36 protein-coding genes and 2 pseudogenes are annotated in these 57,671 nt (G+C 39.8%); 25 read left to right on the top strand and 13 right to left on the bottom strand.

Features of this window, described 5'->3' with window-relative positions:
- Positions 1-120: 120 nt before the first annotated feature.
- From B3139_RS10890 to B3139_RS10820, 15 genes are all read left to right on the top strand, one after another.
- Complete coding sequence (locus tag B3139_RS10890) at positions 121-3,294, top strand: SusC/RagA family TonB-linked outer membrane protein (protein ID WP_293882857.1); 3,174 nt, start codon at positions 121-123, stop codon at positions 3,292-3,294.
- A 4-nt stretch (positions 3,295-3,298) separates the two neighbouring features.
- The gene (locus B3139_RS10885; RefSeq protein ID WP_293882854.1) at positions 3,299-4,804 is read left to right on the top strand and encodes a RagB/SusD family nutrient uptake outer membrane protein; all 1,506 of its coding nucleotides are present in this window, start codon (positions 3,299-3,301) and stop codon (positions 4,802-4,804) included.
- Between the two features lie 189 nt (positions 4,805-4,993).
- Positions 4,994-6,055 carry a glycoside hydrolase family protein gene (locus B3139_RS10880; protein ID WP_293882851.1) on the top strand — a complete coding sequence of 354 codons (1,062 nt, stop codon included), beginning with the start codon at positions 4,994-4,996 and terminating at the stop codon, positions 6,053-6,055.
- A 132-nt stretch (positions 6,056-6,187) separates the two neighbouring features.
- Complete coding sequence (locus B3139_RS10875) at positions 6,188-7,588, top strand: glycoside hydrolase family 28 protein (protein WP_293882849.1); 1,401 nt, start codon at positions 6,188-6,190, stop codon at positions 7,586-7,588.
- Between the two features lie 108 nt (positions 7,589-7,696).
- The gene (locus B3139_RS10870) at positions 7,697-11,284 is read left to right on the top strand and encodes a DUF4450 domain-containing protein (protein WP_293882846.1); all 3,588 of its coding nucleotides are present in this window, start codon (positions 7,697-7,699) and stop codon (positions 11,282-11,284) included.
- An 86-nt stretch (positions 11,285-11,370) separates the two neighbouring features.
- Entirely contained in the window at positions 11,371-13,527 is a 2,157-nt protein-coding gene (locus B3139_RS10865) for a hypothetical protein (protein ID WP_293882843.1), read from the top strand.
- Positions 13,528-13,736: 209 nt separating this feature from the next.
- Entirely contained in the window at positions 13,737-15,188 is a 1,452-nt protein-coding gene (locus tag B3139_RS10860; RefSeq protein ID WP_293882840.1) for a hypothetical protein, read from the top strand.
- A 77-nt stretch (positions 15,189-15,265) separates the two neighbouring features.
- Positions 15,266-17,464, top strand: coding sequence for a fasciclin domain-containing protein (locus tag B3139_RS10855; protein WP_293882838.1), 2,199 nt, complete (start codon positions 15,266-15,268; stop codon positions 17,462-17,464).
- Between the two features lie 44 nt (positions 17,465-17,508).
- Complete coding sequence (locus B3139_RS10850; protein ID WP_293882836.1) at positions 17,509-20,748, top strand: SusC/RagA family TonB-linked outer membrane protein; 3,240 nt, start codon at positions 17,509-17,511, stop codon at positions 20,746-20,748.
- Positions 20,749-20,760: 12 nt separating this feature from the next.
- Positions 20,761-22,227, top strand: a complete 1,467-nt coding sequence (locus B3139_RS10845) for a RagB/SusD family nutrient uptake outer membrane protein (RefSeq protein ID WP_293882834.1) — start codon at positions 20,761-20,763, stop codon at positions 22,225-22,227.
- 7 nt (positions 22,228-22,234) lie between these two features.
- On the top strand, positions 22,235-23,848 hold the full coding sequence (locus tag B3139_RS10840; protein ID WP_293882832.1) for a fasciclin domain-containing protein: 1,614 nt from the start codon (positions 22,235-22,237) through the stop codon (positions 23,846-23,848).
- A gap of 30 nt (positions 23,849-23,878) precedes the next feature.
- Entirely contained in the window at positions 23,879-25,444 is a 1,566-nt protein-coding gene (locus B3139_RS10835) for a fasciclin domain-containing protein (RefSeq protein ID WP_293882829.1), read from the top strand.
- Between the two features lie 4 nt (positions 25,445-25,448).
- Entirely contained in the window at positions 25,449-28,565 is a 3,117-nt protein-coding gene (locus tag B3139_RS10830; RefSeq protein ID WP_293882826.1) for a SusC/RagA family TonB-linked outer membrane protein, read from the top strand.
- A gap of 5 nt (positions 28,566-28,570) precedes the next feature.
- Positions 28,571-30,199 (top strand): RagB/SusD family nutrient uptake outer membrane protein, encoded by a 1,629-nt coding sequence (locus B3139_RS10825; RefSeq protein WP_293882823.1) that lies wholly within the window; start codon positions 28,571-28,573, stop codon positions 30,197-30,199.
- Between the two features lie 210 nt (positions 30,200-30,409).
- Entirely contained in the window at positions 30,410-31,447 is a 1,038-nt protein-coding gene (locus B3139_RS10820) for a GntR family transcriptional regulator (RefSeq protein ID WP_209578255.1), read from the top strand.
- Positions 31,448-31,611: 164 nt separating this feature from the next.
- On the opposite strand, the gene B3139_RS10815 is transcribed toward B3139_RS10820, so the two are convergent.
- The 3 genes and pseudogenes from B3139_RS10815 to B3139_RS10805 all read right to left on the bottom strand — a co-directional run.
- Entirely contained in the window at positions 31,612-32,184 is a 573-nt protein-coding gene (locus B3139_RS10815; protein ID WP_209578256.1) for a DUF4136 domain-containing protein, read from the bottom strand.
- 330 nt (positions 32,185-32,514) lie between these two features.
- On the bottom strand, positions 32,515-34,158 hold the full coding sequence (locus tag B3139_RS10810) for an NAD+ synthase (RefSeq protein ID WP_293882818.1): 1,644 nt from the start codon (positions 34,156-34,158) through the stop codon (positions 32,515-32,517).
- Positions 34,159-35,574: 1,416 nt separating this feature from the next.
- Positions 35,575-36,294, bottom strand: a pseudogene (locus B3139_RS10805) (IS256 family transposase); the annotation flags it as partial.
- 347 nt (positions 36,295-36,641) lie between these two features.
- On the opposite strand from B3139_RS10805, the gene B3139_RS10800 reads away from it, so the two are divergent.
- The 3 genes from B3139_RS10800 to B3139_RS10790 are packed head-to-tail and all read left to right on the top strand — an operon-like array spanning position 36,642 to position 37,456.
- A complete protein-coding gene (locus B3139_RS10800) occupies positions 36,642-36,821 on the top strand; it encodes a hypothetical protein (RefSeq protein WP_293882813.1) in 180 nt (59 codons plus the stop codon).
- Positions 36,822-36,869: 48 nt separating this feature from the next.
- Positions 36,870-37,163, top strand: coding sequence for an IS110 family transposase (locus B3139_RS10795; protein WP_293882936.1), 294 nt, complete (start codon positions 36,870-36,872; stop codon positions 37,161-37,163).
- Positions 37,164-37,165: 2 nt separating this feature from the next.
- The gene (locus B3139_RS10790; protein WP_293882810.1) at positions 37,166-37,456 is read left to right on the top strand and encodes a transposase; all 291 of its coding nucleotides are present in this window, start codon (positions 37,166-37,168) and stop codon (positions 37,454-37,456) included.
- A 200-nt stretch (positions 37,457-37,656) separates the two neighbouring features.
- On the opposite strand, the pseudogene B3139_RS10785 reads toward B3139_RS10790, so the two are convergent.
- Both B3139_RS10785 and B3139_RS10780 read right to left on the bottom strand, forming a co-directional pair.
- Positions 37,657-38,195, bottom strand: a pseudogene (locus B3139_RS10785) (transposase); the annotation flags it as partial.
- 45 nt (positions 38,196-38,240) lie between these two features.
- A complete protein-coding gene (locus B3139_RS10780; RefSeq protein WP_293882805.1) occupies positions 38,241-39,230 on the bottom strand; it encodes an IS110 family transposase in 990 nt (329 codons plus the stop codon).
- A gap of 427 nt (positions 39,231-39,657) precedes the next feature.
- On the opposite strand from B3139_RS10780, the gene B3139_RS10775 reads away from it, so the two are divergent.
- The 3 genes from B3139_RS10775 (at position 39,658) to B3139_RS10765 (ending at position 43,240) form a co-directional block, all read left to right on the top strand.
- Positions 39,658-40,398 (top strand): hypothetical protein, encoded by a 741-nt coding sequence (locus B3139_RS10775; protein ID WP_293882803.1) that lies wholly within the window; start codon positions 39,658-39,660, stop codon positions 40,396-40,398.
- 237 nt (positions 40,399-40,635) lie between these two features.
- Entirely contained in the window at positions 40,636-42,984 is a 2,349-nt protein-coding gene (locus B3139_RS10770; RefSeq protein ID WP_293882800.1) for a hypothetical protein, read from the top strand.
- Between the two features lie 97 nt (positions 42,985-43,081).
- A complete protein-coding gene (locus B3139_RS10765) occupies positions 43,082-43,240 on the top strand; it encodes a hypothetical protein (RefSeq protein WP_293882797.1) in 159 nt (52 codons plus the stop codon).
- Between the two features lie 557 nt (positions 43,241-43,797).
- Here B3139_RS10765 and B3139_RS10760 read toward each other — a convergent pair.
- From B3139_RS10760 to panC, 7 genes are all read right to left on the bottom strand, one after another.
- Positions 43,798-44,397: an FKBP-type peptidyl-prolyl cis-trans isomerase gene (locus B3139_RS10760; RefSeq protein WP_293882794.1), complete on the bottom strand. Its 600-nt coding sequence runs from the start codon at positions 44,395-44,397 to the stop codon at positions 43,798-43,800.
- Positions 44,398-44,678: 281 nt separating this feature from the next.
- Entirely contained in the window at positions 44,679-45,365 is a 687-nt protein-coding gene (locus tag B3139_RS10755; protein WP_293882791.1) for a hypothetical protein, read from the bottom strand.
- 74 nt (positions 45,366-45,439) lie between these two features.
- Positions 45,440-45,907 (bottom strand): thioredoxin family protein, encoded by a 468-nt coding sequence (locus tag B3139_RS10750; RefSeq protein WP_293882789.1) that lies wholly within the window; start codon positions 45,905-45,907, stop codon positions 45,440-45,442.
- Positions 45,908-45,924: 17 nt separating this feature from the next.
- A complete protein-coding gene (locus tag B3139_RS10745) occupies positions 45,925-48,261 on the bottom strand; it encodes a TonB-dependent receptor (RefSeq protein ID WP_293882787.1) in 2,337 nt (778 codons plus the stop codon).
- A 363-nt stretch (positions 48,262-48,624) separates the two neighbouring features.
- Positions 48,625-48,987: a hypothetical protein gene (locus B3139_RS10740; protein WP_209578262.1), complete on the bottom strand. Its 363-nt coding sequence runs from the start codon at positions 48,985-48,987 to the stop codon at positions 48,625-48,627.
- Between the two features lie 135 nt (positions 48,988-49,122).
- Positions 49,123-49,473 carry an aspartate 1-decarboxylase gene (gene panD, locus B3139_RS10735; protein WP_209578263.1) on the bottom strand — a complete coding sequence of 117 codons (351 nt, stop codon included), beginning with the start codon at positions 49,471-49,473 and terminating at the stop codon, positions 49,123-49,125.
- A 44-nt stretch (positions 49,474-49,517) separates the two neighbouring features.
- Positions 49,518-50,378: a pantoate--beta-alanine ligase gene (panC, locus tag B3139_RS10730; RefSeq protein ID WP_293882780.1), complete on the bottom strand. Its 861-nt coding sequence runs from the start codon at positions 50,376-50,378 to the stop codon at positions 49,518-49,520.
- A 147-nt stretch (positions 50,379-50,525) separates the two neighbouring features.
- Here panC and B3139_RS10725 point away from each other — a divergent pair, with 147 nt between their 5' ends.
- The 4 genes from B3139_RS10725 to uvrC all read left to right on the top strand — a co-directional run bounded on the left by B3139_RS10725 (position 50,526) and on the right by uvrC (position 56,587).
- Positions 50,526-51,344 carry a glycogen/starch synthase gene (locus tag B3139_RS10725; protein WP_209578264.1) on the top strand — a complete coding sequence of 273 codons (819 nt, stop codon included), beginning with the start codon at positions 50,526-50,528 and terminating at the stop codon, positions 51,342-51,344.
- Between the two features lie 362 nt (positions 51,345-51,706).
- On the top strand, positions 51,707-52,186 hold the full coding sequence (ispF, locus tag B3139_RS10720; protein WP_209578265.1) for a 2-C-methyl-D-erythritol 2,4-cyclodiphosphate synthase: 480 nt from the start codon (positions 51,707-51,709) through the stop codon (positions 52,184-52,186).
- Between the two features lie 237 nt (positions 52,187-52,423).
- Positions 52,424-54,694 (top strand): transglycosylase domain-containing protein, encoded by a 2,271-nt coding sequence (locus tag B3139_RS10715; protein ID WP_209578266.1) that lies wholly within the window; start codon positions 52,424-52,426, stop codon positions 54,692-54,694.
- Between the two features lie 93 nt (positions 54,695-54,787).
- Complete coding sequence (gene uvrC, locus B3139_RS10710) at positions 54,788-56,587, top strand: excinuclease ABC subunit UvrC (protein ID WP_293882769.1); 1,800 nt, start codon at positions 54,788-54,790, stop codon at positions 56,585-56,587.
- A gap of 71 nt (positions 56,588-56,658) precedes the next feature.
- On the opposite strand, the gene era is transcribed toward uvrC, so the two are convergent.
- Complete coding sequence (era, locus tag B3139_RS10705; RefSeq protein ID WP_293882766.1) at positions 56,659-57,537, bottom strand: GTPase Era; 879 nt, start codon at positions 57,535-57,537, stop codon at positions 56,659-56,661.
- Positions 57,538-57,671 lie beyond the last annotated feature (134 nt).

Genomic DNA, 57,671 nt, shown 5'->3' with positions numbered 1-57,671 from the left:
TGCTTTCTAAAATAAACGGAGATACCTGCGAACCTGTAAGTTCAGGATAGTTAGTTTAAAGGGATGCTATAACTTCCTGTTACCAATATAAATCACAAGTAACAATTTAAACTTCAACCCATGAAAAATAGCTTACGATATGGTACCGTGGTAATGATCCAGTTGGCATTGACTCAGGTATTGTATGCTCAAGAACTGCTGAAAGGAAAAGTTGTTGACGATAAAAGTCAGCCTATTAGCGGAGTGACTATCCGTGTGAACGGCAAAGGTAGTGGAACGACGAATAAAAATGGTGAATTTGGTATCGTGGCCAAGCCGGGGGATAAAGTTACCTTCACTTCGATAGAATACCTATCTAAAACCTTAATCGTATCCAACCGCTCTTTTTTGCAGGTAGACATGATGTCCAAGCAAGAAGCTCTTGACGAAGTCGTTGTCATTGGCTATGGAACGCAAAAGCGGACTAATCTTATTGCACCCGTTTCAAAATTTAACGCTGAAAATCTCGATGAACGGCCTATTGCTCGCGTTGATCAGGCCTTGATCGGGCAGATGTCTGGCGTACGGGTCAAGCAATCTACGGGTGTTCCCGGAAAGGGGTTAAGTGTACAGGTCAGGGGGGCGGGGTCTATTACTGCTGGTAGTGAGCCCTTGTATGTCATTGATGGTTTCCCATTGTCAACGGCCTCGCAAAATGGCTCCGGAAACTATGCCTCGGGAAATCCTTTGGACAATATGAACCCCAATGATATTGAATCTGTAGAGGTTTTAAAAGATGCATCTGCGGCTGCTATTTACGGATCCCGGGCAGCAAACGGCGTTGTCCTGATCACCACAAAGCGTGGAAAGAGCGGTCAGGCCAAACTGAGTCTCAATTCATACATTGGTATTTCCGAGGCTTATAAGAAATTGGATATGTTGAATGGTGAGGAATGGATAGATAGAGCCGTGGAGATGATCAACGCGCAGTGGGAAGCTTCGGGTACAGGAAGGCTGGCAAACCAAAGCAATGCCGAACGGCGGAAAATATTGGGGCTCGCCGACGGGACATATAATACATCTTATATGTATGATGACCGCTGGCTGGAGCCTGGACATCCCGGGCTTCACCTCATTAACTGGCAGGACGAAGCGTATCGAAAAGGAGTGATTCAAAATTACCAGGTTGCAGCGTCGGGAGCGACAGAATTTGTCAATTATTATGTCTCTGGGAATTATCTCAATCAGCAGGGTATTGTGAAAGGATTGGATTATAAAAACTATACTGCCAGGGCTAACGTTGAAGTGAAACCGAATAAGAAATTCGCATTCGGTTTAAACCTAGCACCTACTTATTCGATAGGAAATGACCCCGGGGTGGAAGGAAAGGATAATATCATGCATCAGATTTATTCGATGTCACCGGTTCAGGATCATACTGCAGGAACAGTAAACGTTTTTGACAATGAAAAATATCCTTGGAGCACTTCAACAAATGATCCCATTGCTAAATTGAATTATTATATCGGGGAAAACAAAATTTCACGTTTACTGGGAACAGTTTATGGACAATACAATATTCTTGATAACTTCAATTTTAAGACTACGGTCAATTTGGATCAAACCGATAGCCGGAGCAATAGATTTCAGCCTTACACAGTTGGAGGAACTTTGGCTAACCGAACCAATAATCCGAATCAAGCGACCTACGGATCCAATAGTGTTTACCGAAAGCAGACCTTTGTGAACGAAAACACCTTAAATTATCACCTCAATATTGACAAGCATGATGTTACTGCGCTGTTGGGACAAGCTTATAATTTTGATAAACTTGAAACTTCTTCCATCACCTCGCAGGGCGGTTATACCAATAGTTCTATAACAACGTTGAACGGCGCAGTTGCTACAGTGGCTTCAACAGGTGCAACACAAAGTGTCTTGCTCTCTTATTTTGGGCGTGTCCAATATGCCTATGATGGTAAGTATTTACTGTCCGGAAGTATTCGTCGGGACGGCTCATCGCGTTTTGGATCCAATACCAAATGGGGTTGGTTCCCATCGTTATCCATGGGCTGGCGTCTGTCAGAGGAGAATTTTATGAAACCAATCACCTTTATTAATGAGCTGAAATTACGCGGAAGTTATGGTGAATCTGGGAATAACAATATAGGTGATTACAGCAGTATTGCTTTATTGGGATTTTATAATTATTCGTTAAATGGCTTATCTGCTTCGGGACAGGCGCCAAGCAATATCATTAATCCGGATCTCAAATGGGAAAAATCACGAACTTATGATATTGGATTGGATTTTGGCCTTTTCGGTTCCCGCCTTACAGGATCGTTTGACTTGTATACGCGCAAAAGCAGTGATTTATTATTAAATGTCCCTTCCATGCTGGCGACAGGGTTTTCTTCCTACTTGGATAATGCTGGTGAAGTGAAAAGTCGAGGATGGGATTTTGAGTTCACTTCCCATCAGATCAGAAAATCGGATTTTTCATGGTCTACCTCTTTCAACATCAGTCATAATTCCAATAAGGTAACAAAACTTGATGGGGAGCAAAAAGAAATTTTAATTCCATCTTCGTTTGATATCCAACATAGCCTTTTGCGGATTGGTGAGCCGATGTATAGTATTTATGTCGTGAAACAAGATGGCATATTAAGTCAGGCGGATATTGATGCTGGGGCGGCATTGTATGGTAGCCAAAAGGCAGGCGATCCAAGGTATGTGGACTCCAACGGGGATGGTGTGATTGATGCGAATGACCGTGTGATTGTGGGGCCTCCAAACCCTAGCTATGTGTGGGGGATAACCAACAACTTTAAATATAAAAATTTTGACCTGAGTTTTATGTTCCAAGGCCAGAATGGAGGTCATATCTATTCCTTATTAGGAAGGGCATTGGGACGTACGGGCCAAGGATCATCGGACAATGCACTTGGTTTTTATCGGAATAGATGGCGTTCAGAAGAGGAGCCTGGAGAAGGCCGTGTTGGAAAAGCTTATTCAACGTTTGGGCGGATTAAAAATACAGATTGGCTGTATTCCTCGGATTATTGGCGCCTACGCAACGTCACTCTTGGTTATAATGTAAAAGACCTGAAATTGGGAAGTCAGTCCAAACTTAGTTTAGTCCGTTTATTCGTGACATTGGAGAATCTTTGGGGAAAGGACAAATATGACGGCGGTGTGAATCCAGAATCTGCCAATACAAATTTAAGTGGGAGTGCTGATTATCCCGAGGCAGGTGATTATGGAGGCTTGGCAATTCCGAAAACGATAACATTTGGTTTAAACGTAAATTTCTAAAACAATGAAAAAATTGAGTATATTTTTGTTGATAGCGGGTCTATTGGGATCTTGCAAAATGGATCTGGACCAGCAGCCCATTTCGAACGCAACATCAGATACGTACTTTAAGACTACGAATGATTTTGTTCAAGGATTGAATGCCATATATAATAGTACACGAGGATATCCAGACCGCTTAATGAATCTTTCGGAGACACGATCTGACAATTTATACGCCGTTTCTGATGGTGGGGTACGAGATTGGGAAGGGATCAATAGTTTTCATAAAACAATTGCCAGTAACCCCTATGTAATAGAAGCTTGGCAAACAAATTTCAACGGTATCTTTCGTGTAAACAATTATTTAGAACAACTTGAGGCGAATGGAGCTACAGCCATCTCGGATGCGAATCTTCGCAATAGAATGGAAGGCGAAGCTCGATTTATGCGTGCATTTTTTTATTTTGATTTGATTCGATACTTCGGGAAAGTACCGCTGATTGACAAGGTGGTCTCTGCCAGTCAAGCTAAGAATATTGGGCGGAGCAACGTGGAGGAGCTATATGCCTTAATTATTGAAGATTTAAATAAGGCTATTAATGCCCTTCCAGCCCCCAGCGCCTATGCGGCTGTTGATAAAGGTCGTGTCAATAAATATGCTGCAAAAATGTTGCTGGGATTGGTTTACATGACGCGGTCAGGGCCCACTTTGGGTATTGAAGGTGCCGGTTTAAACAGCAATGAATGGGCGAAAGCCGTGGAGCAGTTCAACGAGGTAATCAATAGCAATGAATTTAGTTTGCTGACCAGCTATAATAGCATTTTTGATTATGGTAATGAGCGCAACAAGGAAGTGGTTTTTAATATTGAATATTCTAGCGGTGCTAATCCCGTTGTTGGGGCTACATTTCCTTGGGTACTTGTGCCTGACAATTGGTTCAATTCACTCGGTCTGGCCACGCAAGGAGGCCTCACGATTAGGCCAGTATCGGATGACTTGCTTCAATCGTATGATGCAAGCGATAGTCGGAGAACATTCAGTATTCAGCAAGGATATACCTATGGCAATGTTGCTGAAACAAGATCTTTTATTAAGAAATTTGTGGATGTTACTAAAGTGCCTGCAAATCGAATGGATTGGCCGATTAATTATATTGTATTTCGCTATAGTGATTTATTGTTGCTAAAGGCGGAGTGTATATTGAATGGCGCCCCTGGGGCTATTCAAACGGATGTAGATGCGGTAGTCAATCAAATCCGAAAGCGCGCTGGATTGACAAGTGAGCTGACCAATGTCACTAAATCGCAGCTGATGGACGAAAGGAGACGGGAATTTGTTGGTGAAGGGCTGCGTTGGTTTGATCTTGTCCGCAGCGGTAATGTGGAATCTGTCATGAAGGCTTGGATCACGAAAGAGGATGTCGCAAAGCAGATGTCAGATTTCCAAGTCAATTATGTGCTCTATCCAGTGCCACAATCCGAACTAGACAATAGTCCGGGCTTATATACACAGAATCCAGGCTATTAATAATTTTTATAATCAAACTCAACCTAACCTACCCGTTCTGAACGGGTAGGTTTTTTTTGTAAAAATGCATTCGGTTACAGGATAGCGCAGGATAGGTCCCTTCGCTAGTTTTCTTATCTTACAGCTTGATTCGCCGATCACTGCGAGTCTAATTAAACCAAATTGTAAATCACGGGAAGGAAGTGTTAAATGGATAGAAGATTCTTCTTAAAATCAAATGCATTTTTGTGGATATCAACGTTGCTCCCTCTAGCTACATCGGGGCGAAAAGGCGGAATAGCGTCGTCCTATTTCACATTGAAACCGATTGGTCGCTCTTTACAATTACAGGATTATTTTATTTGGTGCTCATCTCCGATCTGGGGGGATGATGGTAAGGTTCATCTTTTTTATTCACGTTGGCGAAAGGAAAAAGGGATGGGAGGCTGGATCAAAGGTTCTGAGATAGGGCACGCAGTTGCTGATTCTCCCTATGAAACATTCCAACATAAGGATGTTGTTCTACAACCTCGGGAAGGATTTTGGGATAGTACAACCTGCCATAATCCTCTGATAAAAAAGATAGCGGATACCTATTATCTTTTTTATATGGGAAACTCCAATGGAAAAACAGATACGAAGAGGATCGGTGTGGCAACTTCTACAAGCTTGGATGGACCATGGAAACGGAGCGATAATCCCATTTTGTTGCCCGGAGCGGAAGGTGCATGGGATGATCATTGTACCACAAACCCAGCATTTCTAAAAGGTAACGATGGTAAATTTTGGCTGTATTATAAATCTTGGAATACCGCTGAATACGTACAGGATAAAGGTCCTGTTCGAGGAAATCGAAAGTATGGATTGGCCAAAGCTGAACATCCATTGGGACCCTATATGAAAGTATCCGAACATCCGGTAATTGATTTTTCTGATCGTCCTCATAATGCGCAGCTTGAAGATGCTTTTGTATGGAAACAGGATGAACAGTATTGTTTGTTAGCTAGGGATATGGGGTTTTACAATCACGAATATGGATTGATCTTAAAATCATCGGATGGCGTTAAATGGTCTGAACCGCAAGTAGCCTATTTAAATTTATCAACATATATTCAGGAGCCGCCGCCACCCGCAAACTTGAAGCGCTTTGGCAGACTTGAAAGACCTATGATCCTGATGGATAAAAAAACAGATGAACTGCGTTTCCTTTTTGGAGCCACACAGGGTGGTGCCGCCGGTACTTCAACAACATACGTTTTTGAGATCCTGTGAAGATATACCATCGTTTTGTAGACTTTGAGTAAGTAACAGCACAATGGTGCCCTTGTATCTTAAACATCGATGCCAGTGGGCTGGAGGTGCCCACTCATATATTTAAGTATAACCAGAAACAATTATAAGTCAATGAAAAAGATTCTTAGTATGCTCCTCGCAATTTTTGCCTGCGCAGCAGGTCAAGCGCAACAGGCGACCTGGAGCAGTGCCCAGCAGCCCCTAAAAGAAATTGAACAGCTTAAAAAGATTATTGTGGCCCCCTCATTTAGAAATAAAGATTATTCCATCACCGATTTTGGGGCACTTGGAGATGGAAAGACAAAAAATACAGCAGCTTTTAAAGAAGCAATTGAAACGTGCAATAAGCAAGGTGGAGGACGGGTGGTGGTTCCTAAAGGGGTATACTTGACCGGTGCTATTTATTTGAAAAGCAATGTCAATCTTCACGTTAGTGAAGGCGCAACGATACTGTTCAGTAGAGATAGCGCAGATTACCCAATGGTATTCACACGTTGGGAAGGTATGGAATGTGTCAATTTTTCCCCATTCATCTATGCGTATAAAGAAGAAAACATTGCCATTACGGGAAAAGGATTGTTGGATGGAAATGCCGACAATGATCATTGGTGGTATTGGTGCGGTGCGAGAAAATATGGTTGGCATGAAGGCCGCCCTGGCGAACAAAAGCCTGCACGTGCAATTTTGCATCAGCAGATGGCCGAAGAGATCAATCCGCACAAAAGGGTATTTGGCGACGGAAATTTTCTCCGGCCCAATTTTGTACAACCTTATCTATGCAAAAATGTCTGGATTGCTGACGTGAAGTTAATTAATTCTCCGATGTGGAATCTCAATCCTGTCCTATGTGAGAATGTGTTGATTGAAGGAGTGAAAGTGGTGAGTCATGGACCTAATAATGATGGCTGTGATCCCGAAGCAAGTAAAAATGTATGGATCAGGAATTGCTATTTTGATACCGGCGATGATTGTATTGCCATTAAGTCTGGACGAGACGAAGATGGCCGCAATATTGGTCGACCTGCGGAGAATCATATCATCGAAAATTGTGAAATGAAAGATGGACATGGCGGTGTCGTTATCGGTAGCGAGATTGCCGGCGGAGCTAAAAATATTTACGCGCTGAACAATGTCATGGATAGTCCAAATCTAGATCGTGCCCTTCGGATAAAGACCAGTTCAAGTAGAGGCGGTACTATCGAAAATGTGTTTTTTTATAACACACAGGTGGGACAGTATAAAGAAGCTGCTGTGCGTTTTAATATGTTTTATGAAAAGCCCGGAAAACATATTCCGACGATTCGGAATATCTGGGTCGAAAACCTTCAGGTAAAAGGTGGCGGCAAGTATGCTGTGCTCTCCACGGCTTATGAATCGTCACCTGTCACTGGTTTTACAATGGTGAATTGTAAAATTGAAGGTGTAAAAGAAGCCTATAAAGTGGATTACCTAAAGCATGTAACACTAAAGAATGTCATTGTTAATGGGAAGGAAATCAGGTCTTTCGATTAGCATAACCTATCCGTCACGAGAAAATTTAAAGTCCATTGGCCATGAAGTAGCATGTTTTTCATTAAAAAAGAAAGCTCAGCATCGCTAATGCATGAAATAATTATTGATATGATACGAAAGTGTTTGATTTTTTGTTGCTTTTCGATTGCCGTATTTTTACAGAAAACTCTTGCTCAATCCAAGCATTGGCAAGATAATGACCGCACGTTACATTATACCGAAGATCAGGGTGACTTCCTGCTGGTCAATGGGCGATATCGATTTAATCGCGCGCTTTATGGTAATAACCTCGCATCCCGCGTTGAAGCAGGAGATCTACCCGAATTCGCGTTATACATGCCAGGAATGGGCGGTAATCTGCAATTTGTGTTAGGCAACAAGCAACTGCGAAAAAAAATGATTGATGCCGATCACATAGAGACAAGGTATCGACCTGGAGCGATGCACTATCGTATTCAAGATGCTTTATTAGGAAAGGGTTATATTGATATTACTGTCCTGGCGCAGGCCAATGCTGAGGGGATGATCGTAAAACTACAGCCGAAAAACGTTAAATCTGATGTACAGCTGTATGCTATCTATGGGGGAGCGAGCGGACAAACATTCAGTAGAAATGGCGACATAGGCGCTGATCCTGAATCAGGGTTTTACCTTCTTCCAGCGTATTGTGAGCGTAACCACTATAGACTACATAAATATAGTTTTGAGCTCAGGTATCAAAACAGTAAAAATGAGCCGCAGTTTATGCAAGGTAGTTTTTCCGATCTCTCAAAGCTGCGCGTGTCAGATGCTAAGGTTTTGGATGATCTTTCCAATCTGGCGAACCTGGAAAATAGGGGCAGCCCTATTCTTGTGGGAGAATATGATCTGACTGAAAAAACACATTATATTCAAATCGCTAAGGGTAAGCTTTCGGCCACGGAATTTTCTGAAAGCTCCATAGCGAAGATCTTTGAACAAGCAGAACAGAAAAGAGCTTCCTTAGCCGGTCGGGTCAAAATAAATACACCGGATCGCTTTATCAATAATTTGGGTGCAGCATTGTCGGTAGCTGCTGACGGTATTTGGGAATCGCCTACTTTTCTGCATGGTGCTGTGGCATGGCGTATGCGATTGAATGCCTGGCGGGGAGCTTATACAGCAGATGTGTTGGGCTGGCACGATAGGGCGAAAGAACACTTTTCGAGCTACGCCAATTCGCAGGTAATGGAACCAAGCTCCGGCCCCGTAGTGATGGATACCGCATTACACCTCGCACGACATTTGGAGAAAATGGGCACCTCCATGTTTTCCAGTGGCTATATTTCCCGCAATCCCAATAACAATTCTGTCCCCCATCACTACGATATGAACTTGGTCTTTATCGATCAACTATTGTCACATTTTAATTATACCGGGGATGTCGCTTATATCAAAGAGATGTGGCCTATCCTGACCCGGCATCTCAATTGGGAAAAGCGCAATTTTGATCGTGACAATGATGGCCTGTACGATGCCTATTGTGCGATCTGGGCCAGCGATGGATTGCAATATTCTGGTGGGGCTGTCACGCATACGACCGCTTATATGTATCGTGCGTATCAGATGATGGCCAAACTCGCAAAGGTTATCGGTGAAGATGCAAATCCCTATCAACAGGAAGCTAATAAGATTCAACAGGCATTAAAAAACCGACTTTGGCTAAAAGAAAAGGGATATTTCGCAGAATTTCAGGATGCGCTTGGCAATCAGCTTGTACACGAAAATCCGGGTTTATGGACCATTTATCACGCTGCAGATGCTGCTATACTGGATGATTTTGAAAGCTATCAAAACCTGCAATATGTAACTAATTATTTGCCAAAGATTCCTATTCATGTCAACGGACAAGTGCAACAGCACCTGTATACTTTGCCCACGACGACATGGCAGCCCTACACTTGGTCGATCAATAATGTTGCTTTGGCAGAGAATCTACAGACAGCATTGGCCTATTGGCAATCTGGTCGGGCAGATGATGCTTATCAGCTCTGGAAAAGTAACCTCATGGAAAGTATGTACCATGGGATCAGTCCAGCCAACTTTCAGCAGCTTTCCCATTACGATGCATTTAGAGGCGAATTATACCGTGATTTTGCCGACCCTATTGGTGTGGCATCTCGTACCTTAGTCGAAGGATTATTTGGCGTGCATCCGCGTCTATTGGACAAACAATTGTTTATTAAACCTGGTTTCCCATCGACATGGAATCATGCGCGGATCGAATTGCCGCAATGGAGTTACGCTTATAAAAAAGATAACACCACTATTACATTTCAAATTAACACGCGTTATGCAATGCCAGTAAAACTTACGTTGGAAGTTCCAGTAGATTTTACAGCGGTACGTGCCGTGAAGGTCAATGGAAAGGAAGCCAAGTGGTCGCTAAAATCTTCAGCTATTAATAGGCCATATGTCGTGATTGAATCTGACCCTGACAAAGATTTCGATATTTCGATCATCGGTGATGGTCAACTCGAAAGAATAGAAACCAGAAATGTAGAGCAAGCATTCACCGATCATTGGTCAGTCCCCTTAGCTGCTAATACCCAACTGTTGGAAAGCTTCGATCCTCAAGGTCTCATTGTAAACAGCATAGGGCAAAAATTTTCTTTCGTACAGCAAGAGCGGTTAGGGACCTTTTTTGTGAAGCTTCAGCAGGGAGAGATGATTTGGTGGCAAGCCGTTGATATTCGGTTATTACCACCATTGAAAGCAACGATTGTAAAAAAGGGTGCAGGTTATGGGTTAATCGTAGAAAATCGTTCCGTTCACCCGCAGGACCTCAAAATTGAGCATAACAGTTTCCAGGCTCCCTTAAATTTAAAATCTAATGAAGCAAAAGAACTGCAGCTTCCAAGTAGTATCTTTTCGAAAGGAACAAACAACTTTTATCTGCGTGGGAAGACATATCTTCAAAAAATAGATTATACCGATTGGACGATTAAGGATAAACCGAGTTTTTTGAAACAAAATTTATCAAATTATTACAATGCCCGTTTGACAGATATATTTCAACAGCAATATCTTTCGCCGCGACCAGAAGGTCCGACGTTGCAACTCCCTTGGCAAGGGATAGGCAATTGGTGCTATCCATTGACGACGGCGAATATTGATGACAGCGGAATCATGAAAAAAGCCGAGCAGAAGGATCTAACATACCTAGGTATTCCGTTTCAGCTAAATAACAATTCCAAAAATGTTGTCTTTGTCAGCCAGTGGGATAATTATCCGACAAGCGTCAAAATACCTTTAGCGGGCCAGGCCAGCAAAATGTATCTTCTGGTCTCCGGTTCTACAAATCCCATGCAGTCACAGTGTGTCAACGCTACGATTAAGGTGAAATATAGCGACGGAACTGCAGATACCCTTGATCTGATCAACCCCGTAAACTGGTGGCCAATCGAACAGGACTATTTAGACGACAACCATGCTTTTGATCTCCCTGATGATCGTATTCCTTATCGAATCAGTTTAAAATCGGGCGAGCTGTATAAAGGAGGCACCTGGAAGCATTACACCGATATCAAAGGATATAGCAGCAGAGCCATTGAAGGCGGAGCGGCTACCTTATTGGATTTACCGTTAAACGTAAAAAAGACGCTCCAATCCGTAGAGCTTATTGCTGTAGCAAACGATGCGGTCATCGGTCTGATAAGTCTCACTTTAATCCAATAGATAAATTAAGAAATATTAAAATGTACGCCGAAATTTCTAGTAGAAATCGTGCACTGGGGTAGCGTATATCTAAAAATACAATATAGATGAAAAAGAAGTTTAGTATTATTTTCACTTTCCTTATAAGTGCCTTAAATCCTATGTTGGTGTTAGCTCAGCAAGGGACTAAAATTAATCGAGAAAATGTCGTTAAAAGGCATAACGTCTCCAATCATGTTATGGATACTTTAGCATCGCTAACCGTGGGGAATGGTACCTTTGCCTATACGGTCGATGCTACAGGGATGCAATCTTTTCCGATCTATTACAAAAACGGAGTTTCTTTAGGAACGCAGTCTGAGTGGGGTTGGGACGCCTTTCCAAATACTAAGAACTATAAATTTGAGGAAACCTTACAATCTTACGACTTTAACAACGAAGGCCGGAGTGCAAAATATAGTGTGCAGCTGAAGGAGCCAGCGCGTAATGCCGGTGCAGTAAACTATTTTAGAGAAAACAAACATCGCCTGCAATTAGGGAACGTGGGTTTGGAGCTGTATCTAAAAAATGGCCAACGGGCTACGGTCAAGGATATTGAAGGCATTCGGCAGGAATTAAATCTCTGGACCGGTATTATTACCAGTGAATTTCGCATAGAGGGAGAGCCTATTGCCGTAAAAACGGCCGCATATCAAGGAAGTGACCGTATTGCTGTACATGTTGTTTCTCCATTAATCGCACAGCAAAGGCTTAAAATATTTATACAGTATCCGTATCCCAGCGGGAAATTTTTGGATGAAGGGACTAATTATAATCAGGCGAATAATCATCAAACCACCATTATCAATCAATCGTCAAATGGTGCAGTGATAAATCATCAGTTGCAGGGCACAAGTTATGTTACAAAACTGAATTACTCCCAAGGAACCCTAAAAAATAAGGCTTCACATTACTTTGTGTACCAACCCGCTAGTACACTGGGAGAGTTTGATTTTTCATTTGCGTTTGCAGAAACAAACAACGATGACGAATGTGGGTATGGGTTTACGGAAGCTGCTGCCGAAAGTACCGATACCTGGAAGCGTTTTTGGGAAAGTGGTGCTGCGGTAGACTTTGCAGGCAGCACAGACCCAAGAGCCAATGAATTGGAAAGAAGAGTTGTACTCTCTCAATACCTGACAAAAGTACAATGTGGCGGAAGCAATCCGCCCCAAGAAACTGGCCTCACTTTTAATAGTTGGTATGGAAAACCACACACGGAAATGCATTGGTGGCATGCTGTGCATTTTGCATTATGGGGACGATCAGACATGATGGAAAAAACATTAGACTATTATTTTAGGACGTTTAAAAAGGCCAGGGCACTGGCCGAGCGGCAAGGCTATCAAGGCGTTCGATGGATTAAAATGTCTGACAACGATGGCCATGAAAGTCCCTCATCTGTAGCTGCTTTTTTAGTCTGGCAACAGCCTCATATCATTTACATGACCGAATTGGCGTACCGTGACAAAAAGAACCTGGATGTCTTGAAAAAATACAAGGACTTGGTATTTGCAACGGCTGATTTTATGGCTGACTTTGCCCATTATGATCGAGTAACAGGTCGCTATAATATCGGAAAGGGAGTTATTCCGGCGCAAGAAGTATTCAAAGCTTCCGAAACAATGAACCCGACTTATGAGGTTGCTTATTGGGATTGGGCGCTGCGTATCGCCCAACAATGGAAGGAGCGTCTGGGAGAACCGAGGGTGGCAAAATGGGATGAAGTTATTGACAAATTAGCTCCCTTACCAATGAAAGACAACTGCTACCTGGCCACGGAAACTGCGCCCGATTCTTATACTTACGATCGATGGATGACAGACCATCCTGCGGTACTCGGTGCATTGGGCATGGTTCCTGAATCCGCGAAGCTCAATAAAGATGTGATGAAAAATACGCTGGATGTCATTTGGAAGAAATGGCATTGGGAAAAAACCTGGGGATGGGATTTCCCGATGACGGCCATGAATGCTGCTCGTCTAAATCTTCCCAATAAAGCACTTGATGCACTATTTATGAATGTCCAAACCAATACCTATCTCAAAAATGGTCATAATTACCAAGATGGACGGCTCAGAATCTATCTGCCCGGCAATGGCGGTGTGTTAACAACCGTTGCGATGATGCTTGAAGGTTGGGATGCGTCTATAGGTGATCTTCCTGGATTTCCAAAAGATGGTTCATGGGTTATAAAAAAAGAAGGATTTAAAAAAATGCCTTAATAGATGATATAGAAAATAAGAACGATGGCCAAAGGATAGTGTCCCCTTTGAAAAGCACCGATAGCCTCTGAGTATCAATGTGTCGTTTGGACATATAGCAGTACAGTGCAGGATGATGAAACCGGTTGCATTGTGTAATATTGAATCAACCAATATGATACAATTATAAACCCAAAAGCTAACGCGAGTTGGCTTGAAAATTCATTATTATGAAAAGAAGGTGTCTATTTTCTTTTGGCGCTTTGGCTATGATATTTATTTCTTGCGCTAAAGAGGGGCTTATTTCAAAGCTGGACTGGATTGAATGGATAGCGCACAATGCCACAGCAGACGGTTCTGCATTAGTAGCTTTCCCTGGAGCAGAGGGCTTCGGCCGTTTTGCGAAAGGCGCAAGAGCAGCAATCACGCCAAGCGTCTACTTTGTGACGAATCTGAATGACAGCGGACCAGGCTCTTTTCGGGATGCAGTCAGCAAACCAGGACGTTTCGTTTTATTCAAGGTTGCTGGGATTGTTTACCTCAAATCGAATGTATCCATTGCAGCACATACGACAATTGCAGGTCACACCGCTCCAGGACAGGGCATTGTACTCTATGGAAGAAAGGTCTCTTTTACAGGATCAAATGAAACGATAGCACGTTTTCTTCGCATTAGGCTTGGAGCCAATGCAGGGGCAGGAAAAAATGATGATGCTTCTGGTATTGCAAATGGAAAAAATATCATGCTCGATCATATGTCTTTCTCTTGGGGCTTAGATGAGGTATTTTCTATTAATTGGGATAATAAAGGAAATGAACCGGATAGTATCACCATTCAAAATTCGATTATTGGTCAAGGCCTGCAGCGCCATAATCATTCCGCTGGCGGATTGATACAGACTAGTGGAAAAATATCGATTATCAGATCCCTTTATCATAGTAACAAAACTAGAAATCCAAAAGTCAAAGGAGTCAACGAATTTGTGAACAATGTTGTCTATAACTTTGGGAATGCAAATACAACCTATCCGGATCATGCAATATCTGCCGATGCCTATATTCTAGGAGGAGAATCCTCCGGGGAGTCTAATGTGACCATATTGAACAATTATTTTGTTGGTGGGCCGTCAACACCCAAGACCAAAACAACTCCCTTCTCGCGAGGAAACGGCAACTTTAACCTCTATCAGTCGGGTAATTACTTTGATAACAATCAAAATGGCATATTGGACGGGCAACGCATTGAAGCGAATGAAATCTGGTACCCGGGCATTGCCGCAGAGAATTTTAAAACCATCGACGTTTACACGGCCTATCCCTCTGTGAGACCAAAATTAAGTGCCAAAGATGCCTATACCTACCTGATCAATAACGTCGGTGCCATATTGCCCCAAAGAGACCAAGTAGATGCTTTTTTAGTCACTGAGCTACAAAGTAAAGGAACTTTGGGATTTTATACCTATCGGGAATCTGACCTTCCCCTGGAAAATGGCGGTTTAGGTTATTATGAGAGCGCAGATATCCCGTTGGATTCGGATGGAGATGGAATACCGGATGAATGGGAGGAAAAGTTAAAGCTGGACAAAAACAATCGTGCGGATGCACTGCAATTAAGTACTCAGCAGTTGTTCAAAGGTTATCTCAATCTCGAAGCCTATTTGATCCTGCTTGCTCAGAAATAAATATAGTTTAGTTCCCGATCATCAAACTCCAATTATAAACCAATGCCAGTATTAACAAATTGGCACATTTAATTTTTATGAAAAGACTATTCATCTATGTTATTAGTGTCTTTTTAGCCTGTACATATTCCTGCTCCAAAAAGGAACTTGTATCGCACTATGAGAGACCAGATTGGCTGAAAGGCAATGTGTGGGAGGTTTTGGACAATCGCAAAGAATTTACCATTTTTTTAAAAGCGGTTGAACGTGCTGGTTTTAAAGAAATATTGAATGGCAAAACAATTGTATCTGTCTTTGCGCCCAGCGACCCTGTGTTTTTAAGCTATCTGAAGGATAGAAACCTGTCCTCGATAGATCAAATCCCAATCCACGAACTAAAAAAAATGATTGGTTACCATCTGATCTATTATTCGTACGATAAAAATAGACTGATGAATTATCAACCGCAGGGGAGTCAAAATCTGCAACCAGCTTTTGCAGGACTGTATTACAAACACCGCAGCAGAAGTCAAGATTCCATCAGTGAAGAAATGGATGTAACCGATGGAATTGTCAAAAAAGTATATCATAAAGACAGGTTTGTTCCAGTTCTTTCTGCGACCCATTTTCAAACTAAAGGAATTGATGCAAAGCAGAATTATGAATATTTTTTTGGAGCAGATAGCTGGTCAGGAACAACTGGTTTTAATGTCTCGAATGCAGGAATTACGGAATATGATATTCCTGCAGATAATGGTTATGTGTATGTGATCGATCAGGTAATTGCGCCCTTACCTACTGTTTATGAACGATTGGATCATAGTACAGCCTACAAGGATTTCTTGGCTGTTTACGACCGTTTTCGAACGTACACGTATGACGAACAGGCGAGTATGAATTATGCAGCTGCAGGAGAGTCCTTATTTTTAGTTCACCATGGTGCTTTACCTGCGATTGCTTCGGAATGGTCATATAATGGTGAGTCAGGTACTCCAGACTATGCCAATCTTGGCGATCTTTCCTATAAAGCGTTTAATGTATTTGCGCCCAATAACCAAGCATTGTCGACTTTCTTTAATCAATATTTTAAATCATATTATCCGTCGATGAAGGAGGTAGATATGTTGCCTTTGGCAATGATGCTACGTAACCACGTATACGCTGGAAATATAGTCTTTCCTGCTGAGATCGGTAAGAATCCCGATATCAAAACAGTCGATGGAATTCCTATTGTTTTCAATACTCAGTCGGATGTAGGAGATAAAGCGATTGCCTCTAATGGAACATTCTATGGGTTAAATAAAGTGTTAATTCCGGAAGCTTTTAATAGTGTGACTGGCCCCGTGTTAGTCAATCCAAAATACAAAATTTTCATGTACATGCTCCATAACTCGGGTATGTTCAAAACACTCACGAGCAAAGATATACGTTACACACTGTTGATTCCTTCCGATGAAGAAATACTAAGTACGCTTTATGGCGATAGTTATATCTTCTGGAATGAAGGTAACCCCTTTGTATTTGGAGACGAAGAAGTCCAAATTCAAAATAACGACGGTGTTAAGGTGGCAATGTCGCAACGGCAACAGGAACTTTTTGTTTCGGACCATATTGTATATGATGATATCACAAGTTTATCTGCTGCCAAAGTTTACCGCACCCGGAATCCATACAACTATATCTTCACGAAAAATGGCAACTTATATTCAACAGCGACATACAATAGCAACGAGCCTGTGTCTGTGTTGCCACTTGCAGGCAATTGGTATAATGGGAAAAGTTATGAAGTAGCGCAAACGGTACTGGGTGAAACGCGGACTATTAAGTTTACACTGATTGGTGCTGAAACAAGTAGCAATCCGCTAAATAAATATGCCGAATTTTCGAAGTTATTGGCTAAAGCAGGGATGATAGATGCAGGCAGCTCGCTGTCCTTTCTTTTTGGCAATCGTTTTATGCTGTTCGCCCCGGATAATGCCACAGTTTTGTCGGGCCTAGCTGCTGGCCTGATTCCAACAGAGAAGACAGCCTTGGCAGAATATCTTAAATCTTATTTTGTTTCCGTATCCGACAATTCTATTGGCGATTATCCTTTCCCCGGTTTCGGTGTTCAGGGAACCTGGAATACCACACGAAGAACAGGGTATAACCTTTATCGGCAAATTACCCTAATGGATTACGGGACGGGACTGAGTTTGGAAGATTCAGATGGGACGCACATTTCAATCGTAGACTATCTGCCACAAGTATTTAATGATGGAGCTGTCTATCATATCAACAAACTTTTAAAGCCATAGGCATGGTTTCATTCGCGTTGATTCATTACCATAAACTAAAATTCATGAAGCTAAATATATTTTTAATCATTACCTGGATTGCTTTTGTACTGCCTGCTTATGGGCAGCGTGCAAAAGTCTTGACCGGTACTGTCCAAAGCGGACCAAACGCGCCTTTGGCAGCGGCTTCCGTCTATATCGAAAACAAAGATAATCGGAGTTTGATGGGCGCTTCAACAGACAATTTAGGTCAATTCACCATTGGAGTTCCCGCCGGTGAAGGCCTAACTATTGTCGCTGCCTGTATAGGTTATAAGACCACAAAAATTCCATTTAACGGGCAGAGCACTGTAATCATCAAGCTCGTTAAAGACGATCGTATGATTGACGAGGTTGTCGTTATAGGAGAGAAGTCCAATACAAAGAATAGCATGGGAATTAACTACCGCAATCAGGTTTCGGCAACAGAACGCTTTGACATGAAAGAGTTGGAAGCACTGCCTTTTGCTTCTATTGAAAGTGGGCTACAAGGTCGGCTGGCGAATGTGGATATCGTGTCTAGCGCAGACCCCGGTGCAAGAAGCTCTATCCGGATTAGAGGGACATCCTCGTTGAATGGTAATTCAGAACCCTTAATCGTTGTTGATGGTGTTCCTTATCCTACCTCCATAGGTAGCGACTTTAATTTTTCCACCGCTAACGACGAAGATTTTGGTGGCCTAGTGAATATATCTCCTAACGATATTGAATCCATTGAAGTGTTAAAAGACGCCGCGGCTACAGCGATTTGGGGCTCTAAAGGCGCAAACGGCGTTTTACTCTTTACCACGAAAAAAGGACGTAAGGGTAAAACCCAATTTGCATTGTCCAGCAAATTGGATGTTAAGCGCGAAGCAGAAACAATCCCCATGTTAAATGGAGGACAATATGTCGCACTGGTACAGGATGCCATTTGGAATTCAGTGAATGATCTGGGCTATACTTCCGCGTTACCATACCTCAATTTACTCTATAATACGAACGAAATTAAATATGATCCATCATGGGTCTATTTTAATGAGTATAATCAAAATACCAACTGGCTTGAACAAGTGACCCAAGTGGGACATTTCGAAGATAATTCTCTTTCGATTAGTGGCGGAGGAGATAAAGCCACCTACAGGCTGTCACTAGGGTTTTTAAATGATGTTGGAACGACAAAAGGAACCAAACTGAATCGCTATAATTCACTGTTGAGTCTCAATTATAAATTCTCTAACAAGTTTAATGTTAATGCCGATATGTCCTATTCCATTAGTGATCGGAAGAATTTTTGGACGGGTGAGGATATCAGTACACCAAGAGGTATGGCCATGACCAAAATGCCCAATATGAGTCCTTATGTCATCGGGGAGGATGGCCAATATACAGATCAATATTTTACACCACGGATTAACTTTCAGGGTTCATTTGGGGAGAACCAAATGTTCAATCCAGTAGCGATGGTGAATGAATCAATCAATAATACTGTCGGCGAGCAAGCAAGGGTCGTCTTTCGAGGGATCTATACTATTATTCCAGCGCTTCAATATATTGGTACAGTTGGATTTGATACCAGGTCAACGAAAAATCGAAAATATTTGCCGCAGGCTGTTACCGGAGTTATCTGGACCGATCCGTTCTTCAATAGGGGATCGGATATGCTGTCAGATGAGTTATACCTAAACACCGAGAATAAATTTATATTCAATAAAAAGATAAAAGAGCATAGCATTGTTGCTACGGGCTTATTGCAGACAAATGAAGCACGAAAGTTTAGCTATGCCAGTGAGACATCAGGCAACGCATCATCATCTTTAAGTGATCCAACCGGCGGCGGCGCCGTCGTGAATATGGGGTCGGGAAATTCTAAAACACGGAATATCGGTGCGATTTCCAGTTTGCATTACGCATATAAGGATCGTTATATCGTCAGTGGTACATACCGTTGGGAGGCCAACTCCAGTCTCTCGGCACAACATCGCTGGAAAGGGTTTCCTTCAATTGGCGCTGCCTGGCATCTCGGGGACGAAGAATTTATTAAAAAATTAGACCTTATCAGTACGGCGAAACTTCGCTTTAGCTGGGGGAAAAGTGGAAATGCCCCTTCGGGCGCTTTCACCTATTTGGGCACGTTTCAGCCGCTCACGCCAGGTTATATTGATATGCCTGCTGTGGGACCAGTATCCATTCAATTGGATAATCTTAAATGGGAGACGATAACCCAAACTGATTTTGGTGTCGATCTCTCTTTCTTTAAAAATAGACTTCAATTTACGGGTGAGCTATATAATCGGGTTACCACAGACCTCCTACAAAAGGACGTGACATTACCTTCATCCACTGGTTTTGGTAAAATGCGGTACTACAATTCTGGCAAATTAGCCAATAAAGGCTGGGAATTGATTTTCAATGCTGAGGCAATCCGCTCCAAGGATTTTGGTCTCTCTGTTAATCTGAATGTGTCACGTAATAGAAATGAAGTTATTGTACTACCCGATAACATGCAATTTGAGAACTACAACTTCGGTAATGGCAAATATGCGCATAAAATTATCGAAGGCAATCCAGTAGGCTCATTTTACGGCTACCATTATCTCGGTGTATATCAGAACGAACAAGACACCTATGCCAAAGACCTGGACGGAAAAGTAATGTACGACCTACAGGGGCAACCTGTCTATATGATAAATGGCAACAGGCGGGTATTTGCCGGCGATGCCAAATATCAGGATATCGACGGGAATGGTGTGATTAATCAATATGACATTGTTTATTTAGGAAATGCAATGCCCTTATTTACAACGGGGGGCGGGATAAACCTGCGTTACAAAGCTTTTGCGCTAAGTACTTTTTTGCACGGTAGATTTGGTCAAAAAGTAGTCAATCAGGTACGGATCAATACGGAGAATATGTATGGTACAGCGAACCAAAGTACCGCTGTACTTGGAAGGTGGCGCCAAGAGGGAGATGTTACAGATATACCACGGGCGCTATATGGTGAAGGTTACAATTACTTAGGGTCAGACCGCTTTGTGGAGGATGCATCTTTTGTTAGGTTAAAAATGATCTCTCTCAAATATGCACTTCCTAAAAAAGTAATCGAAAGATGGGGATTGACCCGCTGTGAAATATTTACGACGGTTCAGGATGTCTTTACGTGGACTGATTATTCTGGTCAAGATCCAGAAGTCTCCCTCTCAAGTAATATTTATATGCTGAGCCAGGATAATGCAAGTACGCCACGTCCAAGACGCTTTGCCTTGGGGGTAAATGTAAACTTTTAAAAAAAGGAAGTGATGAAAATATGCTATAAATTAATGATGCTGTGTCTATTGTTGCCAGCGGCATCTTGTCAGAAATGGCTTGATCTCAAACCACAGAATGAACAGGTCAGTGATGCTTACTGGACCAATAAAGCTGAAGTGGAAGCTGTATTAGGTGCGGCCTACGTAAAATTACAAGGTGCTGTTAAAACAATGTTAGTATGGGGCGAAGGCCGGGGAAATACACTGAGCTTAGGCGGGTATGTTGATGTCGATCTTTTAAGGTTAAAAAGCTTCTCGCTTTTGCCGACAAACAATTATGCAAAATGGGGTGAATTTTATCAGATTATCAATTATGCTAATATGGTGATAAAGTATGCTCCTGCTGTTGTTGAAAAAGATCCAGCGTTTAATCAAGCGACTATGGCATCTTTTTTATCGGAGGCTTATTTTTTGCGAGCACTCAGTTATTTCTACATCGTTAGGAGTTTTGGCGAGGCACCATTGATCCTAGAACCCTATATGGACGATCAGCAAGCATACGAATTGTCAAAATCGTCCAAAGCTCAGCTCTTTGATCAGATTGTGCAGGATCTGACGGTTGCGTCAAACAACGGTAAGGAGATCTGGCCAACGGTTTGGGAAACCAAAGGGCGTTCCACAAAATGGGCTATACAAGCGCTGCTGGCCGATGTCTACCTCTGGCTGGGAAAATATGATGAGGCGATAATCGCCTGTAATGCCATATTGCAGTCAGGAAAGTACGGGCTCTTGCAGGGAACAGTCAATAATAAGAATAATTGGTTCAGTATTTTTAATCCCGGAAATTCCAACGAGGGGATTTTTGAAATCCAATTTGATTATACCAAGAATCAAACAAATAAATTGATGGAAATATATGGCTCCAACTATAATTGGATCATATCCAACTATTGTGTGTCGCTATTTACAGAAAATGCCGAAGATATCCGCGGCGCAGGGGCATCCTACGAAACGGTTGCCTACAAGCTTTGGAAATATTTAGGGGCAGAAGGAAATACAACGATTCCTAGACCCTATAGTGATCAAAATTGGATCATTTATCGGGTGGCGGATATTTACCTGATGAAGGCCGAAGCATTGATTATGAAAGGAGAAAGTTACTACCCACAAGCGGTAGAATTGATCACTACGATTCGGTCAAGGGCCGCAATTTCCCGCCCGCTCGAAGCAGGGAGTACCGAATTGGATATATTGAAAGCATTAATGGATGAGCGTGCACGGGAGTTTGTGGGAGAAGGAAAACGTTGGTTTGATCTACTACGTGTGGCGCAACGAGATCAATATAAATATAAAGAATATTTGATCGAACAAGTATTACTCGGCGTATCAGGAGCCTCAACACCTGTGATTAGATCCCTATTGCTCAATGAGAATGCGCACTATTTGCCAATACATGCCGATGAATTGAAGTATAATAAATTGCTTGTGCAGAACCCGTATTATGAAAACCTAAATTAATGCAAAAATGAAAAAGAATCTTATTCCTCTTTCTAACCTTGTGCTGCTTTTTATTGGATTATTTTCAATCCTACTCTCCTCCTGTAAAGATGATTTCGAAAATAATACCTATTCAGCGTATGAAGATTTACCCATGGCTTCATACCTTAAAAATCAGCCCGAAAAATATGATCTATGGGTCAAAATCCTCGAGAAAGCAGATTTGTACAATACATTGAATATTAATACCATATACACGCTCTTTGCTCCAGTCAACGATGGTGTCGAACGATATCTCAAAAAAGTGAATCTGACTTCGGTTGATCAGATGACAAAAGACGATGCTAACTATTTGGTGCGTTATCATCTTGTTCCAAATGTTTCAATTGACCTCGGTCAGTTTCAAAGTGGGGCAATCTCAGATTTAAATGCTACCGATGATAATCTTTTTGTGGAGTTCAAAGATGGTGGATTGGATCAGATCTATTTGAATGGGCTATCGCGATTTAATGCTTTCGATATTAAGGTAACTAATGGAATTATCCATAGCGTAGACGATGTTTTGGAACCTCTTACAGCGACTATATTGGATCGATTGAAGGATCAAAAATATAGCATATTTCATGATCTGGCCGTGGCAACCGGATACGACGAGCGATTAAATACCGTCTACACAGTAGGCACAGACCCGGATGGAAATCCAATCCAACAGCGATTCAAATATACGGCATTTGCGGTAAGTGATGCTGTTTACCTGAAAGAAGGCATTCATACGCTAGCAGAGCTATTTAATAAACTGGGCGCATCAGGATCAGACCTGAAATCGACAAGCAATCTTGCTAACCGTTACATGGCTTACCACCTATTGGCGCAGCAGCGCTCTTTTGCCGATTTAGGTAAATTCCCCGCTGGCGCGACAAAAATGAATTTGGAAACCATGGCCCAATACGAATTGATAAAAATTAGCGAAGGAGGAGAAGGTTTGGTTATTAATACCGATGAACGTGTCGGCAGTGCTATTCATTTTAATGAAATCAATATCCCCTGCAAAAATGGTGTATTGCACGATATTAGCCATTGGATGCCAATTTTCGTTCCAGAGCAGGTCAAGGTTATTTGGGAGTTTACAGACTACCCAGATATTGCCGCCAATGTTACCCAATACAGAAACCCGAGCCTTGGAGCGCAATACAATAAAATCTTTGTGGCCAACGAGCTGACGAGTATTACATGGCGGGCGCAACCAGAGACCAAGTCAAATGTATTGATTTATCGTAACAACAGGAGTGCGGACGGTATTTGGTATACGGGTCCGCTGAATTACGATCATTTACGTGTAGAATTGGGCGAATCGGGATGGATTCAGATGCGAAGCCCCACTATTGTAAAGGGAAAATACAAAGTCAAATTGACGTGGCCTAGTACTAAATATACTTCAAATACAGGAATTTGTGCCTTTGTATTGGATAATGAAATGCTGTATCCCCGGTTGGTGATGTCCAATACCAGCTCCGACAAAATGATGACGCAGGATTTAGGAACCGTGGAATTTAGGGAAACAACAGACCATACCCTCCGCATACTATCACTGGATGGTAAGTTGCTGACGTTAGATTACATCCAGTTCGACCCGATTAATTGACCCAAATAAATGAGATCTAATTATACACACATGAAAAACGTTGTAGGAATTCTCCTGTTCATGCTTGTTGCAGTAACAGGATGTAAAAAGAATTGGAATGAGCACTACGAGGAACAAGGATCCATATCGCAATTAGATTTGTTAGCTTATCTTAAAACTCAACCACAATACAGCCTATTTGTCTCAAAACTGGAAGAATATGGGATTGCTGAGGAGCTGACCCGCGATCAAGAATTAACCATATGGGCGGTACCTAATGATCAGATGGCAGCCTTTGAATCATCCACAGAAGATAAAATCTCGATCTTAAAGTATCATATTAATAACCTCAAATATGACAGTGGAAAACTTAAAGATGGTTTAAAATTAATTACTTTAAATGGGAAGTATCTGATGGTTTCACGTAAGGATAATCAGGCATATGTTGGTGACGCCAAACTGATTAAGGCCAATCAATTTTGTAAAAACGGGGTGGTGCATGAAATTGATCTGTTGCTGAAGCCGGACGTTAGCATTTATGATTATCTCCGTGGTCTGGGGAATGACTATTCGATCATTCGAGATAGCGTTCTCGCCATGAATGATACGATTTTTGATTTGTCAAATAGTGTTCCCATAGGGGTAGATCCAACTGGGAACACGTTATACGACTCCGTATTTACCATTACAAATCCAATATTTGAAAAGGCGAACATCCGCTCTGAGTTTGCAAATGTTACGATGTTCCTTCCTGCTAATCAGGTTATTAAAAATTGTTTTGATGATTTACAGCGTCTCTATAATCAATTTGGAAAGAAGTTTTTGAGAGAAGACTCCTTAATCGCCTATACATGGATCAAAGAGGCTATTTTTTATAATGAAATTATAACTGACTATGGCACAAAGGATCTGACATCCGCCTTTAATCGCTTATGGAAGCCAGGTATACAACTGGTAGATCCGCAATATAAACGCATGAGTAACGGTAGAATCTTTAACGTGACCAAATTAAAAATTCCCAATAATGTCCATATTCAAATGATAAAGCAGTTGTTTCATTATTATGAATATGTACCGGAAAATGAAAAGGCAAACCTGTTTGGCCTCGCCAATGTGACCGCTATAGAACCAAAGGACAGGGATAAGGTAAGTTTTCCTACATTGGGGATCGAGCTTACCTACCGAACCCTTCTCATACGGGGAGATATAGCTGACAATAAGCCTGCATCAATCAATTTTACTCCGATTATGTTAGAGCGGAAGCCAGATGGTTCAACAGGTTATAAAGTCGTGGAAGTTCCACCAGGAGAATATAATATGTATATGGGATTTTTGGCCAAAAACCATCCATTTGTGAATATCTACGTAGACGATAAGTTAGTGGCAAAGTCTTTAAATGTGGAACCGTCGACGCCGTGGAACTATGATCGCGCGACAAATACCGTAGCTGGAACCAAGTATAATGGTTGGGGAGGACTGGTCGGACCTGTAGTGATCGAGGGCGATAAAATCCGGTCCTTTAAAATTAAAGTTGAATTTGCCGGGTTAGGAAAGGGAACTGTAGAAAATATTGAGCCTTACCACTGGGCGTTGATTCCAACAGTAAATAATTATTAACCAAATGAATTTTACAGATCTCATGTATAAGAAAAATAAACATGTGTGGAAGTTGTCAATGGCTTTGTCATTCTCATTATTCTGCATGCATAGTTATGCCCAGCAAAATATTCAGGGAAAGGTCGTGAAATCGTACGATAAAACTCCCGTAGAGGGGGCTATTGTAAGTATTTTGAACTCAACACATACCACCAAGACGAAATCGGATGGAACATTTGTTTTCGATAATATACGAGATGAGTCGCCAGTTATTCGGATTTGGAGTCCCGGATTCTTTGAATCACGTATTGAAGTGTTGGGGCGTAACCAAATTGAAATAAAGTTGATTTCGGAGGGACGAGAGCATTATGAAAATGTAGTTTCGGGGTCTTTTTCTGCAGCTAATGCGACGTTGTTGACCACGGAACACTATCCTAAGGGCGCAGCCACCGTTGAAAAAGTACTAACTGGCCAGATTGTAGGGTTACGCACGGCCAACAAAGGTGGAATGCCTTCAGAAGGTGCTGCATTGAATTTTAGGGGAGTGCGCTCGTTTGAAGCAAATAGCAATCCGCTGATTGTCGTCGATAATGTACCGTATTTACCAGACATGGATAATTCTCCGATTATTGGTGGATACTCGAGAAGTATCTTTGCCCCATTTAACCTTCATGATATTAAAAGTATTCTATTCTTGAAGGGAGCCGAAACAGCACGTTACGGTTCGTTAGGCTCAAATGGAGTACTCAAATTAGAAACCTCTGCATCCAATGATATGGAAACGGTTATTGAGTATCGAGGTAATTTTGGAGTAGCGCATCAGTATAGAACGCTGCCTGTGCTGAATGATAGTCAATACAAGAGCTATCTCGGTGCCGTTGGGATGACCAATTACAACGATATGGGCGAGCTGCTGGCGCAATTTCCTTTCCTGAAAGATGATCCGAATTATTATTATAACTACCTGTACAATAATAAAACGGATTGGCAAGATCAGATTTATCGAAATGCTTTTGTAACCGATCATCATTTAAGAATCAAAGGTGGCGATGCGGTTGCAAAATATGATCTCTCGCTTGGCGTGTTGAACCAACAGGGCGTATTGGACAATACAAACAACACCCGATACAGCACGCGTTTGAATTCAACGATTGCTTTAGGACAGAAATTCGACTTGAATGCAATTATGGCATTGACCTATAACACGGGAAGAATGCAGGAACAAGGCATGTTAAAAGCCACCAATCCCATGTTGGCCGCAATGTATAGAGCGCCGATTCTTAGCCCCTATACAAAAGATAAAGACAACAACCTATTGACTGATTTGGATGGTGTTAGACAATTTGGTGTCTCTAATCCCTTAGCTCTTCTACAAACCGGCGATTTTACATCGGATGTCTACGATGTTTTTGCGCAAGCTAATTTGCGCTATAGAGCGACTAAAGATCTTCAATTTAATGCTTTGCTGGGTTACTATACAAATTATAGCCGGCAGACAACCTTTGTACCAGGATTGTCTAGCGGTACCATTCTGCCCTTAGAGAATGGAATTGCTTTAAATACGGCGCGATCGGGCGCTGGGCAGTCTGCTAATATTTCATGGAATTTTTATGGAAGTTATGCGAAGCAGTTGGACAGCGATCAATTGGATGCTGGTATCGGTATACAGGGCCTGCTGAATAGTCAGGAGTATGATGCCGGTGCGGGCAGGAATACAAGTTCCGATTTTTACCGTACACTGAATTATGTCAGTAACGCAGGACGTAAATTTTGGGGATATGATGAAGACTGGAATTGGATGAACATGTATGGTTTCGTCCGTTACAACTGGCGCAGCTTATTGAAATTAGATGCCAGTCTTAGCGTTGACGGTACCTCCGTTACAGGCGAAAATGCCAAAAGGTTTGGACTGTTCCCGGCGGCGGACTTATCAATTCTGCTCTCTAATATGTCTTTTCTGAAGGAGAATGAATCGATAAACAACCTCGTGTTAAAATTTGGTTACGCAAAAACCGGTAACAGCCGCTTTTCATCAAAGATTGGACAATCGTACTACAGTAGCCAATTATATCGACAACTTGCTGGAATTGTAGTGGGTAACATTCCTAGCAATGAAATTAGATGGGAAGATAACCAAAATATGCAGGGTAATTTAATCTTTTCGGGGCTAAATCAACGTTTAAATATGAACGTGGGATATTATTACAACCGTGCCAGTCATCTTTTAAATAGTTTTTCTGTGTCGCCCATAGCGGGAATCGACAGGATATTTTTAAATGGGGGTCAAATCAACAATCGTGGTTTGGAAGTGGATGCTAATTTTGTTTTCGTTGACAAAACAGACTGGTCCTTCACACTGGGCGGTAATTTATCCACATTAAACAGTACCGTAAAAAAGCTGTTGAGTGTGAATCCAATACTGTTACAGCAGAAAGATGATGTTGTTCGCATCCATCAGGTGGATAAGGCACCCTTTTCTTTTTATGGATATCAATCCAATGGCGTTATTGCTAGCGCCAGAGAGGCCGAGCAATTGAATTTATACGATTATAAGAATAGAATGTTTGCTCCAGGCGATGTTTTCTTTGAGGACGTGAATAACGATGGTATTATAGATGCCGAAGATCAGGTCGATCTAGGAAGTAGTTTGCCGAAATTATTTGGGGGCGCATATTTCACTTTACGTTATAAGAAGGTTCAATTACAGGGTCTCTTGAGTTTTACCAAGGGCAACAAGACTTATAATGCTGTACGTAGAAGTCTCGAGGATCTCGCAGGTTACAATAATCAGTCCATTGCGGCACTGCGCCGTTGGCAGACCGATGGCCAACAAACTGATATCCCACAGGTACAATATGGTGATCCCATGGAGAACGCACGCTTTTCTAGCCGATGGATTGAAGATGCTTCTTATATACGTTTAGAGAACTTGTCTTTGTCTTATCGTTTTGGGAATCATCGACTTAAAATTCTTGCGCATTCGGAATGGTATATCGCTGCTGAAAATTTATTTACATGGAGCAAATATTTGGGACTGGATCCTGTAACGGCATACAGCAATAGCATGGCTTATACCGGTGCAGACTATGGCAAAATCCCTTTACCACGGACCTTTAAATTAGGCGTCAATTTTAAACTCTAGAAAGTATGAAAAGTTATTATATACACTATAGCATAGTCGTCGTGTGCTTGGTTCTTACCAGTTGTTCCAAATATTTTGAAGTGAATACAAACGATGTTTTGACGGAAAAAGATTATGGTCAAGAAACCAATGAACTGTATTCAGGTTATATGGGAGTTGCTGCAAAAATGCAGGCTCTGGCCGATCAAACTGTATTTTTAAGTGACTTACGAACCGATCTACTTGAACCTACGGCCAATGCACCCCAAGATTTGTGGGATTTGTACAACTACAAGGAAAAAAAGGGCAATACTTTTGCCAACCCACGCACCTATTATGATCTTATTGTAAATGCCAATGCTTATTTGGAAAAAATTAGGTCTTATCGAAAAGCAAACCCAAAAGCATTGGAGGACGAGCACTATAATGCATTGATATCTGGAACAATTCGTTTTAAAGTATGGACGTATCTGACGCTAGGGAAATTATACGGTAAGGTAGCTTATTTCGATGATTCTAAGATCGATTTAGACAATCTGTCTTCCATTCCCGTAATTTCTTTAAATGAACTGTTGCCTAAACTGGTCTCATTGATGGAAATAGGTGTGGACGGTGTTGATGGAAAGTATGTCGCGAACTGGGGCAATATTTTATTTCCAGGGGTGGCTACTAATCAGCAAGATCTCACTTGGAATATGATTTGTCCATCGCCTGAACCATTATTAATGGAGCTGTATCTGTGGACGAGACAATATACAAAAGTGGTCGATATCGGTATTCGCTTTATCTATGACAATGGTAGTAATAAGTTTAAAGTCAGTAATGACGATTATAATGGGGAGTGGGTTCAGGTATTTACGAGGGATCCAATAACACGGACAAGAGTATTGATGAATATTGTACCCTATGATTTTGAACGAAACCAGACAAATCGCTTGATGCAGTTTTTCTCGAATCAAAGTCCTTCCTTATATTATTTAAAGCCGACGGCTGCCGCCATGGGTCGGTACCAGGAACAAATTCGATATGATGGGCATACCTTGGGTGATCAATATCGGGGAGAGAATTACACCTACTTTTTACAGAACGGAGCATGGGTGATCCGCAAATTTTCGAGAGATCGGGAGAGCGCTTCGGAAATCTATAAAAATAATGTCCATATTGTCATATACCGAGATGCTGATGTACACTTTTTTATGATAGAAGCCCTCAATAACTTGGGCATGTTTGATCAGGCGGAGGCATTGTTGAATGATGGTGTAGAGTTGTATCTTTCACGAAACGCAGGCAATTTAAAGTATCCTTTTGACAATGCGGCGATGAATGTTAGCCTTGCCAGAAATTGGGGAATTAGACGTCGGGTCAATCTCGCACCGGTGCACCCAGAAGGTGTTAGCAGAGATGATTTATCAACGACAGAAAAAGTTGATGCTTATAAGAAGGCATTAGATAAATTAGTTGTTGAAGAGACCCTGATGGAAAGTGCTGGCGAAGCAAAGGCTTATTTTGCGATGATGCGCATTGCCGATCGTTGGAACGACCCTACAATTTTAGCCGATATCGTCGCGCAGAAGTACCCCGTAGGCCAAACGAACCAGATTCGCCAATATTTGCTGGATAGAAATCATTGGTTTGTTCAATATCCGTTAAATTAAACTTCATTTACATTTTAAGCGGTTCAATATATAACGATTTCAATTGCTAAAAAATTCACTGTTAAAATAAGGGTATGTTTATACGATTCGAAGACAATAGATTTTTTTTCATAGGCTGCATCGCAAAAGAATTTTGAAAACCGTAGTTTTTAAGTTTTTTTAAAAAAGTTATGAACAAATCGTTAATTTTATATTTCTTAAAATCTAACAATGACCAATTCTGTAAATCAATTTTTAAAAACGTTAGAAATTAGTGATTTCTCTGCTACTCCAAAGTATTTGCAATTGGCGAATACGATTATTGATGCCGTAAAAAACGAAATATTGGTCCGGGATGATATGTTGCCTTCCATTAATGAGTTAAGTGCCTATTTAGAAATCTCACGTGATACGGTTGAAAAAGCATACCGATACCTTAAGAAAAATGAGATTATTGCTTCGAACCCCGGTAAGGGCTATTATGTGCATAAAACAGATGTACAATCGAAACTTAAGATTGCAATCTTTCTGAATAAACTCAGTGCGCATAAAAAAATTGTGTATGATTCCTTTGCAAAGGAATTAAGTGACTATGCGAATTTGGATTTGTTTGTTTATAATTCAGATCTATCGTATTTAAATACACTTTTAGGGAGTCTAACGAAAACTTATGACCATTATGTTCTTTTTCCACACTTTAAAGAAGGCAGGGATAAGGCCCCGGATATTATCCGGAAAATCCCTTCAGAAAAGCTAATGCTATTGGGTAAGTTTATCGAAGATGTACCTGGCGATTTTCCTGCGGTTTATGAGAACTATGAACAGGATATTTACTCCGCTCTGGAGGAAGCTAATGAAGTTTTGAGTAAATACAAAAGCTTAAAACTGGTCTTTCCGGACTACAGTGATTTTCCAAAGGCTATTATCAAAGGGTTTTATAAATTTTGTCAGCAATATGCTTTTGATCACGAATTAGTTTCTGATATCGATGAAGAGAAGGTAGAGAAGGGAACGTGTTACATTAACATTATCGAAGATGATCTTGTAAAACTGCTGAACAAAGTGATACAGAAAAAATTGGTCATCGGAACTGACGTTGGTGTGATCTCCTATAATGAAACACCATTGAAGAAATTTATTCTCAATGGTATCACAACCATATCGACTGATTTTGAAATGATGGGACGTCTAGCGGCTGAATTGATTATTAAAAAGTCCAAAGACCGTGTTGAGGTTCCATTTTATTTGAAAGTTAGATCATCGATTTAGAACCAGGATATAATAATGATTTCTTCGCATAGTGGGGGAATTATACATAAGGAATGCGCAGTCCAAAATGTGTGCCGATAGTAGCTGTCTTTTTGTAATAGAGGTAGTTGTATATAAAAGAAAAAGACTGGNNCCAGTCTTTTTCTTTTATATATAAACTTCGTTTATTTTTTTAAGGTCTTCACAGGAAACAGTTCAATAACACCTTTTGCAACCTTGCTGATGTTATTAATTGCTTTTTCTGGGTTATCGACATCTCCAGATCCGCGTGCCTGCCAAATCACAGCATTTGTTTTGCGGTCAATAGCTTCGATAATCAGATGACCATAACGATAGCGCTCTTTTGCAACTGGGTAATAGCCGCCACCGTAGTAATATGGTGAAAACCATGGTCGATACCAACCCCAGGGTCCACCCCAGCCGTAGTAACCGCCGCCACCATAGACCAAGCGACTCTTATTATTGACAATCGTGATGTATCGAAATAGCAAATCAGGGTTATCTTTGGAATATTGAAGGCCTTTTGCTTCCAAAGCTGCATTTGCTGCGTCCAGGATATTGGTTTTAGCGATATCATTGTCAAAATAAGACTTTGATAACGAGTCGACCGGAGGCAACCAAGCATACGTCTTAAATGGCGTAAAATCCATCTTTTCTACCCGTGTGGTATTGTATTGATAAGACGAACATGATGCGAGTGCAACGCAAAGCACCAAAAATAATAGAATCTTTTTCATCGTAGTAATTATTATAAGTGTGATCTCATCGGTGTAAATGAGCTCGTTTCACTCGGTTTGTTTATTAACTGTGATGAATCTATCATGAGTATTTTATCACCGTATTTAACGGCCAACTCATGATGGTTCATGGCCTATATTGAACTTATATTTATTTAACTAATTTGTTTTTATTCCTTATCGTATACCTTTCAAGTGTAAAAATATTACAGTTGACGGTCTTTATGGCAATTGTTTCTTTATCCTCCGGGATGCTATTATCCTTTTTGATTTTACAACCTATTACTTTAGACAAAAAACTATAAATATGGTTTAATCGTAATTGTAAAATTAATAAGGATATTTTGCCACTAGCGGAATCTGTCTTCCAGGACCAAATGCTTTTGGACTGATCCGCAGGATAGGAGGAGCTTGAAAACGTTTGAATTCAGCATTATTAACCAATTTACATATCCTTTCTACTAACGATTGTTCAAAGCCCATTGCTACAACCTCAGATCCTGCTTTCTCATTTTCGATGAGTTCAAAGAGGATTTGATCCAATAGTTCATATTCCGGTAAGGAGTCTGAATCTTTTTGATCTGGCCGAAGTTCTGCGGAAGGTGCTTTTTCAATGGTATTGATTGGAATGATTTCCCGTTCTCGATTGATATAGCGTGCTAAATCATAGGCTTTGGATTTGTAAACATCACCGATTACAGAGATGGAACCTGCCATATCACCATAGAGCGTACCGTATCCTACAGCAGCTTCACTTTTATTGGACGTATTGAGCAGGATATGACCAAACTTATTGGAAACGGCCATCAAAATTACAGCACGGGCGCGTGCCTGTATATTTTCTTCAGTCGTATCGGGTTGTAGATTCTCAAAAAGAGGGGCCAAGCTATGCTCGTATGCATTAGCAATATCTTTGATGGGAACGATATGGTGTTTGCAGCCAGTATTGTTGACCAGATCCATGGCATCTTTTATCGAATGGTCGGAAGAATAAACCGATGGCATCAGTATGGACAATACATTATCGGCCCCGAGAGCCTCGCAGGCTAAAGCAGCAACCAAGGCCGAATCCAGTCCGCCCGACAGGCCTAAAACTGCCTTTCTAAAACCAGATTTTTGAAAATAATCCCGAAGGCCCAGGATTAATGCATCGTGCACAAGCTCCATCTCAGATTTAGGGTGCTTAGGAGCGGCTGTGGTGGAGATTATATTTTGTTGATGATAGGTTATAAATTGAAGATCCTCTTCAAAGCTTTTTAGTTCAGCGACCGTTGTACCTTCATTATTCAAGGCAATGGAGCGTCCATCAAATATAATATCCATGTGAGCCCCAATTTGATTAACATAAATCAGCGGTCTGCCCGACTTTTTGACCTGCTGACTAAGAACTTTAACGCGTTCCTCAAAATGCGTATAGGAAAAAGGAGAGGCCGCAATGTTGATGAGTAGGTCTGGATTTTCTTTTCTCAGTTCTGCCATGGGATCGCCAACGTACGAATTGCCACCCTCGTCATCGTCCCACAGATCTTCGCAAATTGTTAGGGCAATCTTTACGCCGTTCAGTTCGATGCAGTTGAAAACTCTACTAGGTTCAAAATAGCGATATTCATCAAATACATCATAATCAGGCAAAAGACCTTTTTTAACAACATCCTTTACGATTCCATGTTCGATAAATACAGCAGAATTATAGAGTTCTTTACCTTCAGGATCACCGTTTTTGACGGGTGCTCCGATGATACAGGCAATATCATGGCACTGTGCAGCGATTTGATGAATAGCTTCATCACATTGATGTCTGAATGCCTTATTTCTTAACAGGTCCTTGGCGGGATATCCGCCAATTGCGAGTTCGGCGAAGATAATAAGATCGGCAGCGGCTTCTTTGGCCTGATGGATGGCGCTAATTATTTTTTTAGTATTTGCTTCAAAATTACCGATATGGTAATTTAACTGTGCTAAAGCTATTTTCATATGCTATTGATCGTCTAAAAATAAGATACCTACTTATGGAGGATCTTCTCACAAATTTATTTCTTTTTTTTGATACTAAGCTTGCTCTTATTGGAATAAAGGAAAGTTAATCAAGAGAAATCGATGTTTGTAACCTGTGTGTTACCGATGTGGCAATATACTGGGGTATTTCTAAGGTATATATAAAATAAGCTAGTGCAATTGCATCGAATAGGACCGCTTCTTAAGGCAGTAATCGCCTGTAAGCAAATCGGGAGGGGAGGAATGAATAGCTTTAAGGGTATAGGTTATGCTAAACTGTTTTAACATAATTTTAACAACGTTAAATGCTGTTAAATTTCTTGACATGAATGCAGATGTATAGTACCTTTGATATATCAAAAGCAACGAAAGATATTAAAAATAATATATAAAGAACTTTTCATAATTTAGGTTAATAATTGGTTAGGTAAAGCTCGGAGTTCCCCACTTCGAGCTTTTTTATTATGAATATTTCGCATTCGGTTTTGCACCCAATTCATTTCCATCCCAATTTGATTTGTTAATGTATAGGAGGGATTCCTTTGTTACATAAGCACAGTTACTTTCATTTTTTTAATTTAATTCTTAACGGCAGCAAATGGAGATTAAGTTGTAACCAACTTGTACGTTTTAACATTGCTCGTTTTAGTGCTTGTTCAGTGATTACTCAGTGACGACTGAATAAAGAATGACTAATCAATGTTCATGAAATGATGAAATAATGAGTTTAAGCAGAAATTGGTGTTTTGCTGTATCAGAGTTAATGTTTCTATTGATTATTTTTAATATTGAAGTAATACAAATCATCAAAGTACATATCGAAAGTTTGTAGGTAATTACTTCGATGAGGAAGATGTAGCTTACGTATTGTCTATGGATAGGTAGCTCTGAATCTAGTTAGAATCCATACCGACACATTTAACTTCACGCTGCTTTCAGGCTGAAGTTTTTCAGATTCAATATTGAAATATCGTACACATGCGATTAATTGGGGGCTGATTGATAGCCGAATCGACTTCTTAAATCCAGAAATAATTTACAAGTTTCTCATGAATTATTAGGTCGACAAGTTTATTTATTTACTTTCAGTGAATTTTTCTTAATGCTATTCATGTTTGAATAGGTAATTAAAGACTCTATATCAATATAAAGATCGATTTTGCTGATGTAACGTGAAATTAAATTAAAAAGGGAAGCAGCTTATGTTTAACGTTAATTATGCAGAAAATATTATTTTGATTTGGTGTAACCAGTCTGCCGGTTTCCTTTTAAAAAATGAACTTATTAAAACTTATTTCGGTCACTTAGAGGAATTTCAAAATTTTTTAAAAAAAACTTTGGTTGATTTTCAAAACTACAATTTACATTGATTATTAGCGTTGGTTACCTTAAATATTACAGTGGATTAAAATAAGTAATTCTATCTCCAAATTTAAGATGTAATTGTTGCATTGTCAACCCCCAGTTACGAATAGGCATAGTCCATTTCTTTGAAATGTCTTTAGTAGTCAGGTAAACGAGCTTGAATAGCGCCTGATCGGAGGTAAATGCCTCCTTTGTTTTCGTAATCTTTCTAATCTGCCGGTGCATCGCCTCAATAGCATTTGTCGTATAGATAGCTCTACGGATATCGGGCGAATACTCGAAATAAGTAGACAGATTTCCCCAATTATCCAGCCATCCCTTTGAAGAGAGCGGATATTTCTTGCCCCATTTTTCATCAAACTCCAATAGCTTTTCGTAGCCCTGATCCTGATTATTGGCCTGATAGATAGGTTTTAAATCCGCGACAACAGCCTTTTTGTCTTTTTCGGGAACATACCGCAGACTTGAACGAATTTGCTGAACTATGCAAAGTTGGATTTGTGTTTTAGGATATACTGCTTCGATGGCGTCCGGAAATCCCTTTAAACCGTCAATACACGCGACCAGAATATCTTCTACACCACGCTGCTTTAGATCCGTCAGTACCGACAGCCAGAACTTCGCGCCTTCATTTTCTGAAAGATAGATGCCGATCAGGTCTTTTCGACCATCACGATTCACCCCGAGTATATTGTACACCGCACGTGTTTGAACGCTGCCATTGTCTTTAACTTTATAATGCCTTTGGTCTTGAGAGAGATTAAATGATGGAGGTATTTTCAAATACTAGGTGAAAGCAGGGTGAACTAATTGTAATGGTAGTTAATAGTAATAGAACCTCTGTATGTATCAGTCCCCTGCTATTGCCTTTGTACATGACGTACCACACTGAAAAATCAGGAAAAATAAGGAATACTTTGGTCGTTATGGTTAAAGGCAGGGATGAACTAATTGTAGTGGTCGTTTTTTTTAGAACTTATGCATGTATCAGTCCCCTGCCTTTATTTATTGCCCAAGGCCCAACTAGAATACTATCCTTGAAATATCAAAGGTTATTGGAAAGAGGTAATATCATGGTAAACATTAATTAAAGAACCATGGAAAATTACAGTGTTATTCTGGGTGTGGATGTATCCAAATTGACTTTGGACATCAGCTCAGCAGAGCGGAACTTGCATCTTGAGATCTCTAATGACAATAAAGGCTTTAACTCGTTCATAAAATGGTGCAAATTGAACGGGATTTACACAAAAACTGTTTTTGTTGTAATGGAATAGACCGGCGGATATGAATATCGGTTTCTTCAGTTCTGCGAGTCAAAAAACATTTGTTATTGTCGGATTCCGGGGCTTGAGATCAAGCGATCTATTGAAATGACGAGAGGGAAATCTGATCAGATAGACTCATTCCGGATAAGCCGATACGGAGAAGAGAAAATCAAAAGACTTAAACCTAGCAAACCGCTTAATATCAATATTATACAGCTTAAGAAATTGCTTTCCTACCGGAAAAGGCTTGTAAGGGAAAACGCAGGGTTATTGAATGCGATAAAAGAGCGCCAACACATTTTTCATAGTCCAAAACCCGATATAATAATCCGATATCAAAGAAAAAACTGAAAATGAGTGAGGGATTGATCGCCTCTATTGAGACGGAAATCGTGCATCTGATCAATTCGGATGAGCCCTTTTTGAAAAACTATCGGATAATTACAAGCATTAAAGGTATAGGTCCTGTGAATGCGTGGATGACCATCGTCTACACAGAGAACTTTACGGGATTCACGACCGCTATAAAATATGATGTATATGTGGGTGTTATCCCATTTGATAATATGTCCGGTACAAGTATCCGAGGGCGTAAACGGGTCAGCCCTCTTGCAAATAAAGAATTGAAGCAGGAACTAACATAGGCTGCGAGGGTTGCTATTTTGCATGACAAGGAAATAAAGCCTATGCTGAACGGAAGTTGGTCGACAAGCATTTCGGGGTTGTTATGAACAACGTCAGGTCCAAATTGTTACTTCGTATTTTTTCGCTAGTTAAAAGAGGAGAATTATATGTTGGAGATTACCTAAAAGCGTCATGATAAAGAAAAAATCAAATAATATTTGGAATTACTTAATCTAGAATACATACCGTCCAAAAAAACAAAGGGATATATCGATTTTAGCGGACGGTTTCGCCATTCATTGAGGCAGGAACGACCTTGTCAGTAATATTGGAGATCTCAGTAGCAGATATATCCATGGCATACATCTTCTTCACATAGCCCGAAATATCTCTTATGCTCATGCCCCTGGCATACATCGAGATAACATTACCCTCCAGTTCTTCTGTAATGATCAATTGACGTTTTGGGACTATCTTAGGATCAAAAGTGCCGTTTTGGTCACGACCGCTCTCCAATTCGAAATGTCCCGCCTGAATACTACGTACCGTCTTTTTTGTCCTCCCGTTTTTACGGTTAATCTCTCTTGAAGCTTTACTTTCCTGTAGATGGTGATCCAGTTCGCCTTCCAACATGCTTTCTAGAAGATGTTTCAGCATCGGTGCAAAAACACCATCTTCACCGCCCATTTTTTTGCCTTTGTAAAGGCCTCTCATTGCTTCCTCTTTGAAGCGTTCAAAGTCAAATTCCTCTTTTTCCATTTCCTGTATTTAATATGAAAATTCTTTATCTGACACGAACTATGTTCAAATGCAAGAAAAATTCGAAGTTTTTTCTTTCTTCGAGATATATCCATCAATGTATATCGATTCTGCTTTACAGATAGCAAATGCTTGCCTCACTAATTTATTGGCAACTGCTATTAGAGCTACCTTGGAAGGCTTCCCCTTTGCTTTTAATCGCTGATAGGTTTCCCGGCAAGCCTGATTATAACGAATTGCAGACCACGAGGCTATGTAAAGTAAGGAGCGCAGGTCAGAATCACCATTTCTGTTAATTGTTCCTTTTATATTGATAGATGTACCCGACTGTTGATAAGTAGGGCAAATTCCAATATACCTGGATAGCTGCTTGGGATTTTCAAACTGAGTAAAGCCGGCAGTGGAAATGATCAGTGAAGTAGCCAATGTTATTCCTATGCCCTTGACAGAAGTCAGAGACTTGATTTGTTTACTAAATTCCTCATTAGCGATGTTGACTATATCTGCTTCCAAGCCTCCAATCTGTTTCTCTATAAAGGCTATTGTTTTATCTAATGCCTTCAGACTGTTTTTATCTATCCGCGGAAGCACAGTAAAAGAGCCTCTAAGGTTTGTTAATGACGTTAATTGCTTCTTGAGCTGTCTTAAAACCACTTTTTTGTGCTTCATCAGGATAACTGCTTCTGCTGGCACCTTGTAGACGGGAGGGTGCATCTTTTCTCCATATAACGCTATCAGTCTGGCATCAACGTCATCCGTCTTGGTAACTGCCATCATCATTCTGGCAAAGTGCTTGATCTGTTTAGGATTGACAAGGCTGGCTGCTATATTCTGCTCGCAGAGCATGTAGAGCAATAAGGTGCCATAGTTTCCCGTGGCCTCCAGCACACATTGGTGATCCGCAACGGACAAAGAGCTAATGAACTTTTTTACCCCCTTTATGTCATTCGTGTACGTGTGGGTTTGGTAACCTTTTAGCTGAGGGTAAGCTGCTACAAATGTACTTTTTGAAATGTCGATTCCAATAAATTTCATAACCTTAGGATTGAACAAAAATTACACATCTAATAAACTATCGTCGCATACACAGGCTCTTAGCCTACCGAACTATTCAGTTTTTAGATGTAAAAACGCATGGGAGCAGAACGTGTCAGACGGTATTTTATACCAACAGTTCATCGGCTTTATTCCATGCGCTTTCTATCTTATTTATTCAAATGTACGACAGTTCAGTTTACATTCTCAAGTAATTTTTTATATGTATTTAATTCGCTATATAGCTTTATTTATTTTTAATTTTTCTCTCTGTTATAGATGAAATCTTTTGTGTTTGTTGTTTTTATTGTTTAAATAGCACTTTTTTTATTATTTTACTTTCTTTATTTGATTTGTCTGTATAGATTTTCTAGGTAATATTAATTTTTTTAAGAATATTTTTTTTATAATGTTTAATTTGTTATATTTGAAAAAGTTAATTTTAAATGTAATTCTATTTATTATGGAAAGATTTTTTTTATTTTTATGTTTTCTAGTCCTGCCTTTTTCAGTGACATTTGGGCAAACATCTGCGCCTCTAGGCCCTGCGCCTTCTGCCTACCCTACTTTTAATTATAGTTCTTTAGATAATTTTAGAGCAACTAAAATCGTAGAGGCAAAAAAGGGGAATGATGGTGATTGGTATTGTTTAGTGAAGTTGGAAGCACTGAGTATTAAAAATAATAGGCCTGATATCGCCTCATATATTGACGGGCCATATTTTTACAATGGTGTATATATTTTAGATAATAGTGCTATCTATCCTTCTCCTTCAAGTAAACAATATTACCATTGTCATCATAACTCCGTAGGTTACGATCCGAATATCCCTGGAAGAAATATAGTGTCAAAATACAAATGCTATAATCAATATGGGCCATCGGGCGAAATGGGTTTTTTTATATGGTTAAAAGCAAATTATGCTACAACTACGCAAATTGGTATTGTGCCGAATCCCGGAGAAAACGGTATACCATTACCAAATTATGTGGGTGGGAATGAGTATGATTTAATGTATAGTATAAATGGAAGTTATAAAAAAGGTTGGCCATTCTCATCTATTGTATTTGCTGGTTGGTATGTAAGGATGGAATCTTATCCCGATGGCAATTTAGGTCCTCGTCAAGAACCCCTAAAGATTGATTTATTAATAGCTCGACCCAATTAATAGTAGAAATAGTTATTTCATTTATTTCTTTTTAAATATTAATAGTTCACTTTTTACTGCAGTCACAACTATTCTTTCAATATTAATTTAAATTAATATTGAAAGAATAGACAACAAGATTACGATAAGCTGTTTGTTAGTTAATTAGTTCTCCTAAATCCTATTATAAATATGCTTGAAATAATTGTTGATTAACTTTAAAAGTCTATTTGTTCTATTTTGGAACTATTATTTTATATGAAGTCTATTTCTTTTTCTTTTCTTTTTCTTCTTCTTATTTTTAAAATTAGCTATAGTGGAGAAAGATGTCACACATTGTCTCGTGATTTTCTTATTGAAAAAGATACTTTAAAGAAATATATTTTAGATACTGTTGATGTTGGTTCTAAATATGTGAAAATTGATATTGATAGCTCGAAAAAAAATCATTTTCGTACCGCTTATGATTTGTTGAAAGAGAATCCCGAATTTAGATTTGAGGATGATAAAATCTATTATCAAGGGAATTTGCTGACAATGATAAAAATTAATGGACAGGTTTTTGATCTTATCTCACCAGTAGGATTGTTAAGGATGTTTCCTTCAGGTATTTTATCATCTTTTAATTTGGAGCCGTATACTGATCCCCTAAATAAATTTTGGGGCAATGAAAATAGAGGGATTAACTCTATTGATCTTAGAACATCAAGCGGGAGAATAACAGGACTTTTAGGTAATATTGCTACGAAATATAATTTCAAAAGTAAATATGACTTTTCTGGAAATACAATGTATTTTAGAAATAATAGCACGACATTATTTGATTTAAATGTTAATAATAATGCTTGGAATTGGGGCGCTGATATTGATGAAAATTTAAATAAGGTGCTTAATAACAAGACTACTGTTCATAATACAATAAAATTTAAGAATGGGGACCTCGCTTTGAAGGCGGGTTTTAATCATAATAACAAGCTTTCTAAGGATTACTATACAGATAGTTTGGTTGTATTAGAGGATTCAAAAAACTATACAAATATTGAAAGAGAGCAAAAGAATTTTAATCGTAGTTTTAATATTAATTCGACTTGGAACCAGGTGTTCGATAGGTTTTATTTTGATGTAACATTAGGGATTCAAAAAGATAATTTCAAATTTAGAAATAGCAATAAAAGTAATATAGCTAATGATTTTCTTTCGAATGATTCATCCACAGTGCAGGGGTATAATGGTAGAATAAATGTTGGTTATAAACTTTACAAAAATAAAGTTTTTCTAGTTAGTAGTGCCTCAATAGGGCAGAATAAAGCCGTTAACGAGAATAACTATCAAAATGATAGTATTTATAATCGAGTCTTCAATCGTATTAATAACGGCTTTGTTCAGTCAAGAGTATCTTTGAAGTTTAACCTTAATAAAGTCTTTTTGGGAGATTTATATTATAATGTAAACCTTTCAAAGGCGGTTTCATTAAATAAAATAAATTCTGCGGAAACCAAAGGATCCGAGCAAAAAAACGAAATTCAAAATATAGGTACAACATTTAGATGGTCAAAACCGAACATTGATCTTAATACGAATATTTATTACGAAAAATCGAGTAATCGATTTGAAAGTGGTTCATATCAAAAATCAGCATACCGTAACCACGGCGTATTGTATAGTTCTTCTTTAGTTATCAGGAGTTTAAAGTCTCGTTTGAGTAATACGGCTACATTCGGCAAGGTCGTTATTTATCCTACGCTTTCTCAAAGAGATCCTGCGAACGTGACATTGTCAGACAATTATTCCAGTATTGGAAATCCTGATCTGAAAAATCAATCTGTATTTAATTTTAGCTGGAATGCCAATTATCAGATGAAAAATGCTGATAATTTAAATCTAAGTTATTCAACCTCATTGAATAGAAATAAGATTATTGAAAACTTGTCTTTATTGAAGAATGACACTACTATCTCGGGGGTGAATTTTATTAAAGGGATTAGATTGTTATCATATGCCAATTCAGAAAACGCGAGTAGTCAGAATTCCAATTTCGCTTTTACTTATGTTAAAAATAAATTTTTTATACCGAATTTAAGCTTTCAGAATGTAATATCTTATTCAACTAGTGTAACAGATCGTTATATTGATAATGAAAATTTTGCAGATAAATCGGCTATATATGGGGCTAATATAAATACATTCTATTACCGAGATAGTTTCTCTGCAAATATTTTGTATAACCTGTCATTAAGTAATAATAGATTTACTAGTATTGAGATACCCCAAATCTCTAGCACTTTTCGGACGCTGAGCCAGACCATTTCAACAACAGCTCGACTGAATTATTTTGCTTTTTTTAATTTGGAGGTTAGTAACAGTTACAATATCATTAACTCTGCTGGAATTTCATTTGAAAACAATCGAACCGACGTAACGCTATCTCAAAAATATTTTAAAGGAAAGATAGAGACAAGCTTGAATATTTTTGACCTTTTCAACCAGATGAGACAGAATAGGGTTCTGAAAAATGACTTCTTGCTTAGGAGAGAGTCAAGGACAGATTTGATTGGAAGATATCTTTTACTCAACATCGCCTATAAGTTTCAAAATTTAAAACTATAAGTGTCATTTTTATTACAACAAGTTGTGAAAAAGTTTATTTTTTTAATCTTTTTTTTTATTTTATTTTACGGGTTTTGCTCAACAAACTCTATTACCTGTGTTATCTAAACGTATTGACAACCCATTGTTTAATTACAACCCAGCGGAAGGCGATGATTTTCGTGATACCATGACCGTTGAGGTAAGGATTGGCTTTGATGATGATTGCTATTATTTAGTAGAATTTGAAGCATTAAGAACCGTTATTCGGGAGTAGTTTCGGTAGGACCGTATTTAGCGCCAGGAGGAGGAATATATATTAAGCCTTCGCTACAAATAATGGGTAATAACTAGTTCAAAGCTGTTACAGGATCGTCTAATTATGCCTATAATCCGAGTACAGAAAGCATTTCAAATATATTTCAATATAAAACTTATTCACGATATTTGCCAACCCCAAAAGAAGGGGCGTTCATGTGGTTAAAAGCTAATTATGTTTCACCAACAAAAATTGGTTTAGTTAATAACCCAGGTAATTATTCAATTCCATCGGCTCCGGCGAATACATTTAATATAATTTATACAATCGGATTTACGGTAAAATTAAATAAATTGGAAAGTAGATTTTGGTATATGCAAGGGGGGGGGAGATATAGGTTTCGGAGTTCCATTTGATGAATTTTCAGTGGATCTGATGATTGGTCCGTCTAATTAGAATATATATTCAAAAGGTTAAAGTAGTAATATTTGCTAATATAATTACCAATAAGAGCAGTGCGTAAAAAAAAATAGGCCCTGCTCTTATTAATATTTACTTAATCTTTTGATTATTTTCTATTTTATGTCTACCAATTCAATCACGAAGTCCAAGGGTGAGTTTGCAGGAATTGGCCCTACCGCTCGGTTTCCATAACAGAATTTAGAAGGCGCCATGATATGAATTTTAGAACCTTTTTGAAGCCCTTTCTCTGTCAGTCCTCCGAGATCTACATCACCTATTTTTTTAGGAGCAAAGGCGAATGTCCAAGCTGGTATAAGCGTACTCTCGAAAGGATAATCATAACCGGTATTGGTGAGGAGCTCAAAGCTAGCCGTTTTATCGGTTTCAGTTTGGTCGAAAATACTGCCATTTATTAGGCGACCAGTATACTTTACCGTTGGCTTAACTTTAAAGACTTTAGCATTTAAGGTATCCACAATTTTATATTGATAATTTCCTGTGCCTTCAGCCAAAATTTCGTACCAAATGCCTGTTTCTCTACTGTATTGTGCATCGGGATACTTTTGGCTAACATAATTTTTAAGTGTGACGGAGTCCGCTTTAAATTGTGCAGCTGCATCATAAATCGGCGCATCATCACTTTTGGTACAGCTAATAATAAGAAAAGCAGTTACTGCGATTCCTAAAAATAATGGTGATAACAATTTTTTCATGGTATTATTTGTTGGTTTTTCAATAAAGTGGCCAATTCATTGTGAATATGGCCTAGCAAATGTATATGATTTTTTTCTCCTTGTAGGTTTACGCTTAAATAATTAACATTTTGATACAGTAATTTACATTTCTGTATTAGAGCTGCGTTGTTTGGAATGTAACTTTGTAACTAAATATATCAAAATGTTGGATAGTGTAGGATCTAGTTTATCTTTTAGCAAACTGCTAAAAAAAGCCATTCTCATTAAGAAAATGGCTTTTTAATGCACGGCTTATTTGTTTAGTTGGAGGTAGCAGCTCCAATAGTTAACAATTCAATTGTATACACAACTGGTGTATTCTTAGGTACTGTCACCTTCTCACTGCCTTTAGTATATTCATTTTGATCAAACGAATAATATGAAGGCGCAATAAAAGTAATTTTATCTCCTTTTTGTAATCCTTTTGGAAGTAATCCGTGTGGATAATAATCTATTCCATTCTGTTTAATTACAGGAGGCGTAAAAGCTCTCATCCATCCTACATTATATATATTGATGGCTTTGTATATATCAGTATAAACAGCTGGTGAACCAACTGGATTTTTATCAAAAACTCTTCCATCCATTAACTCTCCTTGAAAATTGAAAGTTGCCGCAAAAGGTGTAATCGCAGGACCGTTATTTGTTAAAGTGATACCATATGTATAAGGTGTAGCGGTTTCTTTAGCATATTCGATTTTGTACCAAATACCTTTTGATAGCAAAGAGTCTGAACGCTTAGCGTCGTTACCCCACTTCTGTCTCGCGTAAGCTTCCAAAAGAGGTGCTTGATCTTTATATAAAGAATCTTGTCTTGCTTTTTCTTTTTTTATCGCCTCTTCTTGTTGTTTGTAATAGGCATCCCAATCAAAATTATCTTTATTACAAGCTGTAAAAAGAATACCAAGACACAAAAACGCCATTAAAAATTTTGTGATATTTTTCATAATTTCTTAAAGTGTGTATTAATTATAAAACTCAAAACGCAGGCTGGACAAACTTCGCTACATCAAATGTTAAATTATTCTAAAAAAGCATATAACTCTTTTGAATTCAGGTATTTTTGTCGTATGCTTTTTAAATGAAATTCAAGGTCCAGTCTTAAAATACTTGGAAAGACAAGCTGTTTGCCCCGCAGTAATTGTACTGCTAATGGATGGTATTTCCCTACTTTCTTTTTTCTGCTTAGGGGCTTCCATATGCTATTGTCGAAAACAATCTCTTCGGTAGATTCGGCATCGTACTTCACCGCATAGTAACGCTGGTTAATTAATTCAATAATTTCTCTGTTTGTAAAGATTTCTTGCTCCATTTTTCTGCAGTAGCTACACCAATCGGTATGGATGAAAAGCAGTGTTTCCCTTGGCTCAACAGCGAGTAAAGAATCAAGCTGTTCGAAGCTGATCCAATTTATCCGCTCTTGTCCAAAGTGGCAGAGCGGATAAAATAACATCATCGACAGAACGGATATTTTTCTGAAATGCTTCATAGATCAGTTATTGTTTTTTAATGGAAATGGCCAATGCGCAATCCAAAGGTAAATGTCCGAGGACGAGTCGGACCATAGATATAGTCTGAATCTCTCAATGGTCCCTTGTCAAAGTCTTTCTGAAAAGCATTAAACAAGTTTTGTATACCGCCGAAAATTTCAATACTAAAATCTTTATGTATGGGTAAGGTATAACCCAGCCGCAGATTTAATTCGACGAAGTCGCGCGCGTCTTTCAAGGTCATCACATCGTTTTGGATATGAGGAACAATCATTTTTCCGGTGTAGACTCCGGTCAGATCGATTGCAAATTGTTTGGTCGCCTTTAAATTGCTATTCATATAGCCATAAATATTGGGTGTACGGACGTATTTCTTGGTCAGGATGTCCTGTCCGTCTTCCTTTCCCTCGTAGATAAGTTGATCTTTTTTATAGCGTGAGCGCTGAATGGTCCCACCGGTTTGGATAGAAAACCAAGATGATGGTGCAATATTGATCTCAATATTAGAGCCATATACCCGGGCACCCTCACCGTTTTGCATCTCCTGGATGATCAATCCGTCTTTTTCTGATGCCATGACATTGACAAATTGATTGTTTAGATCCGTATAAAACCCTTCCACAAGCAGACTCGTCTGTACATTTCCAAAATTTTTGTTGTAGCTAAAGGAACCTGTATACGCATTAGAATACTCTGTTTTTAGATTTTCACCAATTAACACAAATACTTGATTTCCACCAATGGAAGTGACATGCATGTCCTCGTTAAAAGCTTGTGGCGCACGGAAACCACGGGCATAGCCCCCTCTAAATTGGAGCTCCTTGGCGATATCATATAAGATTGTCAACCGTGGGCTAAAGGTGCCAAAACGCTGATCTGAGTTACGGTCTATACCTGCAAGACTATATTTGCCATCTACATAGGTATAATCGTATCGCGCTCCGATCAAGGTTTTAAAATTACTTAAAGGCTTCCATTCGTATTGGGCATAACTGCCTAATCCTCTGTTTTGCTGGTCAATGGTTCGTTTGTACCCCGGTATGTCGTCTTGGGTATCGTTGTACGAGAATTCCACTCCGGCGGTAAATACATCGCGTTCAAAGTTGTAGGTATACTGTCCCCCTGCAACCAGCGCGATATCATTTGTCTTTCCGTATGCATTGGCAGCTAATGTGCTGTCTGCGAGTGTTGCTCCGCCCCCTAGGCCGCCATAGTAGCTGTCACGAACGGTTTTCTGTACAGAGCCGTAAAGCGACATTTTTTGCTTGTAATCGCTAGAGTAATGATCGTAGGTGATTCCGCCAACAAGCGAACTGGTTTCCAATTGTTCTGTGATTTGCGTCAAGTGGGGTACTTTATCAAGCTGATCACCACCGCGACGGAACTCATTCACTGTACTAAAATCTACCGTTATCTTATCTAGATCACTCGGTTTGTAAAATATTTTTGTGCCAAAAGTAGTGTTTCGAAGTTTAGTCATTTCCGAAAAACCATCTCCATTAGCATCATATGCTTCCCGATTGCGGTGCATGCCGTAGAACGTCGCACCTCTCTTGAGGTCTTCCGCGACGGTCGAGGTGTTAAAATCAACCGTATTGTCCCAGCTTCTGCCACCGATGAGTGAGTTGGTTGATTTTACCTGCCAGTCATTTTCTACCGGATCTTTTGTAATAATATTGATTGTCCCAGCGATCGCATTGGCTCCAAATAATGCCGAACCGCCACTTCTTACCACCTCAATACGATCGATCATACTGGTGGGAATCTGGTCTAATCCATATACACTATTCAGTGCGGAGAATACGGCTCTGCTATTGATCAATATTTGTGAATAGGGACCTTCGAGACCATTCAGCCGGACTTGTGAAAAACCGCAATTCTGGCAATTGTTTTCTACGCGTACCCCCGGCTGATAATTCAGTGTTTCAGACATGGCGACAGATTGTGTCGCATTAAATAATTTGGGGCCTATTACATTGACAACCACCGGAGCATCCTTTCGTTTAACGCCGTAACGTGTAGCAGAAACAACAACCTCATCCAAATTGAGGTTGTCTTCCTCCAGTTGAATATGTAACGGAGCCTTTAGCGTATCAAGGGAGATAACCTTGCTGATTGAGCGGTAGCCTACTGCAGATATATTTAAGGTTACTTTTTGCATCGGTATAGCAGACAACTTGAAGTAGCCCGCTGTATCAGATGTAGTCGCAAGCTTGCTGTTTTTTAAAGTTAGTGTACCGGATGGAACTGCTTCATGGTTTTTATTGAATAAATAGCCTTCAAGTTTCGATTGGGCATATATAGTGGATGTACCCGCCAGTAATGTAGCGAATAAAGTGTATTGCTTTAGCATAGTAATTTTATAAAAATTTTAAAAATACAAGCCTCGTATAGCATTGTCTATAGCGCGCTATGAACAACATTCAAGGTATTGAACACGAATAGGAAACAAGAAAATAACTTGTCCTTATATAGGGCTATTGTACCAAGGAGTTCATTGAAACCACTTTAAGGTAGTCCAACGAAGGGTGTCGCCTTGGTATCAACGACAATTCTCGAAAAGGAGGCCAATAAGAAATTGTATCAAAGACGTCGTACAGATATAGTCATTCCGTGGTTTAGCAATGCGTTACTGGACGCATACGATACGTTCCGTTTATTAGCGTCGAGTACTGCCATGCCAGACTACCGGTTTTCGAAATCTCTGATGTTAGTTTTATACTAAGCTGGGGGGACCACGTAAGTGGTAATGATCGATAGTTGCCGTAATCGCTTCCGGACAAAAGGAATTATAACGCACCTGTCTTACTTCGCGGGGAATTGGAAGTTCAAGGACGGTAAATTCGGTTTGTACGTAGGTGTTGTGATAGATGACATTCAGGTATTCGATTTGGTCATCTGTTTCTTGGGGCTTTTGTTTCTTGGTAAAATCATAAGGGTGGGTGTGCATGACAATTTCACCTGTAGATTTTACCTCTTTGTGCATAAAAACAACACCTGAAATAATAATCAGAGACATTAATACCAATTGGCATAATGCAATAAGCTGACGTGGACTTCTGGTTGTTTTTGGGTACATAAAAAAGCGTTACTTTTTTAGGGTAACGCTTCAAAATTACGATTTTATTTTATCAGTATAGAGCTGTATGGATTAAAAAAATATTAAGTATGCCTATTTTTGATACCTTAATGTTCTCTTTTCCTTACATCCATACTATTTAATCAAATGATTGTTGTCGTCTGGAAATACAAGCGAGGGTTGAAATTGTTTGGCTTCTTCAAAATCCATGGTTGCATAGGAAATGATGATGACGATATCGCCAACTTGAACTAGGCGTGCCGCAGCACCATTCAAACAGATCGTTCCCGAACCGCGTTGGCCAGGGATAACATAAGTCTCAAGGCGTGCTCCATTGTTATTGTTTACGATTTGAACCTTCTCGTTAGCGATGATATTTGCGGCATCCATCAAATCTTCATCTATTGTGATACTACCCACATAATTCAATTCCGCTTGTGTGACTTTAACGCGGTGAATCTTGGACTTCATTACTTCTATTACCATGGCGCAAAGTTAGGGCTTTCTACTGAATTTGAAAGATTTGTCAATTAATTTGACAAATTATTCAGAATCATATTATCGATCAGACGGACGCCCTCAACCCACGCAGTGACAAGGGCAACATGTTGTTTGCTGAAATCGATGTGATCGACCTCCTTTAAGCTGGTACTTTCACATATGGCAAAGTATTCAACGCTCAGTCCATCTGTATCTGTTAAAATCTTCAGCGCTTGGTCTTTTATTTCCCGGAGTGCTATAGCATCATTGATGTGGTCCTTTACGTATGTCAAGGAACGTGAAAGGGCCAACGCTATTCTTTTTCCTTCTTCACTTAATCGCATGTTTCTGGAGCTCAAAGCTAGGCCATCTTGATCTCTGATGATGGGGCATATCGCCAATTGAATAGGTAGATCCTTCATTTCAATCATGCGTTTAATAACCATGACCTGCTGAAAGTCTTTTTGTCCGAAACAGGCAATATGCGGTTGTACCAATGTAAATAATTTATAGACGACCTGAGTGACGCCCTGAAAATGTCCTGGACGTTTTTCCCCTTCCCAGATTTGATCCAGTTCGCCCAAATCGATATGCCAGTGTTCGTGTTTGTCGGGGTACATTTCGTCAACGGTTGGCAAGAAAAGAATATCACACCCCACAGCTTCCAATAGTTTGATATCATTCTCGATTGGGCGTGGATATTTCTCAAGATCTTTTGGGTCATTAAATTGCGTAGGATTTACAAAGATGCTGCAGACGCGAATGTCGCTCAATGGTTTTGCATAATTTAATAAGGATAAATGTCCTTCGTGTAATGCCCCCATGGTAGGAATTAAGGCGATTTTTTGATCGGTTTTTCGTGCTTCTTGCAGGTATGCTTGGAGAGAGGCTTTCGTTTTGAAAATTTCCACTTTGCTATTTAGTTTTTGTTGGCAAAGTTGCATATTATTTTGGGAATATAAAACGATGATTAATAGTAAATTGCATAGTAAGTATTTTTTTCGTACCTTTGTAGACCGATTTTACTGTTCGAAAATAATAAATAAAAATAACTGGAGATGGCAAAAACGAAGATATTGTTTATTACTCACGAGATGTCGCCTTTCCTCGAATTAACTAAAATTTCTGAAATCACACGTCAACTTCCGCAAGCGATGCAAGAAAAGGGTTTTGAGATCCGGATCTTAATGCCGCGTTTTGGGAATATCAATGAGCGTAGAAATAGATTACATGAGGTTATTCGTCTTTCAGGCCTGAACATTGTTGTGGATAATAATGATAATCCGCTAATTATTAAAGTTGCTTCATTACCTGCGGCCCGTATGCAGGTGTATTTCTTGGATAATGAAGACTACTTTCAGCGTAAAAAAGTTTTTAGTGATGAGCATGGCGAGTTCTTTGCAGACAACAATGAGCGTTCGGTGTTCTTCTGTAAAGGAGCGTTGGAAACTGTGAAGAAATTAGGTTGGTCCCCAGATGTAGTGCACTGTCATGGATGGTTCTCTGCGTTGGTACCGGCGTATGTCAAGACGACTTATAAAGACGATCCGACATTCAAGGATGCAAAAGTAATGTACTCTTTGTTCAATGAAGAGTTTAAAGGTACATTAGGTACGAAGTATGCGGAAATGGCGCCAGAGGGTTCATTTAAAGCTGAGGATGCGCAGGTGTACGGTGATGGTAGCTATGAGGCTATCTATAAAGGTGCTTTGCATTTTACCGATATGGTCGTTGTTGCAGATCAAAATGTCAATACCGAAATAGTTGATTTTGCAAGATCAAAAGATATTCAGGTTTTTGAGCCCAACGGCGATCAAGACTATGATGCTTTTGGAGAAGTATATGATCAATTTGCGCCTGAAGAAGTAGAAGCGTAGGCTATACTTTTCGAAGCGTTTCAAAAAGCAATAAAAAAAAAGGTTATTTTAAAAAAATAGCCTTTTTTTTATTACGCAGGTTTTCATTAAGTCGAATTGCTATTTGAGTGACTTTCTTCGCAATGCCTCCTCCCTAAATCATTTGTAACAATAAATATAGCTGCGAATTGTTATCTTCGCAATAATCTGTCATTAGGTTTATATGTTGATACGTGGAGATCTCGGAGAAGATGTCCTAAGTTTGATTTATAGCGGCGCTGGGCGCTTGTAATAGCTTATATTGACTTTGTTTTAAAGGTATATAAATCGAGTGTCTCGGAATATTTTAAATAGGAGTAGACACCATAGTTATAATTATTGTCATGAAAATTAAGGTAGGATTTGGATTTGATGTCCATCAGATGAAAGAGGGACATCCCTTTATTGTTGGAGGCGTTCAATTGGAGCATCATGCTGGGGCCTTTGGCCATTCTGATGCAGATGTATTGGTGCATGCGATATGTGATGCCATTTTAGGTGCTGCCAATTTAGAAGATATTGGCTATCACTTTCCAAACACGGATATGCGCTGGAAAGGTATCAGTAGCTTATTGTTACTGAAAGAATGTGTGGCGCTGATCGCGAAGAAAGGATACACACTTGGCAATATCGATTCAATGTTGTGTTTGGAGGCTCCTAAGATCAAACCTTATATCCCGCAAATGAAAGTTAAATTGGCTGAAGCCACTGGTTTGGATATCGATGATATTTCCATTAAGGCAACGACAAATGAAACCATGGGGTTTATCGGCCGTCAGGAAGGAGCGGTTGCCTATGCGGTTTGCTTGATCGAACGTGCGTAGTTCTGCTTAATATTTTCGCGTTTAAATTCTTGCTTTTGGTACAATTAGTAATACCTTTGCCAAGTAAGGATTATTGGCACACTATCTGATAGAGTGAGCATTAATGTCTTAATTGAAGTCTACAAGGATCAAAATAATGCAGTATTCAAGTTTTAAAATAGCACAGTGTGTGTAAAACCTGAATACGCTGTGTGGTCTTAAAATGAATAATATTTACGTCTGAAATTTAGTGATTAGATGAAACGAGTATCAAAAAAAAATCAACTGACGGAAGCTGATATCAAACGATATACGTTCAATTTTTGGAAGATTATCGTTGGAGTTGTTGCGATAGGTTTTCTGTTTATATTGAGTATACGTCTTGGATTATTTGGGAAATTGCCCTCCTTCAGTGATTTGGAGAATCCAAAAAGCAATTTAGCTTCTGAAGTTATCACTGAAGATCATAAAGTACTGGGAACTTATTATGTTCAAAACCGTTCCAATGTTAAGTATAGCGAATTGTCCCCTTATTTGGTCAAAGCATTGGTGTCTACAGAGGATAAACGTTTCTATGATCACTCTGGTATAGACTATTCGCGTACGTTCACAGTCATCTTCCATACCTTGACAGGTAATAAGCAAGGGGGGAGTACGATTACACAACAGCTGGCACTTAATCTCTTCTCGGATGGACGTCAGAAGAATTTTTTAAAACGTGTCATCCAAAAATTTCAGGAATGGATTACGGCCGTTCGTCTGGAGAGAAATTATACCAAGGATGAGATTATTACCATGTATTTCAACACGGTAGACTTTGGTGCCTACAATACATATGGAATCAAATCTGCTGCACGGACTTACTTTAATACGACTCCCGACAAATTGACAGCGGAACAAGCAGCTTTGTTGGTGGGTATGCTAAAAGGTCCGGGAGCATATTCTCCGGTTCGTTACCCTGATAAATCTCGCACCCGACGTAATACGGTGCTGAACAATATGGTTGCCGCTAATTTTATCTCGGCAGAAGAGGCAACAAAAGCAAAAGAGAAACCACTTGGTTTAGAACTTAAGATTGCAAATTACGGCGAAGGATTGGCTCCCTATTTCAGAGCGGTATTAAAAGACGAGATCAAAAAGGAATTTGCCAAGCTTTCCATTACCAAACCGGATGGTACACCTTATGATCTTGATCGCGATGGATTGAAAATCTATACGACAATCAACATGTCTATGCAGCAATATGCAGAGGATTCGCAAAAGGAGTGGATGAAGCAATTGCAGTCTAAATTTTCCGCACAATGGAAAAATAGGGATCCCTTCAAAGGCGATAAAGCGAAGCTATTAATCAGCGGAATGAAGCGTTCTGATCGTTACCGGATTTTGAAGGAAGAAGGCTTGAATGAAGACGAAATCAAAAAGGCTTTCAATGTAAAAGTTCCTATGAATATTTTTACATGGAAAGGAAGCGTCGACACCATGATGACGCCAATGGATTCCATTAAATACAATAAACTCATGTTGCGCAATGCAATGATGTCTATGGAGCCGAAGACGGGACATATTAAAGCCTGGGTAGGGGGTATTGACTTCGACCACTTTAAATATGATCAGGTAAAAATGGGAACGCGTCAGGTCGGATCGACGGCTAAACCATTTACTTACGCAGTTGCGATTGACAACGGCTATTCGCCCTGTTATAGTATTCCAAATTACCAACAAACGTATAACGGATGGACCCCAAGGGGAAATGCGCAAGGAGGAAACCCCATTACGTTGGCTAAGGCCCTTGCTTATTCTCAAAACTATGCGACAGCATATTTAGTACACGAAGTTGGTGCTGCGGAAGTCGCAGCATTGACAAAGCGAATGGGTATAACAAGTGATGTTCCTAGTTATCCCTCGATTTCTTTGGGCGCTTACGAAGCGTCGGTGTTTGATATGGTAGGTGCCTATTCGGCATTTGTAAACCAAGGAACTTGGATTGAGCCGACAGCAATTCTGCGGATTGAAGATAAAAATGGGACACCAATTTATGATAAGGCACCAAAGGTGGTAAAAGCCTTGAACAGTGAATCAGCATATATTATTGTGGATATGCTTAAAAAGGTGGTGTCTCAGGGTACTGCCAGACGTATTCAATGGATGTACAAGCTCACCAATCCAATCGGAGGTAAAACGGGTACAACGAATGACAACTCGGACGCTTGGTTTATCGGTATTACGCCCGAATTGGTTACAGGTGTGTGGACCGGGGCGGAAGATCGGGGCATTAGTTTCGATCGCATGGAGTACGGTCAAGGGGCCGCGGCAGCTATGCCAGTATTCGCTTATTACATGCAGAAAGTATATAAAGATTCGAATTTAAAATATACCAAAGGTGATTTTGAACAACCTCAAGGTGGACTCACCCGTGTAATAGACTGTAATCAGTACTGGGGGGGCGGAGGCTCTGATGTGGAAGATGGATCTACCGATTCGAGCAGTAAAGACGAAACTAAACTAAAAGATGACCGCTTAGGTTTCTAGGTTATTTTAACGAATATCAGTGGGCCAGGCAATAAATTTTTTCGAAATTTGTTGTCTGGCTTTTTTGCTGAAAGTGCTTGATATTGAAACATAATGGACGTATTTGATTATAGAGAGGAATTAAAGAAGATACCGCATCGGCCTGGAGTCTATCAGTATTTTGATAAAAATAATGAGCTGATATATATTGGTAAAGCGAAAGATCTGCGCAATCGGGTCGGATCTTATTTCGTTAGTGAAAATCAGCTGAATGGCAAAACACGTGTTTTGGTCCGTAAGATTAATCGGATATCTTTTACTATAGTTGATACGGAGATTGATGCTTGGTTGCTTGAGAATTCATTGATCAAGAAACACAAACCCAAGTATAATGTTCTTCTTAAGGACGATAAAACTTACCCTTGGATTGTTATCAAGAATGAGCCTTTTCCACGCGTTTTTTGGACCAGGCAATATATCAAAGATGGTTCGCGCTATTACGGACCCTATCCTTCGGTGGGGATGATGCATATTGTTTTGGATCTGATTCGTGAATTGTTTCCCTTGCGGACCTGCAATTTGGCCCTAACACAGGAAAATATACGGAAGGGCAAGTTTAAGATCTGTCTTGAATATCAAATTGGAAACTGTAAGGGGCCTTGCGAAGGGTATCAATCTGAAGAAGACTATGATCAGAATCTGAGCGATATTAAGGATATTCTGAACGGAAAGATCGCTATGGTGACCAATCGCTTGAAAGAAGGTATTACTACTGCAGCTGCAGCTTTGGATTTCGAAAGAGCGCAGTTAATCAAAGCGAAGTTGGATAAGCTAGACAATTATCAGAGTAAATCCACCGTTGTTAACTCATCCATTACAAACGTTGATGTATTTAGCATCGCTTCGGACGAAGGATATGCCTTTGTCAATTACCTGAAAGTGATGAATGGTGTGATTATTCAGACGCAAACACTGGAAATGAAACGGCGTTTAGATGAGAGTGAACAAGAACTGCTAGCCTTGGCTATACCAGAGATACGGGATCGTTTCAAAAGCCTTTCGCGTGAAATTATCGTACCATTTGAGTTAGATATTGAAGAGAACGAACGGATTCGATTTACAATCCCCAAATTGGGTGAAAAGAAAAAGCTCCTTGAACTTTCTCAAAAGAACGTAGCATTTTTTAGGAAGGAACGTTTGTTGCAATATGAAAAGCTTAATCCGGATATCCGGACTGAGCGTATTCTAAGACAGATGCAAAAGGATCTTCGGATGAATGTGCTGCCGCAACATATTGAGTGTTTTGATAACTCGAATATTCAGGGAAATTATCCTGTGTCTGCTATTGTGGTATTTAAGGATGCGAAACCCTCCAAAAAAGATTATCGCCACTTCAATGTAAAGACCGTGGAGGGTCCCAATGATTTTGCTACGATGGAGGAAGCTGTTTTTAGACGGTACAGAAGGTTATTGGATGAAGATCAGCCTCTGCCCCAATTGATTATTATAGACGGTGGTAAGGGGCAGTTAGGGGCCGCTTTAAAGAGCTTGCGCTTATTGGGGATCGAACGGAAAGTAACGGTGATCGGTATTGCGAAGAGGCTGGAGGAGCTTTTCTATCCCGGCGACCAATATCCACTTTATCTAGATAAAAAATCTGAAACCCTCAAGGTGATTCAACATCTTCGAGATGAAGCTCACCGGTTCGGAATCACGTTTCACAGAAATCAGCGGAGCCGAAAAACTTTTGTTTCTGAACTTGAAAACGTGCCAGGCATAGGCAAAACAACGGTGGAGAAAGTGTTAACTGAATTTAAGTCGGTAAAAAAGGTGAAGGAGGCGTCTGATGAAGACCTAAAAAAAGTGCTTAATCTCAAACAGATTAAAGCACTTCGTGAATACTTTGCAAAGTAACATTAAAGTAGAATAGTGCATCAGCCGAAGTTTTATACACCAAGATATTCGGCTGATGCATTCAATACGAATTAGTCATCGTAACCAAAACGTTTAAGGTAATTTTTTTTGCTTCGCCAGTCAGGAATTACTTTAACGAAAAGTTCGAGAAATACCTTTCCATTGATAAACTCCTCAATATCTTGACGTGCGTAGGTTCCCACTTTTTTGATCATGGCGCCTGCCTTTCCAATGATAATATTTTTTTGAGAGTCGCGTTCAACAATAATTTCTGCTGCAATACGCGTAATATTAGCCTCCTCTTTGTAAGATGTCACGATTACTTCTGTGCTGTAAGGAATCTCCTTATCATACAGTTTGAACACTTTTTCACGGATCATTTCGGAGACAAAAAAACGCATGGATTTGTCCGTCAGTTCATCCTTTTCATAATAAGCTTCGTGAATTGGTAACTTGTCCTTTATGTATTGCATTACTGCAGCGACATTATGATTCAGTTTTGCTGAAATGGCAAAAATAGTGTCCGGATTTAATTTTTCTTGCCAAAATTCAATTTTTGCTTTGACTTCTTCTTCTGAAGATTTATCAATTTTATTGATCAGTACAGCAACAGGAGAATTTGTTTTGCGTAATTTCTCGAGGACATCATTCTCATCGTATTTTTCGTTGATATCTGTCACAAATAGAATAATGTCTGCATCGATCAAAGATCCTTGGACAAAATTCATCATGGATTCCTGCAGAGAATAGTTTGGTTTAATAACACCTGGAGTGTCCGAAAACACAATTTGATGGTCTTCATCGTTTACAATACCGATAATGCGGTGTCTTGTCGTTTGCGCTTTGGGTGTAATGATAGACATTTTTTCACCCACTAAAGCGTTCATTAGGGTGGACTTACCAGCATTTGGCTTTCCGATGATACTTACGAATCCTGCTTTGTGTGACATTTTTCTAAATTTTATTAGGATTACAAAGAAACAAAATATATCTTTGTACTCCAATTCGGAAGGATCATAATCTTGTTTTTTCAAAAGAAAAAAGCAATTTTGTTCAAAAATATATTGCGGGGTGGAGCAGTTGG

Source organism: Sphingobacterium sp. UBA1498, assembly GCF_002325125.1.
Classification (GTDB): Bacteria; Bacteroidota; Bacteroidia; order Sphingobacteriales; family Sphingobacteriaceae; genus Sphingobacterium.
This window is presented reverse-complemented; position numbering and strand designations above follow the sequence as displayed.

What these genes read in the sequence shown, in the direction of transcription:
- B3139_RS10890 (WP_293882857.1), top strand. Translation starts at nt 121, where the DNA reads ATGAAAAATAGCTTACGATATGGTACCGTGGTAATGATCCAGTTGGCA.
- B3139_RS10885 (WP_293882854.1), top strand. Translation starts at nt 3,299, where the DNA reads ATGAAAAAATTGAGTATATTTTTGTTGATAGCGGGTCTATTGGGATCT.
- B3139_RS10880 (WP_293882851.1), top strand. Translation starts at nt 4,994, where the DNA reads ATGGATAGAAGATTCTTCTTAAAATCAAATGCATTTTTGTGGATATCA.
- B3139_RS10875 (WP_293882849.1), top strand. Translation starts at nt 6,188, where the DNA reads ATGAAAAAGATTCTTAGTATGCTCCTCGCAATTTTTGCCTGCGCAGCA.
- B3139_RS10870 (WP_293882846.1), top strand. Translation starts at nt 7,697, where the DNA reads ATGATACGAAAGTGTTTGATTTTTTGTTGCTTTTCGATTGCCGTATTT.
- B3139_RS10865 (WP_293882843.1), top strand. Translation starts at nt 11,371, where the DNA reads ATGAAAAAGAAGTTTAGTATTATTTTCACTTTCCTTATAAGTGCCTTA.
- B3139_RS10860 (WP_293882840.1), top strand. Translation starts at nt 13,737, where the DNA reads ATGAAAAGAAGGTGTCTATTTTCTTTTGGCGCTTTGGCTATGATATTT.
- B3139_RS10855 (WP_293882838.1), top strand. Translation starts at nt 15,266, where the DNA reads ATGAAAAGACTATTCATCTATGTTATTAGTGTCTTTTTAGCCTGTACA.
- B3139_RS10850 (WP_293882836.1), top strand. Translation starts at nt 17,509, where the DNA reads ATGAAGCTAAATATATTTTTAATCATTACCTGGATTGCTTTTGTACTG.
- B3139_RS10845 (WP_293882834.1), top strand. Translation starts at nt 20,761, where the DNA reads ATGAAAATATGCTATAAATTAATGATGCTGTGTCTATTGTTGCCAGCG.
- B3139_RS10840 (WP_293882832.1), top strand. Translation starts at nt 22,235, where the DNA reads ATGAAAAAGAATCTTATTCCTCTTTCTAACCTTGTGCTGCTTTTTATT.
- B3139_RS10835 (WP_293882829.1), top strand. Translation starts at nt 23,879, where the DNA reads ATGAAAAACGTTGTAGGAATTCTCCTGTTCATGCTTGTTGCAGTAACA.
- B3139_RS10830 (WP_293882826.1), top strand. Translation starts at nt 25,449, where the DNA reads ATGAATTTTACAGATCTCATGTATAAGAAAAATAAACATGTGTGGAAG.
- B3139_RS10825 (WP_293882823.1), top strand. Translation starts at nt 28,571, where the DNA reads ATGAAAAGTTATTATATACACTATAGCATAGTCGTCGTGTGCTTGGTT.
- B3139_RS10820 (WP_209578255.1), top strand. Translation starts at nt 30,410, where the DNA reads ATGACCAATTCTGTAAATCAATTTTTAAAAACGTTAGAAATTAGTGAT.
- B3139_RS10815 (WP_209578256.1), bottom strand. Translation starts at nt 32,184, where the DNA reads ATGAAAAAGATTCTATTATTTTTGGTGCTTTGCGTTGCACTCGCATCA.
- B3139_RS10810 (WP_293882818.1), bottom strand. Translation starts at nt 34,158, where the DNA reads ATGAAAATAGCTTTAGCACAGTTAAATTACCATATCGGTAATTTTGAA.
- B3139_RS10800 (WP_293882813.1), top strand. Translation starts at nt 36,642, where the DNA reads ATGGAAAATTACAGTGTTATTCTGGGTGTGGATGTATCCAAATTGACT.
- B3139_RS10790 (WP_293882810.1), top strand. Translation starts at nt 37,166, where the DNA reads ATGAGTGAGGGATTGATCGCCTCTATTGAGACGGAAATCGTGCATCTG.
- B3139_RS10780 (WP_293882805.1), bottom strand. Translation starts at nt 39,230, where the DNA reads ATGAAATTTATTGGAATCGACATTTCAAAAAGTACATTTGTAGCAGCT.
- B3139_RS10770 (WP_293882800.1), top strand. Translation starts at nt 40,636, where the DNA reads ATGAAGTCTATTTCTTTTTCTTTTCTTTTTCTTCTTCTTATTTTTAAA.
- B3139_RS10760 (WP_293882794.1), bottom strand. Translation starts at nt 44,397, where the DNA reads ATGAAAAAATTGTTATCACCATTATTTTTAGGAATCGCAGTAACTGCT.
- B3139_RS10755 (WP_293882791.1), bottom strand. Translation starts at nt 45,365, where the DNA reads ATGAAAAATATCACAAAATTTTTAATGGCGTTTTTGTGTCTTGGTATT.
- B3139_RS10750 (WP_293882789.1), bottom strand. Translation starts at nt 45,907, where the DNA reads ATGAAGCATTTCAGAAAAATATCCGTTCTGTCGATGATGTTATTTTAT.
- B3139_RS10745 (WP_293882787.1), bottom strand. Translation starts at nt 48,261, where the DNA reads ATGCTAAAGCAATACACTTTATTCGCTACATTACTGGCGGGTACATCC.
- B3139_RS10740 (WP_209578262.1), bottom strand. Translation starts at nt 48,987, where the DNA reads ATGTACCCAAAAACAACCAGAAGTCCACGTCAGCTTATTGCATTATGC.
- panD (WP_209578263.1), bottom strand. Translation starts at nt 49,473, where the DNA reads ATGGTAATAGAAGTAATGAAGTCCAAGATTCACCGCGTTAAAGTCACA.
- B3139_RS10725 (WP_209578264.1), top strand. Translation starts at nt 50,526, where the DNA reads ATGGCAAAAACGAAGATATTGTTTATTACTCACGAGATGTCGCCTTTC.
- ispF (WP_209578265.1), top strand. Translation starts at nt 51,707, where the DNA reads ATGAAAATTAAGGTAGGATTTGGATTTGATGTCCATCAGATGAAAGAG.
- B3139_RS10715 (WP_209578266.1), top strand. Translation starts at nt 52,424, where the DNA reads ATGAAACGAGTATCAAAAAAAAATCAACTGACGGAAGCTGATATCAAA.
- uvrC (WP_293882769.1), top strand. Translation starts at nt 54,788, where the DNA reads ATGGACGTATTTGATTATAGAGAGGAATTAAAGAAGATACCGCATCGG.
- era (WP_293882766.1), bottom strand. Translation starts at nt 57,537, where the DNA reads ATGTCACACAAAGCAGGATTCGTAAGTATCATCGGAAAGCCAAATGCT.